At 65.6% G+C, this 57,671-nt stretch carries 43 protein-coding genes (1 of these 43 only partly in view); 19 read left to right on the top strand and 24 right to left on the bottom strand.

Annotated features, from left to right (window positions below):
* Positions 1-924: 924 nt before the first annotated feature.
* The 4 genes from QX126_RS05255 to QX126_RS05240 form a co-directional block, all read right to left on the bottom strand.
* Positions 925-1,452: an REP-associated tyrosine transposase gene (locus QX126_RS05255; RefSeq protein ID WP_409999078.1), complete on the bottom strand. Its 528-nt coding sequence runs from the start codon at positions 1,450-1,452 to the stop codon at positions 925-927.
* 119 nt (positions 1,453-1,571) lie between these two features.
* Positions 1,572-5,198 (bottom strand): error-prone DNA polymerase, encoded by a 3,627-nt coding sequence (locus tag QX126_RS05250; RefSeq protein ID WP_315779713.1) that lies wholly within the window; start codon positions 5,196-5,198, stop codon positions 1,572-1,574.
* 337 nt (positions 5,199-5,535) lie between these two features.
* Positions 5,536-7,119: a DNA polymerase Y family protein gene (locus tag QX126_RS05245; protein ID WP_315779711.1), complete on the bottom strand. Its 1,584-nt coding sequence runs from the start codon at positions 7,117-7,119 to the stop codon at positions 5,536-5,538.
* Positions 7,019-7,807 carry a DNA repair protein gene (locus QX126_RS05240; protein WP_315779709.1) on the bottom strand — a complete coding sequence of 263 codons (789 nt, stop codon included), beginning with the start codon at positions 7,805-7,807 and terminating at the stop codon, positions 7,019-7,021. Before QX126_RS05240 ends, QX126_RS05245 begins: the two co-directional genes overlap by 101 nt.
* A 173-nt stretch (positions 7,808-7,980) precedes the next feature.
* On the opposite strand from QX126_RS05240, the gene QX126_RS05235 reads away from it, so the two are divergent.
* Together QX126_RS05235 and QX126_RS05230 are read left to right on the top strand one after the other, a co-directional pair.
* Entirely contained in the window at positions 7,981-9,219 is a 1,239-nt protein-coding gene (locus QX126_RS05235) for a putative DNA modification/repair radical SAM protein (protein WP_315779708.1), read from the top strand.
* Positions 9,220-9,373: 154 nt separating this feature from the next.
* A complete protein-coding gene (locus tag QX126_RS05230) occupies positions 9,374-10,858 on the top strand; it encodes a UdgX family uracil-DNA binding protein (RefSeq protein WP_315779706.1) in 1,485 nt (494 codons plus the stop codon).
* A gap of 19 nt (positions 10,859-10,877) precedes the next feature.
* On the opposite strand, the gene QX126_RS05225 is transcribed toward QX126_RS05230, so the two are convergent.
* The 3 genes from QX126_RS05225 to QX126_RS05215 are packed head-to-tail and all read right to left on the bottom strand — an operon-like array spanning position 10,878 to position 14,319.
* Positions 10,878-11,618, bottom strand: coding sequence for a methyltransferase domain-containing protein (locus QX126_RS05225; protein WP_315757705.1), 741 nt, complete (start codon positions 11,616-11,618; stop codon positions 10,878-10,880).
* A 41-nt stretch (positions 11,619-11,659) separates the two neighbouring features.
* Positions 11,660-13,144 carry a coproporphyrinogen-III oxidase family protein gene (locus tag QX126_RS05220; protein WP_315779704.1) on the bottom strand — a complete coding sequence of 495 codons (1,485 nt, stop codon included), beginning with the start codon at positions 13,142-13,144 and terminating at the stop codon, positions 11,660-11,662.
* Between the two features lie 38 nt (positions 13,145-13,182).
* Positions 13,183-14,319 (bottom strand): class I SAM-dependent methyltransferase, encoded by a 1,137-nt coding sequence (locus QX126_RS05215; protein ID WP_315779703.1) that lies wholly within the window; start codon positions 14,317-14,319, stop codon positions 13,183-13,185.
* A 12-nt stretch (positions 14,320-14,331) separates the two neighbouring features.
* Between QX126_RS05215 and QX126_RS05210 the strand changes: the two genes are divergently transcribed.
* Positions 14,332-14,901, top strand: coding sequence for a hypothetical protein (locus tag QX126_RS05210; protein ID WP_315779701.1), 570 nt, complete (start codon positions 14,332-14,334; stop codon positions 14,899-14,901).
* Between the two features lie 53 nt (positions 14,902-14,954).
* Here the strand turns inward: QX126_RS05210 and QX126_RS05205 are convergent, their stop codons facing one another.
* The 3 genes from QX126_RS05205 to QX126_RS05195 all read right to left on the bottom strand — a co-directional run bounded on the left by QX126_RS05205 (position 14,955) and on the right by QX126_RS05195 (position 18,735).
* Entirely contained in the window at positions 14,955-15,776 is an 822-nt protein-coding gene (locus QX126_RS05205; RefSeq protein WP_315779699.1) for a hypothetical protein, read from the bottom strand.
* Between the two features lie 110 nt (positions 15,777-15,886).
* A complete protein-coding gene (locus QX126_RS05200) occupies positions 15,887-16,807 on the bottom strand; it encodes a DUF692 family multinuclear iron-containing protein (protein WP_315779697.1) in 921 nt (306 codons plus the stop codon).
* Positions 16,808-17,565: 758 nt separating this feature from the next.
* Positions 17,566-18,735 carry a M20 aminoacylase family protein gene (locus QX126_RS05195; protein WP_315757710.1) on the bottom strand — a complete coding sequence of 390 codons (1,170 nt, stop codon included), beginning with the start codon at positions 18,733-18,735 and terminating at the stop codon, positions 17,566-17,568.
* Positions 18,736-18,909: 174 nt separating this feature from the next.
* Between QX126_RS05195 and QX126_RS05190 the strand changes: the two genes are divergently transcribed.
* Positions 18,910-20,529: a GMC family oxidoreductase gene (locus QX126_RS05190; protein WP_315776493.1), complete on the top strand. Its 1,620-nt coding sequence runs from the start codon at positions 18,910-18,912 to the stop codon at positions 20,527-20,529.
* Positions 20,530-20,796: 267 nt separating this feature from the next.
* Here the strand turns inward: QX126_RS05190 and QX126_RS05185 are convergent, their stop codons facing one another.
* Positions 20,797-21,765, bottom strand: coding sequence for an acyltransferase family protein (locus QX126_RS05185; protein WP_315779695.1), 969 nt, complete (start codon positions 21,763-21,765; stop codon positions 20,797-20,799).
* Positions 21,766-22,172: 407 nt separating this feature from the next.
* Between QX126_RS05185 and QX126_RS05180 the strand changes: the two genes are divergently transcribed.
* The 4 genes from QX126_RS05180 to QX126_RS05165 all read left to right on the top strand — a co-directional run bounded on the left by QX126_RS05180 (position 22,173) and on the right by QX126_RS05165 (position 24,886).
* The gene (locus QX126_RS05180; protein ID WP_315772526.1) at positions 22,173-23,117 is read left to right on the top strand and encodes a metallophosphoesterase family protein; all 945 of its coding nucleotides are present in this window, start codon (positions 22,173-22,175) and stop codon (positions 23,115-23,117) included.
* A 14-nt stretch (positions 23,118-23,131) separates the two neighbouring features.
* Complete coding sequence (locus QX126_RS05175; RefSeq protein WP_315779693.1) at positions 23,132-23,449, top strand: cupredoxin family copper-binding protein; 318 nt, start codon at positions 23,132-23,134, stop codon at positions 23,447-23,449.
* Between the two features lie 97 nt (positions 23,450-23,546).
* Positions 23,547-24,101 (top strand): sigma-70 family RNA polymerase sigma factor, encoded by a 555-nt coding sequence (locus QX126_RS05170; protein ID WP_315737716.1) that lies wholly within the window; start codon positions 23,547-23,549, stop codon positions 24,099-24,101.
* Positions 24,098-24,886 carry an anti-sigma factor gene (locus QX126_RS05165; protein ID WP_315779692.1) on the top strand — a complete coding sequence of 263 codons (789 nt, stop codon included), beginning with the start codon at positions 24,098-24,100 and terminating at the stop codon, positions 24,884-24,886. The genes QX126_RS05170 and QX126_RS05165 overlap by 4 nt, the downstream gene beginning before the upstream one ends.
* A 110-nt stretch (positions 24,887-24,996) precedes the next feature.
* On the opposite strand, the gene hpnO is transcribed toward QX126_RS05165, so the two are convergent.
* Positions 24,997-26,388, bottom strand: a complete 1,392-nt coding sequence (gene hpnO / locus QX126_RS05160; protein WP_315737300.1) for an aminobacteriohopanetriol synthase HpnO — start codon at positions 26,386-26,388, stop codon at positions 24,997-24,999.
* A gap of 101 nt (positions 26,389-26,489) precedes the next feature.
* On the opposite strand from hpnO, the gene QX126_RS05155 reads away from it, so the two are divergent.
* Positions 26,490-27,116, top strand: coding sequence for a DUF2147 domain-containing protein (locus QX126_RS05155; RefSeq protein ID WP_409997722.1), 627 nt, complete (start codon positions 26,490-26,492; stop codon positions 27,114-27,116).
* Between the two features lie 62 nt (positions 27,117-27,178).
* Here the strand turns inward: QX126_RS05155 and QX126_RS05150 are convergent, their stop codons facing one another.
* Complete coding sequence (locus QX126_RS05150) at positions 27,179-29,779, bottom strand: MMPL family transporter (RefSeq protein ID WP_315776489.1); 2,601 nt, start codon at positions 29,777-29,779, stop codon at positions 27,179-27,181.
* A gap of 488 nt (positions 29,780-30,267) precedes the next feature.
* Between QX126_RS05150 and ispH the strand changes: the two genes are divergently transcribed.
* Positions 30,268-31,194: a 4-hydroxy-3-methylbut-2-enyl diphosphate reductase gene (gene ispH / locus QX126_RS05145; RefSeq protein ID WP_315779690.1), complete on the top strand. Its 927-nt coding sequence runs from the start codon at positions 30,268-30,270 to the stop codon at positions 31,192-31,194.
* A gap of 34 nt (positions 31,195-31,228) precedes the next feature.
* Complete coding sequence (gene hpnH, locus QX126_RS05140; RefSeq protein ID WP_315714889.1) at positions 31,229-32,377, top strand: adenosyl-hopene transferase HpnH; 1,149 nt, start codon at positions 31,229-31,231, stop codon at positions 32,375-32,377.
* A 108-nt stretch (positions 32,378-32,485) separates the two neighbouring features.
* On the opposite strand, the gene QX126_RS05135 is transcribed toward hpnH, so the two are convergent.
* From QX126_RS05135 to QX126_RS05115, 5 genes are all read right to left on the bottom strand, one after another.
* The gene (locus tag QX126_RS05135; protein ID WP_409998094.1) at positions 32,486-33,250 is read right to left on the bottom strand and encodes a phosphorylase; all 765 of its coding nucleotides are present in this window, start codon (positions 33,248-33,250) and stop codon (positions 32,486-32,488) included.
* 344 nt (positions 33,251-33,594) lie between these two features.
* Complete coding sequence (hpnE, locus tag QX126_RS05130) at positions 33,595-34,845, bottom strand: hydroxysqualene dehydroxylase HpnE (RefSeq protein ID WP_315779687.1); 1,251 nt, start codon at positions 34,843-34,845, stop codon at positions 33,595-33,597.
* Complete coding sequence (gene hpnD, locus QX126_RS05125) at positions 34,845-35,684, bottom strand: presqualene diphosphate synthase HpnD (RefSeq protein WP_315779685.1); 840 nt, start codon at positions 35,682-35,684, stop codon at positions 34,845-34,847. The genes hpnE and hpnD overlap by 1 nt, the downstream gene beginning before the upstream one ends.
* Positions 35,681-36,559, bottom strand: a complete 879-nt coding sequence (hpnC, locus tag QX126_RS05120; protein ID WP_315779683.1) for a squalene synthase HpnC — start codon at positions 36,557-36,559, stop codon at positions 35,681-35,683. Before hpnC ends, hpnD begins: the two co-directional genes overlap by 4 nt.
* A 223-nt stretch (positions 36,560-36,782) precedes the next feature.
* Positions 36,783-37,019 (bottom strand): hypothetical protein, encoded by a 237-nt coding sequence (locus tag QX126_RS05115; RefSeq protein WP_315714894.1) that lies wholly within the window; start codon positions 37,017-37,019, stop codon positions 36,783-36,785.
* A gap of 476 nt (positions 37,020-37,495) precedes the next feature.
* On the opposite strand from QX126_RS05115, the gene QX126_RS05110 reads away from it, so the two are divergent.
* Positions 37,496-37,990 carry a hypothetical protein gene (locus QX126_RS05110; protein WP_315737293.1) on the top strand — a complete coding sequence of 165 codons (495 nt, stop codon included), beginning with the start codon at positions 37,496-37,498 and terminating at the stop codon, positions 37,988-37,990.
* A 306-nt stretch (positions 37,991-38,296) separates the two neighbouring features.
* Here QX126_RS05110 and QX126_RS05105 read toward each other — a convergent pair whose 3' ends face one another.
* Positions 38,297-40,654, bottom strand: a complete 2,358-nt coding sequence (locus QX126_RS05105) for an efflux RND transporter permease subunit (RefSeq protein ID WP_315776486.1) — start codon at positions 40,652-40,654, stop codon at positions 38,297-38,299.
* Between the two features lie 394 nt (positions 40,655-41,048).
* Entirely contained in the window at positions 41,049-42,635 is a 1,587-nt protein-coding gene (locus QX126_RS05100) for a B12-binding domain-containing radical SAM protein (protein ID WP_315737291.1), read from the bottom strand.
* Positions 42,636-43,218: 583 nt separating this feature from the next.
* Between QX126_RS05100 and QX126_RS05095 the strand changes: the two genes are divergently transcribed.
* The 7 genes from QX126_RS05095 to QX126_RS05065 all read left to right on the top strand — a co-directional run bounded on the left by QX126_RS05095 (position 43,219) and on the right by QX126_RS05065 (position 52,004).
* Entirely contained in the window at positions 43,219-44,955 is a 1,737-nt protein-coding gene (locus tag QX126_RS05095; RefSeq protein ID WP_315779681.1) for a methyl-accepting chemotaxis protein, read from the top strand.
* Positions 44,956-45,044: 89 nt separating this feature from the next.
* On the top strand, positions 45,045-45,665 hold the full coding sequence (folE, locus tag QX126_RS05090; protein WP_315779679.1) for a GTP cyclohydrolase I FolE: 621 nt from the start codon (positions 45,045-45,047) through the stop codon (positions 45,663-45,665).
* A 204-nt stretch (positions 45,666-45,869) separates the two neighbouring features.
* Positions 45,870-46,415 carry a sigma-70 family RNA polymerase sigma factor gene (locus QX126_RS05085; RefSeq protein ID WP_315779677.1) on the top strand — a complete coding sequence of 182 codons (546 nt, stop codon included), beginning with the start codon at positions 45,870-45,872 and terminating at the stop codon, positions 46,413-46,415.
* Positions 46,412-47,062, top strand: a complete 651-nt coding sequence (locus QX126_RS05080) for a ChrR family anti-sigma-E factor (RefSeq protein ID WP_315737288.1) — start codon at positions 46,412-46,414, stop codon at positions 47,060-47,062. Before QX126_RS05085 ends, QX126_RS05080 begins: the two co-directional genes overlap by 4 nt.
* A gap of 485 nt (positions 47,063-47,547) precedes the next feature.
* Positions 47,548-48,831: a sodium:proton antiporter NhaD gene (nhaD, locus tag QX126_RS05075; protein ID WP_315779675.1), complete on the top strand. Its 1,284-nt coding sequence runs from the start codon at positions 47,548-47,550 to the stop codon at positions 48,829-48,831.
* Between the two features lie 13 nt (positions 48,832-48,844).
* Positions 48,845-50,893 (top strand): PQQ-dependent sugar dehydrogenase, encoded by a 2,049-nt coding sequence (locus tag QX126_RS05070; protein ID WP_315779673.1) that lies wholly within the window; start codon positions 48,845-48,847, stop codon positions 50,891-50,893.
* A 217-nt stretch (positions 50,894-51,110) separates the two neighbouring features.
* Positions 51,111-52,004 (top strand): SMP-30/gluconolactonase/LRE family protein, encoded by an 894-nt coding sequence (locus QX126_RS05065; protein WP_315779671.1) that lies wholly within the window; start codon positions 51,111-51,113, stop codon positions 52,002-52,004.
* 939 nt (positions 52,005-52,943) lie between these two features.
* On the opposite strand, the gene QX126_RS05060 is transcribed toward QX126_RS05065, so the two are convergent.
* The 4 genes from QX126_RS05060 to QX126_RS05045 form a co-directional block, all read right to left on the bottom strand.
* A complete protein-coding gene (locus QX126_RS05060) occupies positions 52,944-53,324 on the bottom strand; it encodes a hypothetical protein (protein ID WP_315779669.1) in 381 nt (126 codons plus the stop codon).
* A gap of 99 nt (positions 53,325-53,423) precedes the next feature.
* Positions 53,424-54,302, bottom strand: a complete 879-nt coding sequence (locus tag QX126_RS05055) for a transglutaminase family protein (protein WP_315779667.1) — start codon at positions 54,300-54,302, stop codon at positions 53,424-53,426.
* Entirely contained in the window at positions 54,299-56,833 is a 2,535-nt protein-coding gene (locus QX126_RS05050; protein ID WP_315779665.1) for a circularly permuted type 2 ATP-grasp protein, read from the bottom strand. Before QX126_RS05050 ends, QX126_RS05055 begins: the two co-directional genes overlap by 4 nt.
* 30 nt (positions 56,834-56,863) lie before the next feature.
* A protein-coding gene (locus QX126_RS05045) for a transglutaminase family protein (RefSeq protein WP_315779663.1) crosses the window boundary here: on the bottom strand, positions 56,864-57,671 show its 3' portion. The gene runs 2,507 nt beyond the window's last position; 808 of the gene's 3,315 nt are visible here — the last part of the coding sequence; its start codon lies beyond the right edge, outside the window; its stop codon occupies positions 56,864-56,866.

Raw genomic sequence — 57,671 nt, 5'->3', positions numbered from 1 at the left:
CGCATCGAGCGCGCGGCGGATCGCCGTGACGGTGTTGCCAGTCTGTAGGCCAACCTCCGCGGGTACGCACCTACTCCAGCCTGACGCCCATGCTCCGGATTTGCGTTCCAGCTCGGACGGGCTCGCAACGTTGCGCGTGTCCGCAAAAATCGGGTCATGGTTTCCATGGCCCTGCGATGGGTGATGGTCCATCGTGCGATCATCCGTTGCAGCTTCGATCCGTTGACTGTGACACGCACATGAAGACGTCGTCTCGCGGCGCGGATGCGCCCGAGTCTTGCCGATCGTTTCACCCTCTCGTGAAGAGGGCGCAGGGAAGGCCAGGCGCCGGCTGACGCCTGCGGCCCGCCTGCGAGAAAAAATGCAGGCGGCAGGTACCACAGGTGCAGCCGAGAACGCCCGGCCTTCCCTGCGCGATGGTTTTCACGTTTACTGCGTACTCTCCCCGGTGTCCGGCTTTTAGCCACCGTCGCCGGCGGGATCATCACCCGCGGACTTGGCGCCAGCATCGGGGCGCCAGGACCATACGCCTTCACGTCCGCAAGCCTGCCGTTCGTCCGCGCAAGGCCTCGCCCCACGCTGCGGCATCTCACAGCCATCGCTCCCCGCCCCGCGTGTCGTGACGATCGCGCGCAACGCCCCTTCTTCGATGGAGCGGGATGGGCGGAATAGAGCATAGTTTCTGAAAAAAAGAAAGTAGAATTTTGGGGCGCGCACGTCGAAATTTCTGGAACTCTGAATCGCGTCGCTGCGCTCCTCCCAGATGAGGTGGGTATCGTACCGCGGCCGGTGGGCACGTCGCGACGCGCGATGCGCGCCGCGTCTTTGCCTACCCTACGCACAGCGGCTCATGATGAAGCCGTAGGGTGGGCAAAGGCGCTTCGGGCGATGCGAAGCATCGCACGAGGTGCCGTGCCCACCGTCTCACTCCCCAAACGAACCAGCAATCTCCTTGACGTCTCCTCCCCAATCGGCGGCGAGCCAGCCGCGTTCGACGAAGCGATGGAAGCTGCTGTGCGGCCAGTCTGCGACCCGGGAGACATGATCATGCTTGACGGGATTGAAATGGATGTAGTCGATATGGCGCGCGAGATCGGCATCATCGCGAATGGCATGCTCCCAATAGCGGCGCTGCCAGATTCCCTTCTCGCGTTTGGCTGAGAGGCTGCGCGAATGCTTCTGAGACTTCAGACCACGAGAGAAGCCGCTCTTGATCAAAGCCCAGCGGATCGGATAATCGGCGTCGTCGTCTCGCAATGCCCAGACCACATGAAGATGATCAGGCAGCACGCAGATTGCGATCGTTTCGAAGGGGCGTCGTTCTTGGGCGACGCGATAGCAAGATCGGAAGCGATCGATCTGTTCGACGAGCAGATGACTCGTGCGATCTTCCAGGACGACCGTAAAGAAGAATAGGCCGCCTTTGATGGACGCTCTGCGATAGTTCGGCATCATCAGTTCCATCTCGCTCTGCGGCCGGTGGGCACGTCGCGACGCGCGATGCGCGCCGCGTCTTTGCCCACCCTACGAGATCACGTTTAACTGCAACGTCGCGACCTATTCGCTGACCCTCAATGAAAATCCCGCGAGCGCGGCAGGATGCGGACGTTGCGGGGGTGGCTGACGCGCTGGGAGGGAGTGTCGAGGTGATCGCGGCGGTCGTCGTTGAGCGGCTCGGCCGGCATCGGGCCGTGCGGCACGGCACCGAGACGATCGTTCGACAACAAGGCGAGATCGGCGCTGCGGTCGACCAGGCGCTCGGCGACGAGATGCACGACCTTCTCGGGGCTGCTCTGGATGCGGCCTTCGACCAGCACGAGGCGCGCGCCCATCACCTCCTTGCGGAAGGTCTCCATCACCTTCGGCCACACCACGATGTTGGCGATGCCGGTCTCGTCCTCCAGGGTCATGAACACGACGCCCTTGGCGCTGCCCGGCCGCTGCCGCACCAGCACCACGCCGGCGCAACGGACGCGACGGCGGTCGTTGGCGTGGTTGACGTCGCGGCAGGCCAGCACGCCTTCCGTCGCGAAGCGCTGGCGCAGGAACTCCATCGGGTGGCCCTTCAACGACAGGCGGATGGTCTGATAGTCCGCGACCACGTGCTCCGGCAGCGGCATCTCCGGCAGCGGCTTGGCGCCCTCGTCCGGCTGCTCGCGGGCGATCGCGGCCTCGAACAGCGGCAGCGGCACATCGTCGGGCAGCCGGCGCACGGCCCAGAGCGCGGCACGACGGTCGAGCCCGAGCGAGCGGAACGCATCGGCATCGGCCAGCAGCAGCAGCGCGCGCTTGGGCAGAGCGGTGTCGCGGGCGAAGTCTTCCAGCGAGGTGAAGGGCCCGCGGGCGCGCGCCTTGATGATGCGGTCGGCCCAGTCGTCGTCCTGGAGAAAGATGCCGGCCTGTCCCTCGCTGTCATTCCTGGGCAACGCAACAGCGTCGAGCGCTCGAAACGTATCAATGGCTTGTGAGTAAAGAACGCCTCCTTCCGCAGCGTCATTCCGGGGCGCCTGGAGGGCGAGCCCGGAATCTCGAGATTCCGGGTTCGATGCCCCGGTCAAAACAGCTTCGCTGTTTTGACTCGTCGCATCGCCCCGAAATGACGGTGGGGAGAGAGCTTGCGCATCATCCTGCAATGACCATGCGGAAGCGACTTGTGCCTCGCTCCGCATCACCTCCGACAATCGCTTGATCCGCTCCTCGTCGCGGTCGATCCAACGGAAACCGTCGATCTGGCGGAAGCCAAGGCGGACGGCGCAGTATTTGCTACCCATTTCCTCCAGGGTGTTGTCGGCGAAGCTGTGGGACACGTCGATGCTCCGGATCTCGACGCCATTCTTGCGGGCGTCGCCGACGATCTGCGCCGGCGCGTAGAAGCCCATCGGCTGCGAGTTGAGCAATGCGCAGCAGAACGCGTCGGGATGGAAGCATTTCAGCCAGGACGAGACATAGACGAGCTGGGCGAAGCTCGCGGCATGGCTTTCCGGAAAGCCGTAGGAGCCAAAACCCTTGATCTGGTCGAAGCAGCTCTTGGCGAAGGCCGGATCGTAGCCGCGCGCGATCATGTTGCCGACCATCTTCTCCTCGTAGGAGCCGATGGTGCCGACATTGCGGAACGTCGCCATCGCGCGGCGGAGGCCGTTGGCCTCCTCGGGCGAGAACTTGGCGGCCTCGATCGCGATCCGCATCGCCTGCTCCTGGAACAGCGGCACGCCCAGCGTCTTGTGCAGCACCTTGTAGAGCTCGTCTTTCGGGCCGTTCGCCGGCGCTGGATAGCTGACCTTTTCGAGACCGTTCCGGCGCCGCAGATACGGATGGACCATGTCGCCCTGGATTGGTCCGGGCCGGACGATCGCGACCTCGATGACGAGGTCGTAGAAGGTGCGCGGCTTCAGCCGCGGCAGCATGTTCATCTGCGCCCGGCTCTCGACCTGGAACACGCCGAGCGACTCGCCCCGCTGCAGCATTTGGTAGACTTCGTTGTCGTCCTCCGACCGGATATCGGAAAGCACGTATCGCTGGCCCTTGTGATCGGCGATCAGGTCGAAGCATTTGCGGATGCAGGTCAGCATGCCCAGCGCCAGCACGTCGACCTTCATCATGGACAACGCGTCGACGTCGTCCTTGTCCCATTCGATGAAGGTGCGATCGTCCATCGCGGCATTGCCGATCGGCACGTAGCTGTCGAGCCGGTCCTGGGTCAGCACGTAGCCGCCGACATGCTGTGACAGGTGCCGCGGAAAGGTGATCAGCTCCGATGCCAGCTCCACGGCGCGGCGGATCATCGGATTGGTTGGATCGAGCCCGGCCTGGCGCACCTGCATGTCGGAGAGGCCGTCGCCCCAGCTGCCCCACACGGTGTCGGCGAGCACGGCGGTAACGTCCTCGGTCAGTCCGAGCGCCTTGCCGACGTCGCGGATGGCGCTGCGCGGGCGATAATGGATGACGGTGGCGATGATCGCCGCGCGGTGCCGGCCGTAGCGGCGATAGACATATTGCATCACCTCCTCGCGTCGCGAATGCTCGAAATCGACGTCGATGTCGGGCGGCTCCAGCCGCTCCTTGGAGATGAAGCGCTCGAACAGCAGATCGATCTTGGTCGGATCGACCGAGGTGATGCCGAGCACGTAGCACACGGCCGAGTTCGCCGCTGAGCCGCGGCCCTGGCACAGGATGCCCTGGCTGCGGGCGTAGCGGACGATGTCGTGAACCGTGAGGAAATAATGCGCGTAGTTGAGCTCGGCGATCAGCGCCAGCTCCTTGTCGAGGACTGCGCGCAGGCGGTCGTCGAGATCATCACCGAAATAGGTTTTGGCGCCGGCCCAAGTCAGGTCCTGCAGATGCCCCTGCGCGGTCTTGCCCGGCGGCACCGGCTCGTCGGGGTACTGGTATTTGAGCTGGTCGAGCGAGAAGACGATGCGGTCGGTGAAGCGGATGGTCTCGGCAATCGCACCGGGATGATCGCGGAACAGCCGCGCCATCTCGTGTCCCGGCTTGAGGTGGCGCTCGGCATTGACTTGGAGCCTTCGGCCGATGGCCTCGATCGAGGCTTTCTCGCGGATGCAGGTCAGCACGTCCTGCAGCATCCGCTGCTGGGGATGATGATACAGCACGTCATTGGTGGCGATCAGCGGCACCTTGACCGATGCGGCGAGACGCGCCAGCCGCGCCAGCCGGCGGCGGTCGTCGCCACGATAGAGCAGGCTGCCGGCGAGCCACACGCCTTCGGCGCGGCTGTCCTTCAGCCGCGTCAGGACTTCGCTGATGACAGCCTCGTCGAAGCGATGCGGCGGCATCAGCACCAGGAGCTGCCCCTCGATGAAATCAAACAGATCCTCGAAGGTCAGGCGGCAGTCGCCCTTGGCGACCTTGTCGAGATCGCTGCCGCGCTTGCCGCGGGTGAGCAGCTGGCACAGCCGGCCGTAAGCGGCGCGGTCGCGCGGATAGACGAGGATATCCGGCGTGCCGCAGGTGAAGACGAGACGTGCACCGTACAGGAGCTTCGGCTTGTCCTTCAGCCGGTCATTGCCGAGCTCGCTATAGGCGCGCACGATGCCGGCCAACGTGTTGTGATCGGCGATGCCGATGGCTTCGAGGCCGTACGCGGCGGCCTGGTGCACGTAGTCCTGCGGATGCGAGCCACCCTGCAGGAAGGAGAAATTGGTGGTGATGCCGATCTCGGCATAGGGGACGGGGATCATGGCGCGACCGCGCAGGCTGTTTCCGTGACAGCGCGTTGCCCGCCTCCTGCAGGTGATTTGCCCCAACGCACCGGCTTGCACAGCTGCCCACCCTCCCCTGGAGGGGGAGGGTCGACGCGCGCAGAGCGCGCGGCGGGGTGGGGTGAGCCCAGCAATCGGTTGTCATTGCGCCAGCTCTTCTCAGCTGCCGGTAAGTTGGCCTCGAGGACAACGGGCAGCGCAAACGCGGATGGTCTGTCACCCCACCCCGGCTCGCATGCGCGCATGCGAGCCGACCCTCCCCCTCCAGGGGAGGGTGAGCAGCGAGATCGCCGCGAGAGATGTGCGATCCCCACCCTCATGCGAACAGACCGTGCATGTACCAGGCGGGCTGTACGGGCAGGCCCTGCTGCTGATCGAGCTCGCGGTCATACAACCCGTCGCGGTAGAGCCAGAAGCGCAGGCCGTGCTCGTCCTCGACGCGGAAATAGTCGCGCGTCAGCCCCTGCCCGCCCGGCCGCCACCATTCCATGGCGATGCGCTCCGGGCCTTCGGCGCGCACCACCGCATGCGCGGCACGGCGCCAGACGAAGCGCGCGGGCGGGCCGTCCGGCACCCCGGCGATCACTTGGATCGCCTCCGGCTGCGCGAACAGCCGCAACGGGCGCAGCGGCGGCTCGCCTTCGCTGCGCTCCGGCCAATCGGCCACCGTGGCGACGGCGAGATGCTGCTGCGCCCGTAACGGCAGCTCCGCCCGCTCCGGGATGTGGGTGTCGACCGGCAGATGCACGACGACGCGCTTGCCGCCGATGCGCGCGGCGATGCGGTCGATCAGCGCCGACAGCTCGTCATTGTCGTGGACATGGGCGTCGAGATCGCGCTGCTGCTGCACCACGATCTCGCTGCGGCTCGCCGACAGCCGGATCATGTCGAAGCCGAAGCCGGGATCGAGCGGATCATTCAGGGCGTCGAGCCGCTCGCGGAACAGACGGTCGATGATTGCGGCCTCGGTGACCGGCTGGCCGGTGTCGACCGCGATGACGCGCACCAGGCCGTCGGTGCGGAAGAAGCAGGCCTCGAGCTGCCGCGCGCCCTTGCCCTGCTGTGCCATCGCCGCCACCAGCATCGCGGCGAGACTGGAGAGACTGGCCGCGATCACCGTGTCGGTCGCGACCGGCTCGGCGAAGCGCTTGTCGACGATGTAGTCCGGCGGGACTTTTCGCGGGCTGATCGGCGCATCGGCCTCGCCCAGCGCCTGGGCTAGCACGCGGGTGAAGGCGACACCGAACCGCGCCGTGATCTCGTTGCGGCCGCGCGACGCGACGTCGCCGATCGTCTTCAAGCCGGCGCGGCGCAGGCCGAGCGTGATCGCTTCGCTGCCGCCAAGGGCTGCCACCGGCAGCGGCGCCACCGCGGCCGCCTCCTCGCCGTCAGGCACGATGCGGCCATGCACCTGCCGGTTCAGCGTGCGCGCACACACGGCGTTGGAGGCGATCGCTGCCGACACGGTGAGACCGTGCGCGGTCAGCGCATCGCAGAGCGACCGCATCAGTTTGGCTTCGCCGCCGAACAGATGCACGCAGCCGGTGATGTCGAGCGAAAGCCCATGCGGCGGATCCAGCGCGACCAGCGGCGTGAAGCGGTCGCACCAGTCGGCGATACCTTCGAGCATCTTGGCGTCAGCCGCGAGGTCGGCCTCGTGGACGACGAGGTCGGGACAGACCGCGCGGGCGTTCGCCAGCGGCTGGCCGAGGCTGACGCCATGGCACGCCGCCGCCTCGTCCAGCGCATGGATCAAGAGCGCATTGGCGTCCTTGATGACGACGACCTGCGGCAGGTCGTCACGCCGATCGGCGGAGCAGTTTCGCTTGATCCGATCGATGGGCAGGCGCGGCAGCCACAGGCTGAGGATCCGCCGCCGGTTCGCTGAAACGGCACGCATCGGGGCTCCACTCCATGATCCATCGTCCGGTCTGGCCGTGACGGTTGCGAATGAGCTCGGCGTCGAGACGCGGCGCGCCCCAGGCCATCCAGGGCGCCGAGGGTAGCGACGGCGCGGTGCGGACGATCCAGCGCGTCTCGGCGGTCGAAGGTTCGGGTGTGGCTGCAATGCGCAACACGAGCGCGGTCACGCCGGACTCCTGTGCCGCCAGGGTCAGCTTGCGGCTGGCGACGAGATCGAGCTTTTGCGTCTCGCCCCACACCTCCAGCATCATCCCGCCCAGCGCATCGCAGGCGAGCGCATCGGCCGCGGTGCGCAAGCCGTGATCGAGATCGGGCGCCCGCACGATCACGATGCGGCGCGGATCGAGGCCAAGCTCGGCGAGCCCGCTCATCGACAGCGCGCCCATCTCGCGCTCGGCGAAATCCTGCCGGATCCAGATCAGCGGCCGGCGCGCCGCGACGCGCGCCGCGAGCCCGCACAGGAAGCCGGTCGCGGCCGTCGCCTGACGGCCGGTCTCGGCGAACACCTCATGCAGCGCGCCAGTGGCCAGGCCGCCCTGCAGCACGGCGTCGGCCTCGTCATGGCCGAGCGCGACCCGGCGCAGGTCATGTGCGCCATCTCCCGCCTCGAGACGGGCAATGCGGCCGCGCAGACGCGCGAGCGTATCCATGCGTGCGCCGGTCATCCGTCGCCGCTCCTCTTCCATCCATCGTGCGGGCGCTGCCGTTGTTGCAGTTGAACCCACGACGGCCCTCTTTGTTCATGATATGTTCTAATATAAAGCTAACGCCTTCGAGAGAGTCAATCGGGATTGCCCCGGATGTGATTCAGCGAATGGAATCAAAGGGATTCAAAGGTATGGAGCTGCTCCGCAAGCTGGAGATCCTGGCCGATGCCGCCAAGTACGACGCCTCCTGCGCCTCCAGCGGTACCGAGATGCGGGATTCCCGCGACGGCAAGGGTCTCGGCTCGACCGCGCCGGGCATGGGCATCTGCCATTCCTATGCGCCGGACGGCCGCTGCATCTCGCTGCTCAAGGTTCTGCTGACAAACGCCTGCAACTACGACTGCCTGTATTGCGTCAACCGCGCCTCCTCCAACGTGCCGCGCGCGCGCTTCACGGTCGACGAGGTGGTGAAGCTCACCATCGATTTCTATCGCCGCAACTACATCGAGGGTCTGTTCCTGTCGTCCGGCATCATCCGCAGCCCGGACTACACCATGGAGCAGGTCGTCTCGGTCGCGCGCAAATTGCGCGAGGAGCATCGCTTCCGCGGCTACATTCATCTGAAGACGATTCCGGAGGCTGACGAGGCGCTGATCGCCGAGGCCGGCCGCTATGCCGACCGGCTCAGCATCAACATCGAGACGCCGCTGGAGGCGAGCCTCACCAGGCTGGCGCCGGAGAAGGACCAGCGCGCCATCCGCCGCACCATGGGCCGTCTCCGGCTCAAGCTCGACGAGACGGTGGAAGCCAAGAAGACGGTGCGGAAGGCGCGGCCGCCGCGCTTTGCCCCTGCAGGCCAGAGTACGCAGATGATCGTCGGCGCCGACGACGCCAATGACCGCGTCATCCTGTCGACCTCGGCCAATCTCTACGGCGCCTACAAGCTCAAGCGCGTCTATTACTCCGCCTTCAGCCCGATCCCCGATGCCAGCCGCGCGCTGCCGCTGCAGGCGCCGCCCTTGGTGCGCGAGCACCGGCTGTACCAGGCCGACTGGCTGATGCGCTTCTACGGCTTCGACGCCGATGAAATCGTCGAGGAAGGCGAAGGCATGCTGCCGCTCGACATCGACCCCAAGCTCGCCTGGGCGCTGCGCCACCGCGACCGCTTCCCGCTCGACATCAACACAGCAAGCCGCGAGGAGCTGTTGCGCGTGCCCGGCTTCGGCACCCGCACGGTGCAGCGCATCCTCGCGACCCGCCGCACCACCACGATCCGCTTTGCGGATCTCGCCCAGCTCAACGTCATCAGGAACAAGGCGCTGCCGTTCATCGTTCTCTCCGACCACCGGCCACAGCCGTCCCTGCTCGACGGCGCCAGCCTCAGAGCCCGGCTGCAGCCGAAACCGCAGCAGCTGGGATTTGGATTCTAGTTGAACGTCGTGGCGAAGAACGAAGCCAGAAAGCAGCCGTCATTCCGGGGCGATGCGAAGCATCGAACCCGGAATCTCGAGATTCCGGGTTCGCCCCTGCGAGGCGCCCCGGAATGACGGCGGCGGCTTTGCTCGCAATGACGAGAGAGGTGAAATGCACGTCGTAACCCTCGACAGCAACACCGATTTCGATGGCTGGCGCAAGGCGGCGCGGGCGCTGGCGATGAACGACGTCAAGCCGGCCGAGGTGAGCTGGCGCGTCAAGGGCGCGGCGGCCGATCTGTTCGACGATGAAGCCGAGACGACGCTGCCCGAGGTGCCGGAGGGCGCGTTCTCGGTGCCGGCGAGCTTCATGGAGCTCGCCGAGAGCGCGATCCTGCACAGTGACCCCAACCGCTTCACCCTGCTCTATCGGCTGCTGTGGCGTCTCAGGACCAACCACCACCTGATGGAGATCACGACCGATCCTGATGTCGCGCAGGCCAACGCGCTGGCGCGAGCGGTGCGCCGCGACGTCCACAAGATGCACGCCTTCGTCCGCTTCCGCGAGGTCGGCCGCGAGCGCGAGGCGCGCTACGTCGCCTGGTTCGAGCCCGAGCACCACATCGTCGCGCGCGCCGCGCCGTTCTTCGCCCGCCGCTTCGCCGACATGCCGTGGTCGATCCTGGCGCCCGAACTCTGTGCGCATTGGGACGGCAGCCGCGTCAGCTTCACGCCCGGTGCGAGCAAGGCTGACGCGCCGTCGGAGGACCGGCTCGAAGAGCTGTGGCTGCGCTATTACGCCAGCATTTTCAATCCGGCACGGCTGAAAGTGAAGGCGATGGAAAAGGAGATGCCGAGGAAATATTGGCAGAACCTGCCCGAGGCGAAGCTGATCCAGCCGCTGATCGCGGCCGCCTCCCGGCGCACCACGGAGATGATCGCCGAGCCCGGCACCTCACCGCACAAGCCGCAGAAACGCGTCGAGGAGAGCGAGATGACCCGCAAGCCAACCACACACGCGCATGCTGCTGAGACCTCACGTGATGTCGAGTCCACCGATCTCGAGACCTTGCATGAAGAAGCCGCCGGCTGCCGCGCCTGCCCGCTGTGGAAGGACGCCACGCAAACCGTGTTCGGCGAAGGCCCCGCGCATGCGCCGCTGATGCTGGTCGGCGAGCAGCCCGGCGACAAGGAGGACCTCACCGGCCATCCCTTCGTCGGTCCCGCCGGCCAGATACTCGACCGCGCGCTGGCCGAGGCCGGCATCGACCGAGCCAAGGTCTACGTCACCAATGCGGTGAAGCACTTCAAGTTCGTGCCCCGCGGCAAGATCCGGCTGCACCAGAAGCCGAACACGCCGGAGATCAAGGCCTGCCGGCAATGGTACGAGCGCGAGCTCGCCACCGTCCGCCCGGCCTTGGTGGTCGCGCTCGGTGCCACCGCGGCGCAAAGCGTGTTCGGCAGGATCACACCGGTCAACAAGAGCCGCGGCCATGTCGTCGACCTGCCCGACGGCCCCAAGGCGATGGTGACGGTTCACCCGTCCTACCTGCTGCGGCTGCCGGATGCCGACGCCAAGGCGCGGGAGTATGAGCGCTTCGTCGAAGACCTGAAGATCGCCGCCGCCGCGATCAAGCGCGCCGCGCACGCGGCATGAGGCTGACCGCAACCGGCCCTTACTTGATCGCCAGGAAGCCCTCGAAGCAGACGTGCTTGTAGATCGTCATCGTGTCCACGAACCCGGCCCGCCGCAGCATGTCGAGATTGCCCTGGGTCGAGAACGGTTCCAGCACGCCCTTGAGGCTGCTGGCCTTGCCCAGCACCTCGTCCGGCGAGTAGCCGTTGTCGAGCTTGTAGTCGATATAGACCGACGTCATGATGTCCTGGAACCGCGCGTCCGGCGCCCTGACCTTCTCGAAGAACAGGAACGCGCCTCCCCAATTGAGCGACCGATAGATCGCATCGATCAGGGTCTGGCGATAGCGCGGCGGCACGAACTGCACGGTGTAGTACGACACGATGAAGTCGCTCGCCTCGTAGCCGACCTCGCAGGCATCGGCCGCCAGGTATTCCACGTTCGCCACATCCCTGCTGTGCGCCCGCGCGTAATCGATCATGGCCCGCTCGGTATCGATGCCGATCCAGCGCGTGCCGTGCGGATGGCGCTTGGCGAGTTGCCGCAGCAGCGTCCCCGTCGACGTTCCGATTTCATAGGCGACGGAATCCCGCTTCACGAAGAAATCGCTGACCTGCTCGACCAGCTTGTGGCCGGCTTCGTAGTTCGGAACCGACCTCGCGACGTGCAGATCGAAGTGCTGAGGCGTGTCGCCGCCGAAGCTCCAGCCGGCACGCGCGGCGCGGATGCCGTCACCGGTCGCGTTGTCCCGCTCGAGGGTTGCTTGCCCGGACACAACCATGACGTTTCCTCCCTGGTCGACGACGTGTTGAAACTCCCGATCTAACCGTATTGAAGCGCGCGCTCCGTCACTTTCGGCGACAACGCGTCCTTGACGGCCGGACTGAAGAACAGCGACAGCATCTCATCCTCGAACAGCCGGCCGAGCTCCGAAAGCCGCAGCCCCGCATGGCCGTCGCCGTCGCGATACGCTTCCAGGGCGCCGACGCTGCTCAGCCTGGCAACGAGCTTGTCATAATGGGCGGACAGCTCCCGGTTGTCGGCGCGCATGGCACGGCGATCGGCATCCTCGACCCGGCCGGTCCGGAGCCCTGTGGCATAGGACGTCGCCAGCAATTCCTGCCGGTCGACGGCGCGCCCCGCCGTGATCGGACTGTTGCCAGCAAGGACGGTTTCGACATAGGCGCGCACGTCGGGAACATTGCGGAAGACGTAGCCGCTCTTCGCGGCCCCGGCACTGACATGCGAATACGCGCCCGCACCGATCCCGAGAAGATCCCGTGATGGCGAGGTCCGGATCGTCTTGAACGGGTCGGCATAGCGGCGCGCGCGCACGAAGCGGTTGCCGTCGGTCAGGTCATATCCGAGCGCCGCCATCTCCTGCCAGATCAGCATGCGTCCGAACAAGGTCGCGAACTCGCTTTCGAAGCTCGCCTGCTTCAGGTCGGATTTGAGCCAGTGTCCCTGGGGGCGATCGGCAAACCGAGCGTGATACCAGGTGAGGTGCGGGGGCCGGATCTCGGCGACCATCGCCAAATTGTTCCAGGTCTCGGACGGCGACCCCTTGTACAACCCCTGGATCAGGTCGAGATTCCAGTTCTCGAAGATGTCGGCGACGATCGAGCACGCGAGAAGTGGAACGTCCCGCTTGTAGCCGCGCGCGGCATATTTGAGCACGGTATCGTCGAACGATTGCACGCCGAAACTGAGGCGCGTGACGCCCTGCTGCTTCAGAGAGCGCAGCTTCTGCTCTCCCTCGGGCGCGGTGATCGTGAGCGGGCTGCCCTCGATGCAGATCTCGGCGCCGGGCCGCACGTCGAACGTATCGCGGATCGTCGCGATCAGATCCGTCAATGCGTCCTCATCGAGAACGAGCGGTGTGCCGCCCCCGATATAGATCGACGACACCACCGTTCCGGATCGGCGCAGCTGCGGCTCCCAGGCCGCCAGCTCGCGCTTGAGCGCATCGAGGTAGCGAACGACCTTGTCGTCGTCCGTGGCGGACTTGCTGTTCCGTCCGGCGTAGTGCTCGACCGTATAGTGACAGAACGTGCAGCGCGTCTCGCAGAACGCGATGTGCACGTAGAGGCTGATCTCGCGGCCCCAGTCGATCCCCCGCTCCAGGCAGGACGGATCGAGCGGCGTCAGCGAGTTGATCGGCGGATAGATGGCCACCGAATGCGAGCCGCCCAGGACCGTCCGGCTGATACCCACGCCGGCGGCGTGGAGCGCGGGAAGGACGAGCGGAATTCCAAGCCGATGCAACGACGCGCGGGCTCGTTCGAAGGCGGTTTCTTGCGATCGCATCTGAGCACCTCGAGCAATCAACTCAATGAAAACGAACGTCAATTTCGTTGCGCAATGATCGTCAGGTAAACGTCGGCACGCGTATCCGGATTCTCGTCCTGTCTGTACGTCACGTCGAAGGGATTGATCAGCCGCGGCATGTATTGCTTGCGCCACAGCGTGGCGTTCTCGCCCACCAGCGACGGCACGATCTGCCCCCATATGCGCTCGGTTACGATCGTCAGCTCCGGCTGCGCGAAGGCTTCGCGCATCCAGGCATAGATCCTGTCGTACTGCACCCAGGGCTGCGCCAAGGCCGACAGCTGCAGCTGGACCAGCCGATGCGTCGCCGCGATGCGGCCGCCGGGACGGACGACCCTGGCCATTTCCCTGACCATGATCGGTCCCATCCCGAGCTCCCAGATGCCGCCGGTCCACTCGTTGACGGCAGCGTCGGCGGTGGCGTCGGGCAGCGGAATGCGCTGCGCCAGGCCGGGACGAAATTGCAGATTGGTGATGTCCCGCTCGCATGCGAAGCGACGAGCCCGATCACTCAGACAGCGGAACATCTCGATGGAGATGACCAGTCCATCCCTGCCGACGGCGGGCGAAAGCCGCCTCGCAACGCGACCGAGGCCGCCGCACACGTCGACCACGATGCTGCCGGGCTGGAGCTTCAGCAGCTCCGGATGATTGGGCAACAGGTCGTCCCCGGCGCGGACCAGCTTGTCTTCGACTTCGGGCGTCTGGCTCCAGCTATTATCGTTCTCGCAAGACTTGAGCAGAGGCAGGCGCCAGCGCAGATATGACCGCCGAAAACGATCGGCGAGTTCGAGACCAGGACCGGACGGCAGACTCGTCGCCGTGTTTCCGAGCAGCACCTCATCGCTCGGCAGGTTCTCGATCAGAACATCTCCGAACTCGTTTTCGATGATGCTCAGCGCGTCGAAGACGCGGGCAAAGTCGTCGTCGCCGGCATCGCCATCCGGCCATAGCGTCCGCACGTCCAGAACGAGCCGGAGGCCGGAGATGAACCTGGATGCTGCCCAGCCGAGCATCCGGCTTCGCGCCTCCTCGTCGCAGATCGATTGATCCGGCGCCATCAGCACATGCACGGGAATGCAGGCCCGGACGATCTCGTCGAGCCCTGCGATCGGACGATCGGGGACGGGCCAGGCCACGTCCTTGACAGTCACTGACGCGTCGAGATGCAGCAGCGACTGGCGCAATTGGTGATCGGCGACCAGATCGCACGTCTGCACCACCGTCTGGTGCATCCGCAATGCACCGCCCTGCCGCAACCTTGCCAGTCGATCGAAGCATTTGCGATGGTCCGACAACCTCGAGCAACGCAGCAGAACTTCCGGGGGAAGCGGCTCGGCGCTCAGGCGCTCGGTCAGCTGCTCGATCGATTCCAGAGTATCCAGATCGACGACAATGGACCGGCGCAGCATCGGCTCTCGCATCTGCCATGCCTTGCGCCGAAGAAGCGCGAGCTGTTGCGCCGATGGCGTTTCAGCCGAGGTGACATGCATGAAGCCCTGGCCGTGCAGGGACGCCAGCATCTTGTCGATCATCCCTTGATCGTCATATTGCGCCCGCAGCGCGGCGAGCCTGATCGGCCGCGGCATCAGCGTCGTCACGAAATCGAGCAGACCATCGCCGGGCGGCACGACCATCCCCGCATCGAAATGGCCGTGGCTCAACAAATGATGGCCCGAAACTGTAGCGTCCACCACCTCGACGGCCGGATCCAGCATGACGAAGGCATCGTCTGACAGCCGGCCGGGAAGGCTGTCGGGAGCAGAACGCAAGGGCTTTTCAAGCGGTCTCATGGGACTGGCGCCCATTCGATGCGCGACTGAACTGAACGGTCGGTGCAGCCCTCCATCGTCAGGATGTTTCCCGATGCTAGCCCGTCCGCCCCGCTCGTCAGGACGCCCAATTCCATCAGCGATCCGACCACGGCCTGCACGTCGTCACGCGAGAGATCGCGCATTTCCAGAGCCAACTCGTCAACGGTCCGCGGCGTGCCGAGCAGGTCGAACGCCCGGGCCCCCCGCTCCGACAGTTCTGCATATTCATGCGCTAGCTCGGGCCCCGGGAAATACACCAGCCAATGGCGCGACGAGGCCTCGAGATCGTCGGACGGATCGAACTCGAATGGGTCCTCGATCCAGGGCGTGAGATCGCAGGATGACGAAACCACGACCGCAGCCGGATTGCGACGGACGCGAGCCGCCTCACCCTCGCTGCGCGCCGCCACGCCCGCGTGGCGGGCCGCGTCGACGGGCCACGCCGGCGGCGCCGACCGGCCGAGCCTGCGCGCCAAGGCGATCGTCGCGTCATCAATCGCCATGACGTCCTGATGGGCGCGGGACGCAAATTCCGGAAGCTTGGTCAGATAGGCGACGAAGCCGGCCGCACAGCGCCAGAAATTCGGTCCGTCGTCCGGATAGCCGGTCGATCTGACGAAATCCTCAGCCACAATGTCGACGTCGCGACCGCTCATGTTCAGAAGGCGGCGTGTCAGCGGCACCAGATCGAGCGCCCCCAACGCATTCCTGACGAGTCCGCGCCGGTACATGCCGATATTGGCGTTCGTGGCCTCCGGCGTGCCCGCGTAGTCAGTGACGATCGCTCTCTCCTCCACAGAGAGGCCATCCGGATCTGCGGTTCGGGCGTCGGATCGGGTGATCCATGTGACGAGACCATCGTCTCTCAACACGCGACGCCAAGTGCTCCATACCAGCTCGGCATTCATCACGCGGCCTCGCTGCGGGTGGTACGGCGGCTCGCCGGTCCATAGGCGCGATCCCAGGCATTCCGCGCCCGCTCCAGGTCGGAGAGGATCAAGTCAGTGGTGCGGTCCGTATCGACCCGCTCCCCCGCGCAATAGAGGGATTGCGTCTCGTATTCGAGGATGACGGCCCCGGGGCGCGCCCGCGCCAGAACGTCATCGAGAAGGTCCCACACCTTTTCGGTGACCTGCGTGTCGTGAAGATCGTGATACTGGCCACCGATCCAACGCCCGCCTGCGAGGTGGATGGAGATGATGCGCTCGGACGGGATCGTCGCCAGGAAGCGTTGAATGGAGTAGCCGCGTGAGCCGTGGTTCTGCGCATTCGCATACAGATTGTGAAGATCGAGATGCAGATAGGTCTCCGATAGTTCCAGGATTGCCGCGAGGAACTCTTCCTCGGGCATCTCGCTGCCAGGACAGGTCCGATAATAGGCTGCGTTTTCGTGCGCGAGTGGGACGCCATAGAGCGCCTGCAGCGTGCGCGCCCGCTCGGCGAGCCGCACGACCTCCGCGCGAGAAAACTGCAGCGGACTGCTCCACACATCCGCCCAGGACGCATCGCTGTAGAAGCAGTGATTGGCAACCCAGGCCACGCCGAACTTCCTGGCCAGCGGCACGTGTCGGCGCACCGCGGCTGTCGCCGTCAGATCCTCGAAGCCGAAATCTCCGCCATAGTTCGAATGTCCGAGCAGCGGAAACTTGCCTGAGACATCACGGACGAGTTCGATGGCACGGGGAGACAACACCCCCGGGCCATCGAGGGGGCTCATGATCGAGTCGAACAGGATTTCGAGCGCATCAAGCGGCTGGTCGAGGAAGGGAAACCAGCCGATCAGTTCCGGGTTGAATTGGAGTCCCACTCCAAGACGCGGAAAGCTCATAGGTCTCATCTCCGACCAGCCCGACCACGCCGGCTAAGCCAGCGCGCCGGGATTTCTTGCAGGAGATCTGCTTCAGGAGGCAGCACACTTTGCGGCTGTGGCCGCACAGCGCGCCGCAGTTGCTGCGCATCGCGCAGCGGTGGCCGCACACCGTGCCGACGCCGCCTTAGCCTGGGCATGCGCTGCCGTCGCAGCGCACTTGGCCGAGTTTGCCGCGCATTGCGCCGCAGTTGCCGCACACTTGGCCGCGGCCGCAGCCGCTTCCTTCACGGAGAGCTTCTTGACGTCCATGGGGGTTCTCCATCTGTGGAATCGAACTGGTGAACAAGGAAATTTCAGACAGGCAATGAACGCTCGATCACGAGCAGTGAGCAGAAACGCGAATGACTATAACTTACTCGCTTTCGTTGTAAATACCTTAGGTTGTGTCTTTGAAAACACTTGCCTGTTACGACAGTGACGCTGGCGGAAATTTATTTCAGCTCCGCAGACGGGCGCGCGTCGTCAGCTGCGCATCGCGTGACGCGCGCCGATACAGATCATCATTGCAGCGATGCCTGTCGTTGGGACGTGAGGAGAATTCGTAACAAACAAGCCGCACGATCGATGCAGGCGGATCGAATCAATACGCGCTGCGCCTGTCAGCGCCAGAGGCGGCAAAATAGCAAACAGGCGCCCCATCCATAAGACAGGGGCGCCGACTCCGGTCGGCGCCCCTGTCTGGCGGATCAGTTCATCTGAGATGGCTGGGCCGCGGCTCACGCCGCCAGCGTGTTCTCCACCACCTTGATGAAGAACGAGGTGCCGTAGACGATCGCCTCGTCGTTAAAGTTGTAGGCGGGATGATGCAGGCCGGCGCTGTCGCCGTTGCCGACGAAGATGAAGGCGCCGGGACGAGCTTCGAGCATATAGGCGAAGTCCTCGCCGCCCATCATCGGCGGCATCTCGTGCACGTTGGCATCGCCCGCGACCTCCTTGGCGGCGCGGATCGCGATCTCGGTCTGCTCGGCGTGATTGATCACGACGGGATAGCCGCGCGCATAGTTCAGGTCGATCTTGGCGCCGGTCATCTGGGCGACGCCGGTCACGACCTCGCGCACCCGCTTCTCCATCAGCTCGCGCACCTTCGGCGTCAGCGTCCGCACCGTGCCGCGCAGCACCGCGCTCTGCGGAATCACGTTGCGGGCATTGCCGGCGTGGAACTCGCAGATCGACAGCACCGCGGCCTCCAGCGGATCGACGCTGCGCGACACGATCTGCTGCAGCGCCGTGACGAGCTGGGCGCCGACCAGCAGCGAGTCGATGCAATTATGCGGCTTGGCGGCGTGGCCGCCATGGCCCTCGATGGTGATGTCGACCGCGTCGGTCGATGCCATCAGCGCCCCCTGGCGAATGGCGAACGCGCCGACCGGCAGGCCGGGGCCGTTGTGCATGCCGTAGACCTGATCGATCTTGAAGCGGTCGATCAGCCCGTCCTTGATCATCGCGTCCGCACCGCCACCGCCCTCCTCGGCCGGCTGGAAGATCACGGCGACCTCGCCGGCGAAATTGCGCGTCTCGGCGAGATAGCGCGCCGCGCCGAGCAGCATCGCGGTGTGGCCGTCATGGCCGCAGGCATGCATCATGCCCGGGGTCTTCGAGGCATAGGGCAGCCCGGTCGCCTCCTCGATCGGCAGCGCGTCCATGTCGGCGCGTAGTCCGAGCACCCTCACCTCGCCATGGCCGGGCTTGCGGCCCTTGATGACGCCGACCACACCGGTCTTGCCGAGGCCCGTCACGACCTCGTCACAGCCGAACTCGCGCAGCCGCTCGGCGACGAAGGCCGCCGTCCGGTGCACGTCGTAAAGCAGCTCCGGATGCGAATGGATATCCCGCCTCCAGGCCTGGATATCGGGCTGCAGATCGGCGACGCGGTTGACGATGGGCATAGGGAATCTCGTAACTCCTGTGGGACTTTGCGCCTGTTTAGCATGCAAAAGCCGCACCGCCCAAGATAAGGGCTGCGCCCGTCTCATGGCTCGGTCAACCAGCCATGAACGTGGCGCTTGTCCGGGCCCGTCCGGGCTGACTAAAAGCCTGGCAACGATGGGAAGGGAATGCCGATGCCGAGACAGCTCGAGGGGGATTTCGACTATATCGTGGTGGGCGCCGGCACTGCCGGCTGCATCCTCGCCAACCGGCTGTCGGCCGATCCGAACAGCCGCGTCCTGATTCTCGAGGCCGGCGGCAACGACAATTGGATCTGGTTCCATATTCCGGTCGGCTACCTCTTCGCGATCGGCAATCCACGCTCCGACTGGATGTTCCGCACCGAGGCCGAGCCGGGCCTGAACGGCCGCTCGCTGGCCTACCCCCGCGGCAAGGTGATCGGCGGCTGCTCGGCGATCAATGCCATGATCTCGATGCGCGGCCAGGCCGCCGACTACGACCATTGGCGCCAGCTCGGTCTCGCCGGTTGGAGCTATGCCGACGTGCTCCCGGTGTTCAAACGGCTGGAGGATCATTTTCTCGGCGAGAGCGAGCATCACGGCACAGGCGGCGGCTGGCGCATCGAGGCGCCCCGGCTGTCCTGGGCGGTGCTGGACGCGGTCGGCGACGCCGCCGAGCAGATGGGCATCCGCCGCATCCCCGACTTCAATACCGGCGACAATGAAGGCATCAGCTATTTCCACGTCAACCAGAAGCGCGGCCGGCGCTGGTCCTCCGCGCGGGGCTTCCTCAAGCCGGCGCTGAAGCGGCCTAACCTGCGGCTCGAAACCAACGTCCTCGTCGACCGCCTGATCGTCGAGAACGGCCGTGCCACAGGCGTGCGCTTCCAGCAGAATGGTGAGACCATCGAGGCCCGCACCAAGGGCGAGGTGATCCTCAGCGCCGGCTCGATCGGCTCGGTGCAGGTGCTGCAGCGCTCCGGCATCGGCCCGGCCGAGTGGCTCGGCGAGCTCGGCATCGACGTCGTCCTCGACAAGCCAGGCGTGGGGCGCAATCTGCAGGACCACCTGCAACAGCGCGCGATCTACAAGGTCACGGGCGTGAAGACGCTGAACGAGACCTATTACTCGCTGGTCCGCCGCGGCCTGATGGGGCTCGACTATGCGTTCCGGCGCCGCGGGCCGCTGACCATGGCGCCGTCGCAGCTCGGCATCTTCACGCGCTCTGACCCCAGGCGCGACCGCGCCAACATCCAGTTTCACGTGCAGCCGCTGTCGCTCGACAAGTTCGGCGATCCCCTGCATCGTTTTCCCGCGATCACCGTCAGCGCCTGCAACCTCCGCCCGACCTCGCGCGGCACCGTGCGCATTCGTTCAGCCAGGATCGATGAGGCGCCGTCGATCGCACCGAACTATCTGGCGACCGAGGACGACCGCCAGGTCGCGGCCGATGCCATCCGCGTCACGCGCCGGCTGATGAAGCAGAATGCGCTTGCGGCCTACAGGCCGCAGGAATACCTGCCCGGCCCGTCGGTCGGCGATGACGACGCCGCGCTGGCCAAGGCCGCCGGCGACATCGGCACCACGATCTTCCATCCCGTCGGCACCGCCAGGATGGGCACCGCAGACGATCCGATGGCGGTCGTCGACGAGCGGCTGCGCTTCCGCGGCATCGAACGGCTGCGCGTCGCCGATGCCTCGATCATGCCGACCATCACGTCAGGCAACACCAACACGCCGACGGCGATGATCGCGGAGAAGGCGGCGTCGATGATCTTGGAGGATGGGCGCTAGGCGCTCACGTCCGACTCCTCATTCCCGTCATTGCGAACGCAGCGAAGCAATCCAGGGTCCCGACCCCACTCTGGATTGCTTCTTCGCCTTGGGCTCCTCGCAATGATGCGGGAATCGTAGGGTGGGCAAAGCGGCGCCGAAGGCGGCGCGTGCCCACCGTCGTGCGGCAGACTCGGCGGCACGGCGGCGGGCACGGCGCCACTAATATCTCGGATGTGAGAGAGCACGGCATCGCCTTTGCCCACCTACGCATCGCCGCATGCTGACCTAGATGATCCGCGCCACCAGCTGAACCCGGCGCAACAGTGCTGCTGCGAGCCAGCTCACCGACAGCGTGCCGATCAGCACGGTCGCGAACTTCACGGCGGCCGGCCACGCCGGGTCGTAAACCAGATATTGCAGCCATAGCAGCGGCAGGAAGTGCAGGAGATAGATGCCGTAGGCCGCTGGCTGGATGCGGTCCATCAGCGCCAGCGGCGCCTTTGCCCAGCGCTGAAAGAAGGTCGGCACGGCGAACGCCATCGCGGCACAGAAGCTCGCGACCGCCATGCCATAGGCCGCGCGCCACCACAGCGGCGGTGAATCGAAATCGGCGATCCAGTTGTGATGCGCGTAGGCCAGCAACAGGATCGCGCCATAGCAGCCGTAGGAAAGACCGAACCAGATCCACCAGCGCCGGACCAGTACGCCATCGGCTGCGAACGGCCCCGCCCGCAGCCCGGCGGCACCGATCGCGATGCCGGCGACGAAGAAGGTCGGGTAGAGCAGCACCCGGCTCGCCTGCAGCGGCAGCGGAAAATGTCCGGGCATGAACCAGAATCCGTCACCGAAGCCGAGATGCGGCGGCAGATAGGCCAGGTTGGCGATGACGGCGAAGATCAGGAAGCCAGTGAGCGGATAGTGCAGCAACGTTCCGGCCCAGCGCCCGAGTGCGCCGATCGCCTGCGGTGCCAGGACGCATACGAGCGCAGCCAGTATATCAAACCCCAGCAGCACGCCGAGAAACCAGGCCGAGCCGGACGGCCACGGCCCCTCGCTGATCATCCGCCACCACACCGCGCTGAACTGATCCTCGGCCACATCGTAACGGTAGTAGGCGATCGGCATGATCACGAAGATCGAAACGATATAGGGCACGCCGAGCCGCAGCGCGCGGCGCCCGACATAGTCCGACGCTCCTCTGCCCGCCAGACTCGCCGGCACGAACAGGCCGGAGATGAAGAACATGCACGACATGAAGTAGCTTGTCGTTGAACAGCGCGACCAGATCGAAGCCGAGCCAGTGCATGCGGTCGCCGCCCTGGCCGAAATCGGTGTAGTTGATGGCAGAGTGATAGAGCACGACCGAGAGCGTGATGAAGGTCCTGGCGCGGTCGAGCGCCACGATCCGATCGCGCGACGTCTCGGTTCGTTGCAGGGTCGGGGTCACGCGTTCATGCATCGACGTCGCATCCGGTCCATCAGCCGCTCATATATTTCGCGCGGCCCTGCGCCACATCCTGCGTGAACAGGTGAGCCGTCGGCCATTGCCGGCATGATCACGAACACGTCATCGCTTTTGGATCGCGAGAAGCCGGGAATAAACCCGGGTCACCACCGCTCTTCTCACCCGCAAGCTCGATGACGGGCAACGGGAGATGACGATGAGCCTTGGTGATCATGACGAGAACGGCGTCAGCCGCCGCAAGGTGCTGGAATGCATGACATGGGCCGGCACGGGCGTGCTCTGGACCTTGTCGGGCGGCGTGCCACGTTCGCTCGGCCTGGTCGACGCGGCGCGGGCGGCCGAGCAGCCCGCCTCCGGCCTGACCTTCCTGCAGATCAGCGACAGCCATGTCGGCTTCGACAAGCCGGCCAATCCCAACGCGATCGGGACGTTGGAAGAGGCCGTGAATCGCATCAAGGCGATGCCGGTGAAGCCGGCCTTCATGATCCATACCGGCGACATCTCGCATCTGTCGAAGGCGGCCGAGTTCGACGATGCCGACCGCATCATCTCGCAATCCCGGCTCGACGTGCACTACGTGCCGGGTGAGCACGACTTCCTCGACGAGGACGTCAAGCTCTACAAGGAGCGCTACGGCAAGGGCAGCCGCGGCGCCGGTTGGTATTCGTTCGACGCCAATGGCGTGCACTTCATCGGCCTCGTCAACGTGGTCGATCTCAAGGCCGGCGGGCTCGGCAATCTCGGCGCCGAGCAGCTTGCCTGGCTGGAGCAGGATCTCAAGGGCCGCTCCAGATCCACGCCGATCGTGGTGTTCGCGCACATCCCGCTGTGGACGGTGTATCCGCAATGGGGCTGGGGCACCGAGGATGGCGGCCGCGCGCTCGACACCCTGAAGGGGTTCGGCTCGGTGACGGTGCTGAACGGCCATATCCACCAGGTGATGCAGAAGGTCGAAGGCAACGTCACCTTCCACACCGCGCGCTCGACCGCGTTCCCGCAACCGGCGCCGGGCACGGCGCCCTCGCCCGGCCCGATGAAGGTCGAGGACGCAAGGCTGCGCAGCCTGCTCGGCATCGCCAGCATCGATTTCAAGGTCGGTGACGAGCGCCTCGCCATCATCGATACGCCGCTTGCGGGCTGAGGGACGAAAACGCGATGATCCAGCCTGTTCTTCGCGGTGTCGGCTTGGCCGCCGTACTGCTTGTTTGCGCCACGCCGGCGCGCGCCGAGACCATCAAGGTCACGATCGACAATTTCACCTTCACCCCGGCTGCGCTGACGGTGAAGGTCGGCGACACGGTGACCTGGACCAACCATGACGACATCCCGCACACGGTGGTGTCGGCCGGGAAATACAGGTCGAAGACGCTCGATACCGACGACAGCTTCTCCTTCACCTTCGCAGCCGCCGGCGACTACAAATATTTCTGCTCGCTGCATCCGCACATGACGGGACTGGTCAAGGTTGAGTAGCATCGCGAACCAGGGCATGAACATCGTCACATGGACCGGTCGGCGGCGCAGCGCCGGCCGCGCCGTGCGACCGCGAACCGAGCCGGAGATCACGCCGGTGACAACAGCCAATGACGATCCCGAGAGGGCGCGACGCTTCCGCGAGGCGGCGCTGCCCTATCTCGACGACGTCTACACCCTGGCGCGCTATCTCCTGCGCAACCCTGCCGATGCCGAGGATGCCGTGCAGGAATGCTACCTGCGTGCGCTGAAGCATTTCGACACCTACCGTGGCCCGGCGATGAAGCCGTGGCTCTTCGCGATCCTGCGCAACGTCTGCCACGCCGAATTCGCGCGCCGCGCCGGCGCGCCGGCCAAGGCGCTCGACGACGCGCCGGAAGCGGCCGAGCAGCCGCCGCTGTGGCAGGAGAGCGCCGAGACGCCGGAAGGCGCCGTATTGCGGGAACGTGATGCCTCGGCGATCCGCCGGCTGATCGACACGCTGGCCGAGCCGTTTCGCGAGACCTTCGTCATGCGCGAGGTCAACGATCTGTCCTATCGCGAGATCGCGGCGGCGGCCGGCGTGCCGGTCGGCACCGTGATGTCGCGCCTCGCCCGCGCCCGCGCGATGCTGCGCGCCGCCTGGCTCGCGCGGGAGGAGCCACAACGATGACTTGCGATGAAGCCGAGATCCTGATCCACGCGCTGGCCGATGGCGAGCTCGACGCCGGCCACGCGCGCGAGGTCGAAGCCCATGTTGCGAGCTGCCCTCGCTGCGCCGCGGAGCTTGCTGCAATCCGGCAGATGAAGCAGATGCTCGCCGGCACCGACCTCAGCTACAAGGCGTCCCCTGCCTTGCGCCAGCGGATCGAAGCCACCCTGCCGCCGGCCGATGCGGCCTCCATCACCCCGCTCGCTGCAGTGCCGAGCCGACGTACGCTGCTGCGAGGCTTCGCCCTGGGCTCGGCGGTGTCGGCGCTGGCGGCCACCGGCCTCGTCGCCATCGTGCTGCGCAATGACGACCAGCAGCGGATCGAGGCCGAGATCGTCTCGGCGCATCTGCGCTCGCTGCAGGCCGGGCACCTCACCGACGTGATCTCGACCGATCAGCACACCGTCAAGCCCTGGTTCAACGGCAAGCTCGACGTCGCGCCACCGGTGATCGACCTCACCGCACAAGGCTTCACGTTGATCGGCGGGCGGCTCGACTACGTCGACGCACGCGCGATCGGCGCCGTGGTCTATCGCCGCCGCCAGCACGTCATCAACCTGTTCGTGGCGCAGACCGCGTCTACCGAGCGCCGCGCCGCACGGATGGACACCGTCCAGGGCTTCAACATTCGCTCTTGGCACGACCGCGGCCTGAGCTATTGGGCGGTCAGCGATATCGGCGCCGACGAACTCAACGAGTTCGGCGAGCGGTTCGAGCGCGCGATGGGTGCGAACAAGGAGGGATGACGCGCTCTCGCGCTTCAGTCATTGCGAGCGAAGCGTGCCCACGGTCTGTCCGGAGACGAACTGAAACGGTGGGCACGGCGCTACGCGCCTTTGCCCACCCGACGCGAACATCACGCCGATTTGCGGATCGCGTTGTCGACCAGGGTCTTGCCGAGCGACCAGATCGCGCCGGGGACCTTGTGGCTCTGCGCGATGACGTCGTCGAAGGCGCGCTCGATCCAGGCGCAGTCCTCTTCGGTGATGGTCAGCGGCGGCAGCAGCTTGATCGTGTGCAGGCCATGGCCGGCGACCTGGGTCAGGATCTTGTGATCCTTGAACAGCGGCACCGTGATGAGCTGGCAGAACAGGCCCTTGTTGGCGCTCTCCAGCATGGTCCAGGAGGCCTTGAGGCGCAGCGATTTCGGCGGACCGAACTCGACGCCGATCATCAGTCCCTTGCCGCGCACTTCCTTGAGCAGCTCGTAGCCCGGCACCATCCGCGTCAGCGCCAGCCGCAGCTCGGCGCCGCGCTTGGCGGCGGCCTCCACCAGCTTCTCGGCCTTCATCACCTCGAGCGTGGCAATGCCGGCGGCCATCGCGAGGTCGTTCTTGGCGAAGGTCGAGCCGTGCACCACGGCGCGGTCCATGCGGTTGAAGATCTTGTCGAAGATCTGCTTGCGCGTCAGCAGCGCGCCGACCGGGACATGGCCGCCGGACAGCGCCTTCGACAGCAGCACCATGTCGGGCTCGACATTCCAATGTTCCACCGCCAGGAACCGGCCGGTGCGTCCCATGCCGGTCTGGATCTCGTCGGCGATGAAGATGGTGCCATATTTCTTGCAGAGCGCGGCGGCCCCGGGCAGGAACTCGTCAGAGGGCATGTTGACGCCCTTGCCCTGGATCGGCTCGACGATGAAGGCTGCGATCTCGCGCGACGACAGCGCCTGCTCGAGCGCGGCAAGATCGTTGAAGGGGATGGCCGTGCAGCCCGGCAGCAGCGGCTCGAAGCCGTTGCGGAAGTTCGAATCATCGGTCAGCGATAGCGCGCCGTAGGTGAGGCCGTGATAGGAGTGCCCGCAATAGACGATACCAGGCCGGCCGGTCGCGCCACGCGCGAATTTGATCGCGGCTTCCACGGTCTCGGCGCCGGAATTGGCAAAGAACACCTTGTCCAGATACGGGACATATTCCAGCAGCCGCTCGGCAAGAACACCCGCCAGGGTCGAGACGTCGAGCTGAACGAGATTCGGCAGATCGCTGTCGAGGACGCTTTTCAGCGCGGCGCGCAGCGTCGGATGATTGCGGCCGATTGCAAAGACGCCAAAACCGCTGAGCAGGTCAAGATAACGGGCCCCATCACGATCGTAGAGATATTGCCCTTGTCCCTTCTGGAACCCAACATCATATCCAATCGTCTTGAGAACGCGGACAAGCTGCTCGTTCAGATGCCGAGAATGCATCGTGCTGCGCTGCGCTTGGCGCTCCACAAACATCTCGGAAACGTCTAGATTGGGTTTTAGCATCGGCTACATACTTCGGTTGATGGACGTGACGTCAACTGAAAACGCGCAATGCGGCGTTTTGCCCTCATTCGCACCATCAAAGCAAGCACGGGTTTCTGCCAATGTTGCATCGCCTTAGATATCTCATGTCGACGACACTAGCATACTCCGCAGTCGTGTTCGCAGCAGGAATTTCTTCCGCGCTCGCGGCCGACCCCACCGGCGACTGGCGGGTCGCCGACGGCGTCGCGAACATCCGAGTCGCACAATGCAATGGCAGCATGTGGGGCGTCGTGGCCTGGGAGAAGACCCCGGGCGGACGCGACAGCAACAACCCCGATCCGGCCCGCCAGAGCCGTCCGACGCTCGGCATGCCGATCCTGATCGACATGAAGAAGAAGCCCGGCGCAGACGCGTGGGAAGGCCAAGTCTACAACGCCAAGGATGGGCAGCTCTACAGCTCGACCATCACGCCGATCGATCCCGATCACCTGGAGATCAAGGGCTGCGTGCTCGGCTTCCTGTGCGGCGGCGAGACCTGGACGCGGGTCGCTCCGCCGATCCCGTCGAGCCCCGTGAACAGCATGGCTAAAGGTACACAGAAACCAATCGCGCCAGCCCCTGCCCCGGCGGCCAAAACGACGACCGGCGTCGGCAGTGGCGCAACCGCATTGGCCAAGCCGGGACAAAAGCCCGCGGACCAGGTCGGCGATATCTGCCTGCTGCCCGATATCGCGCGCGCCCGTTAATTGGCGTCCGTCACCCGAACAAAAAAGCGGCCGAGAGATCGGCCGCTTTTTCTATTCCGGGATCACGAGCCCTCTTGCTCCTTGATCTCGCGAGGCTTGCCCATCAGCGCCGGCTGGAACAGCAGCACGGCGGCGAGCGTGGTGACCAGCGACAGCGCCAGCAGCTTGCCCATGCTGGACGTTCCGGGATGGCTCGACAGCCACAGGCTGCCGAACGCGGTCGCCGTCGTCAGCGCGCTGAAGAAGATCGCCCGGGTCAGGCTGGTCTGCAGCAGGTTGGTGCGGCCGCCGCGCCACGCCACCACGTAGTAGATCTTGAACGCGACGCCAATGCCAAGCAGGAGCGGCAGGGCGACGATGTTGGCGAAGTTCAGCGGCAGCTTGATCAGCACGCAGATCTCCAACGTCACGGCGCCTGCGACCAGCAGCGGCACGATCGTCATCAGCACGTCGGTGAAGCGCTTCAAGGTCACCCACAACAGGAGGCTGATCACGACCAGCGAGTAGATGCCGGCGTGGATGAATGCCTTCACGATCGTGTCACCTGACTTCAGGATCGACACCGGCCCGCCGATCGCATTGGGCTCGGCCGCCAGCACCGCGTTGGCAAATCGCCTGAGATTGTCGTTGTCATTCGGATCCCCCTTCGGCTGCGCCTCGACCCGAATCAATCCGTCCTTGCTCTTCCACTGCGACACCAGCTCCGGTGGCAGGTTCGCGAGGCTGACGGGCTGCGCCTGCAACGTGGCGCCAAGCTGCGCCAGCGTGATCTTCCACGGCTCGACGAACACCGCCTGCGCCTTGTTGCGCACCGCTTCGCTGGCGCCCGCGAGCCTGGCAAGCGCGTCGGCGAGCCGCCGCGACGCGACCGCGCCCGGCCCACTGCTCTCGCCCGCGGTGCGCCGGAGATTGTCGACGGTCGAGTTCAGGGCGTCCACATTCTCCTTGTCGCTTGGCGCCGCATCGATCTGGTCCGGATTGAGCGCAGGCCCCAGCACCTTCGCGCCCTGCGCGATCAGCTTCAGCTTGGCCGGCTGGTCCTCGGGGACGAAGCTGTCGAGCGACATCACGCGCGCCACTTCGGGGAGCTTCCCGAGCTTGGCCTCGATCGCCTTGGCCTCGGTCTCGGAGCGCGTCAGCACGTCGATCGCGTTGGCGCCCGTGTTCGGATCCTTTCGCAGGTCGAGATAGGTCGCGATCGACTCGGCGCGCGGATTGCGCAGGTTCATCGGGTTGAAGTCGAACTTCATGTAGTAGAGCAGCGGCAGGCCGGCGACGACCAGGCCGAGCGTGCCGACGATGATCGGCACCCGGTGCTTCTCCAGGAAATGATCGACAGGCGCCAGGAAGGCGTAGCCGACCGGCTCCTTCTCGCCGGGCGGATTGAGAATCCTCAGCAGGGCCGGCAGCACCGTGATCGACGACAGGAACGCGATGATCATGCCGGCGCCGGCGATGGCACCGAGCTCGGAGATGCCCTTGTAGTCGGTCGGCAGGAAGCACAGGAAGCCGGCAGCCGTCGCCATCGCCGCAAGCGACAGCGGCACGGCGGAGCGGCGCGCTGCTTCCGCCAGCGCCTCAGGCAGATTGTCGTTCTTGAAGCGCTCGGAACGGTAGCGGACGCTGAACTGGATGCCGAAATCGACGCCCAGGCCGATGAACAGCACGGCGAACGCGACCGACAACAGATTCAGGGAGCCGACCATCATCAGGCCAACGGCCGTGGTGAGGGCGAGGCCGATGAACAGGTTGATGAACACGGCCGAGATGATCTTGGCCGAATGCAGCGCCAGCCACAGGATGATCAGCACGACGATCACGGTGCCGATGCCGTTGACGACGGCGCCCTCCTGCACGGTGGCGTATTCCTCGTTGGCGATCGGCACCGGCCCGGTCAGCCGCACGCGCGCATGAAAACGGTTCGGGAAATCGAGCTCGACCGCGGCCTGCCGGATCGCATCGGTGGCGGCCTTGCCCGGCTCGAGCGCCTGGTAGTCGAGGATCGGCTTGAATTGGATGAAGGCGCGCTTGTCACTGTCTTCGAGCGGCTTGTCGGAGATCAACTGGCGCCAGGAGAAGGTCGCATCGCCCTTGTCGAGCACGGTCTCGACGGTCTGGGAGATGTAGTCGAACGGCCGCGCGACGTTGTCGAGCTTGACTTGCCCGCGCTTGACGCCGGCAAGGCCGGTCTCCAGCGCACCGGTCAGGCCGCGGATCGAGGGGTCCCCGGCCATGATCTCGACCAGCGGTGCCGCCGCGGCGAACTGGTCCGTGAGCTGCTTGACCTCCTCGGTCGGCAGGAACAGCAGGCCGTTCCTGGCGAAGAACTCGCCGCCGCCGAGCAGCTCGACCGATGAGAAGTTCGCGGTGTCGCCCTTGAGCTTCTTGGCGAGCGCATCGGCCGCCACACCTGTCATCTCGGGCGTCGCCGCTTCGACCACCGCCAGGATCATCCGATCGCGATCGAAGGCCTGCTCGTACTGCTGGTCGCGCTTGCGCCAGTCGAGCTCGGGCGAAATGAGCTTGTTGATGTCGGTATTGATGGAGAAATGACGCGCCGTATAGAAGCCCGCGCCTACGGAGAGCAGCAGGGCCGCAATCAATGTCGGCCAGGCAAACCGGGTGCAGGCCTTGACGATCGAGACGACAAACGTGGTCAGCACTTCGTGACTTTCTAATGTTTAGAGAGCTGGGCGGAAACGTCCGCTTCATGGCGGAGTTCCCCGATCAGGGCGAGCCCCGGACGCACACATCCTGAGCGGCGCCCCGACCCGGCCTGGCCCAACCTTTGAAGACGAGGATGGTCCCTCGACGGCGGATCAGGTCGAACGATGCACGGAACCGTCGGGGCGGCTGATATAGCGGCTGTTCTCGGCGGTAAAGTGACGAACGAGTGAGAGCATAACCAACTCAATTAATTGATCTAACTTATAATTACTAAATTACCTGCGGCCTGTCGCGGGCTGTGTGCGACGGGTCACATGCGAGCGACTTGCAGACTGGCTTTCCTCTTCGCTCGATTTTTGACACAAAGCCCTGCGCTTCCATCGGTGTGGCGGGCAATTGGGGCATTCGCTGGTGCGAATATTGCAGCCCCGTCGCACGCACGGAGGTGCCGGGTCGAAAGTGAGGCAACGTGGCTGGACGTCCCATGCAGGTGTATCTCGCGCAGCCGCGCGGTTTTTGTGCTGGAGTCGTGCGTGCGATCGAGATCGTCGAGCGCGCGCTGGAGAAGTATGGCCCGCCGGTCTATGTGCGTCATGAGATCGTCCACAACAAGCACGTGGTGGAGAGCCTGAAGGCCAAGGGCGCCATCTTCGTCGAGGACCTCTCCGAGGTGCCGCCGCGCGCCGTCACCGTGTTCAGCGCCCACGGCGTTGCCCGGACGGTCGAGCAGGAAGCGGCCGCCCGCGGGCTGCCGGTGCTCAATGCCACCTGCCCGCTGGTGACCAAGGTCCACAACCAGGGCAAGCGCTACATGTCCAAGGGCCGTACCCTGGTACTGATCGGCCATGCCGGTCATCCGGAGGTCGAGGGAACCATGGGTCAGGTTCCCGGCCCGGTCCACCTCGTGCAGAACGTGGCCGATGTGGCCACCCTGCCCCTGCCGGTCGATACCCCGCTGGCTTATATTACCCAGACCACGCTCAGCGTGGACGACACCAGGGACATCATTTTAGCCCTTCAAGCCCGCTTTACAGACCTTCAAGGTCCCGATATCCGGGATATCTGCTATGCGACACAGAACCGGCAATCTGCGGTAAGGGACTTAAGCAAGCTGGTGGACGTCATCCTGGTGGTGGGCGCCGCCAACAGCTCCAACTCGAACAGACTGCGCGAGATCGGCACCGAGGCCGGGGTCGCAAGCTATCTGATCGCTGATGGCAGCGAGCTCGATCCGGTTTGGCTGAAGGACGCCAAGGCCGTCGGCATCACCGCCGGCGCCTCGGCCCCCGAAGTCCTCGTCGACGACGTCATCGAAGCCCTACGGCGCATCGGACCAGTCGAGGTCGCGGTGGTCCCGGGGCGGGAAGAAAACATCGAATTCCGCCTGCCGGCCGAGCTGGTCGCGGGCTGATCGGTCCTCGTTTGGTCCAGAAAGAAGAGACGTAATGGCAATCCCCTTCCATAAGGAACTGCGTATCGGGGCCTATCTGATGAAGCAGAAGCTTCTCGGCCGGAAACGCTATCCGCTCGTGCTGATGCTGGAGCCGCTGTTTCGCTGCAACCTGGCGTGTGCCGGCTGTGGCAAGATCGACTATCCCGATGCGATCCTCAACCGCCGCATGAGCGCGCAGGAGTGCTGGGACGCGGCCGACGAATGCGGTGCGCCGATGGTCGCGATCCCCGGCGGCGAGCCGCTGATCCACAAGGAGATCGGCGAGATCGTGCGCGGCCTCGTCGCCCGCAAGAAGTTCGTCTCGCTCTGCACCAACGCGCTGCTGCTGGAGAAGAAGCTCGACCTGTTCGAGCCGTCGCCGTATTTGTTCTTCTCGGTGCATCTCGACGGCCTGCGCGAGCATCACGATAAGGCGGTCTCGCAGAAGGGCGTGTTCGACCGCGCCGTCTCCGCGATCAAGGCCGCCAAGGCGCGCGGCTTCACCGTCAACGTCAACGCCACGGTGTTCGACGGCCATCCCGCCGAGGAGATCGCGAAGTTCCTGGACTTCACGACCGAGCTCGGCGTCGGCGTGACCATGTCGCCCGGCTATGCCTATGAGCGCGCGCCGGACCAGGAGCACTTCCTCAACCGCACCAAGACCAAGCAGCTGTTCCGCGACGTCTTCAAGCTCGGCAAGGGCAAGAAGTGGAATTTCATGCATTCCGGTCTGTTCCTCGACTTCCTGGCCGGCAACCAGGAGTTCGAGTGCACCCCCTGGGGCATGCCTGCGCGCAACATCTTCGGCTGGCAGAAGCCCTGCTATCTGCTCGGCGAAGGCTACACCAAGACCTTCAAGGAGCTGATGGAGACCACCGACTGGGACTCCTACGGCACCGGCAAGTACGAGAAGTGCGCCGACTGCATGGCGCATTGCGGCTACGAGGCGACCGCCGCCAATGCGGCGCTGACCAACCCGATCAAGGCGATGTTCGTGTCGCTGCGCGGCATCAAGACCGAGGGTCCGATGGCGCCGGAGATCGATCTCTCCAAGCAGCGCCCGGCGCAGTACGTGTTCTCGTCGGAGGTGCAAAAGCGCCTCTCCGAGATCCGTCACGACGAGGCGATCGAGGCGCAGCAGAAGGCCTCGACCGCCGCCTGATCTTCACGGCTCTGATCAATCAAAAGGCCGCCGAGTGATCGGCGGCCTTTTTCATTGAACTGATCTCTGGATCGGGATGGACGCTACGCTCCGTGATGAGCAAACGGCTCACGCCTCGGCAGCGGCCAGCGTTTCGGTCTCGAGGAAGTGCTCGGCGGCGAGCATGCCGCTCAGCAGCAGGTCGCGGGCGCCGCGCAGCGAGCGCAGGGCGCGATTGAACTCGATGCCCGTCGACACCAGGCCGCGCAGCACGGCCGGATTGCGGGCGACGCCGCGCAGGATCATCGGCAGGTCGATGTCGCCGTTCGGCTTGATGGCGTCCTTGGCGAGCGACGGGAGGGTGCGATGGGCGGGATCGGAGATCACCCGCAGCGCCGCGAACGGCAGCCCATACTCGGCGGCATAGGCGGCGGCGATGTGGCTCTCCATGTCGACCGCGGCCGCCCCGGTCTTCATGCGCAGCGCCGCCTTGCGGGCCTGGGCCACGACCACCTCTTCGGCCCCGGCCAGCACGCCGCGCACGACGCGGCGCTTCTTCAGGGCGGCGCGAGCGATGTGCTCCTCACGCAGGGAGAGCCCAGACAGCCAACGGGCATCGCCCGCGGTCACCTCGGTGGCGACGACGATGTCGCCGGCCTTGAGGCTGGGATCGAGGCCACCGGCCACGCCAAAGCTGACGACGCCGCGGATCGAGGTCGGATCGAACACGGTGAGCAGCGAGCGCAACTGCCTGGGGTCGCTCGAGCTGCAGATCACCATCATGCCGGGCCCGGCAGCAATCCGGGCCTCCTGCACCAAGCCCGTCACGACCAAGACCGGCCGCGGATCAATCGGGCGATCCGCGGACGTATCGTCCCCCATCCCCAACTTCACAATCCGACCCCTGACACCTTCTCGGACGTCGCGTGATCCGACGTCTCCGTCTCTTGTTCCAAAGCCTCAGCCACGGCGGCGCCAGAGCGGAAAGGCCTTAACAAACCGAGGATTACGCAGAAAAAATCCGCGAGGAAACCCCGTTTGCGCCGCACTGCACCCGTACCCGATGCGTTTTTTGCCTGGTGTTGCCATTTGGCCCCGCCGATCCCTGTTCCGCCCTGGAACAAATTGCGCCGTCGCCACCAGGCGTGGAACTTTAAGCAAGAACTACGCCACGAAAATGTGAGACTCGCGGCGCCGGCGGCATGACGGCGCGGCCAGATTCGGCTGCCCTGCGCCGGTCAGCCGTGCCCGAGCAGGAGATTCGCAGCGCGGTCGCCGGAGCGCACCGAGCCTTCGATGGTTGCCGGCAGGCCGGTATCGGTCCAGTCCCCCGCCAGAGCGAGATTGCCGAACGCCGTCTTCGCTCCCGGTCGGAGCGCGTTCTGCTCGGGCGTCGCCTCGAAGGTGGCGCGACGCTCGCGCACGATCTGCCACGGCGGCAGCTCCGCCTTGATCCCGGCGGCCTTGCAGACGTCGGCCCAGATCGCGGCGGCGAGCTCCTCGCGCGGCATGTCGACCAGCCGATCGCCATTGCTGATGGTGACCGAGAGCCGCTGCGGGAAGGCGAACAGCCATTCGACCAGGCCGCCGACCACCCCGAGCAGAGCTGGTGCATCGCGCGGCGGCGTGATGCGGAAATGGGCATTGACGATGGCGCGATATTTCGTCGGCCCCGTGAGCCCCGGCAGCAGGGCCATCGCCGGCCGCGGCGGCACGGCGAGCACGACGAGGTCGGACGGGCCGAGCGCGACGGTTTCATCGCCGCCGAACCTGAGCCCGGTGACACGACCACCCGCATCGTCGAGGCCGCGCAGCTCGCGGCCGATCCGCACGCTGCCGCCCTTGCCTTCCAGGAATTTCACGGCCGGATCGATCAGCACGCCCGACAGGCCATCGCGCGCGATCAGCGGCCGGCAGGCCTGGCCGCCGGCGAGCAAGGTCTCGCGGACGATGGCGCCGGCAAGCCCCGCCGAGCCTTCCGGCGGATCGCAGTTCAGTGCCGCGAGCAGCAGCGGCTGCACCAGGCGGTCGTACAGCGTGCCCTTGCAGGGAATCGTGCTGCCGATCGTCTTGGACGTACCGGCCCAGATCAGCGGCGACAGCGCGAGGTAGTCGCCGAGCTTGGTATCCGGCACGCGGCGGCCCTCGTCGAACACCCACAGCGGCAGGCGGCCGTTGCCGAGATCGAGCAGCCAGCGCTGGCCGCTCCGGATGTCGACGAAGGCGAACTGCGCCTTCTCCGGCCCGACCAGCCCCGCTTCCGAGCCGATCGCGCGGGCGTAGGACAGCACGTGATGATTGGCCGACAGCAGCAAATGGTTGCCGTTGTCGATCACCAGGTCGGTCGCGGCGTCGTAATAGGACCGGCAGCGGCCGCCGAGCTGCTGCGTGGCCTCGTGGACGTGCACGATGTAGCCCGCATTGGCGAGCCGCACGCCGGCGGAAAGGCCGGACACGCCGGCGCCGATGATGTGAGCGGTCTTTTGCATCAGATGATTGCGTAACGGAGGATGATGCCGATCTTCGTGAGCTTGCTCACGCGGACGGGCTCGCGCGGCAGCGCGAAGCCACGTTCGAGCAGGAGGTCGAACACGGCGCGGTAGTATTTCGACATGATGCGCGGCGCACGCACCGCGCGGCGGCGATTGCGCCGCATGATCTCGTCGGCCTTCTCGAAATGCGTCTTCGCCCTGACGGCAACCGAGTTGCAGACCTTGGGCAGCGCCCGCTCCTGCGTCACCTTGGCCGGATCATCGCCGGTGATTCCGGCGAACAGCAGCGCCTCGCGCGGCAGATAGAGCCGGCCGATGGCCGCGTCCTCGTCGATGTCGCGCAGGATGTTGGTGAGCTGCAGCGCGCGGCCGAGATGGTGGGCCAGCAGGATGCCGTCCTCCTCAGGCATGCCGAAGATGCGCACCGAGAGGCGGCCGACCGCGCTCGCGACCCGGTCGCAATAAAGGTCCAGCGTGGCGAGATCTGGCGCGCGGACATCCTGCGGCACGTCCATCTCCATGCCGTCGATGATGGCGAGGAAATCCTCCCGCTTCAGGCCGAACGTCTTCACCGCGGCGACGTAGTCGCGCAGCCGCGGCGGCGGGTTGCCCTGGTAGAGCGAGTCGATGTCGTCGCGCCATTTCTGCAGCGCCGCCAGTCGCTCGGGCCGCGGCCCGTCGGAATCGGCGATATCGTCGACCTCGCGACAGAAGCTGTAGACCTGGAACATCGCGTCGCGCTGGGCGCGCGGCAGGATGCGCATGGCGGCATAGAACGAGCTGCCGGAGGCCGCCGTGCCGTGATCGATATTGTCTGCGGTCGCCTCGAGGGTCATGCGCCGGCTGCCGATTTGGTGACGGGATGGCGCCCGGCCACGCGGCGGCCGATCTCGCCCATCACCGACGTGAAGGTGAGGCCGAGCATGCCGATGGGCGACAGGTGCACGCGCTCACTCAGCGGATCGCGCACCTTCAGCAGCGCCACGATACGGTCGGCGAAAGCCTGGATCACGGCGATCTCCAGTCCGAAACGAAAATCCTTGACGCCGCTGTTGAGGTCCCTGCCCTCATCGAGCAGCGCCGCGTTACGCACCGCGAGCTTCTGCAGGCAGGCCAGCAGTTGCGGCGGCGATCTGGACTCGCCGAGCATCTCGACGGTGGCGCCGGCTTCCGCCAGCGCATCGCGCGGCAGGTACACGCGATTGAGCGCCTTGTAGTCCTTGCCGCAGTCCTGCAGGTGGTTGTTGATCTGCAGCCCGGCGCAGATCGCATCCGAGGCCGGCCAGGTCGCGGTGGACTCGCCGTGCACATCGAGCATGAAGCGGCCGACCGGCATCGCCGAGTAGCGGCAGTAGTGGATGACCTCGTCCCAGTTCTCGTAGCGCAGCTTGGTCACATCCATCCGGAAGGCAACCAGCAGATCGAGCGCATGCCGGGGCGGCATGCCGCGCTCGGCGAGCGCCCGGCGCAGGCTGACGGCGACATCCTGGGTCTCGCCGGTCCCGGTCAGCTCGGCTTCGAGCAGATCGAGCAGCCGCAGCTTCTCCTCACCCGGCAGGCTCGGATGATCGGCGATGTCGTCGGCGGTTCGCACGAAATTGTAGAAGGCAAGGATCAGCGCCCGGTGCTCTGGACGGATGATCCAGGAGGCCACCGGAAAGTTCTCGTCCCGGTGTGTCTTGCCGGATCGCAAATCGCTCGCGGTGGTCATGGACGAAACAGCTATCAGGTTGAAAGGGCGCTACCGAAAACAATGCCCGCCGCTTCGCTCATGCGAACGGATTGCTCGCCCCCATATAGGCGAAGATCCAGCCAAAACCAATGCAATCGATGTCGGGCAGCCCATAGGATCGAACCGCCGCCCTGCCCTGAGGGGCGGGCCGGCGGTCGTTAACCAAGAGAGTTCGGAAACAACCGTTCCGAACGGCAACCGCTTACTGGTTGTGGGTCTTCAGCACCTGATCGCAGGCCGGGCTGATCTTGGGGCGGTTCTCCTTCAGGCACGCAAGGATGGTGAAGTCACCCTGATCGATGACGGCACGACAGAACTTCTGAACGTCACGCGTGCAGGCCGCCTGCTCTTCGGGCGTGCCGCCGCGGCCTTGCGCGAACGCGCCGGTGGAAACGGACACCGACGACAGCAGGGAAAGTGCCAGGAAAATCTTACGCATCGTGTTCCTTCATTTTGACAGCAGAGGAGACCTCCCGGATCGCCGATGCTGCCCGGGAAACACCTGTTTGGTTTGGCAAGGACCGCAAGCCCCCCAGCGCCGGAGGTACGCTGCCAAATGCGGCCAAATTTGCGCCCTATGATCCCGAGCGGATCAAGCTCGGACATCACAGCTTTGGCACAAACAAGGCGTTGATACTAGGGCGTTATTCTCGGAACACGTTTTTCGCATTTGGCTGTTGCAAGCATGCCGCGCGGACCGTTAGATGCAGCGCCGTCGAGGCGGCTTGCGTGCAGCCGTCTTGCGAGGACGACCATTCGGCGCCGACCCGTCGCACGGTGTCGGCGGGCATCATGGCATCCGGTCGCAGCGCCCGACCGGCCGTCATTTGAACCTAACCTTCGGCGAGAACACCAAGTGTTCGAAGCGGCGGCGTACGCCGACACAGCGGTGTCATTTTGGATGGGAAACTCGATATGAAACTGTTCGGCTCACCTTTCTCTGGGCGCGTCGTCAAGGCCGCCGGTCTCGGAGCGGCATTGTTCGTGGCGGCGACCGCGGTTCAGGCTCAGTCGGGCCCGTTCGCCGGCTTCGACGGGTCGTGGTCGGGCAACGGTACGGTCGCGCTGTCCGACGGCACCACCGAGCGCATCCGCTGCAAGGCCAGCTACAAGGTGGCCGGCGCCAATCTGAAGCAGAGTCTGCAATGCGCCAGCGACAGCTACAAGTTCCTCCTGACCAGTGACGTCACCAGCCAGGGCGATCGCATCTCCGGCAACTGGAGCGAATCCAGCCGCAACGTGAACGGCGAGCTGCAGGGCACCGCCGGCAACGGCCAGATCGACGTGTTCGTGCAGGCCGCCGGCTTCGCCGCCAGCATCACCCTGAGGACCAGCGGCAACAAGCAGGTCGTGCAGATCTCCTCCAAGGGCGAGATCCGCGGCGTCAACATCACGATGTCGAAGACCTGAACGGTCGCGACATCGTCAGCAACGGAATGCGCGAACGGCCCTGACGACGTCAGGGCCGTTTTGTTTTTTGAGACATCAGAGACCATGAGCATTCGGCCCCCCGCTGTCGTCGCCCGGCTCGCCGCCTTCGCTAAAGCTCCGGCGCGCCCTTGAACTCATGGCCGCGTCGAAGCCGAAGGCGCAGACGGGACCGGGCGACCCAGCATCCAGAGGCAGTCGTGACTAAGTCGATAAGCCGCGGCGTACTGGATCGCCCGCGTCGTACGCGGGCGATGACAGTGTTGGATTGGGCTTAGATCACGCCCCTCACACCGGCTTGCGCTTCAGCTTCTGCGACAGGTTGATCAGGAACATCGCGGTCGGGCGGAGGATGAAGAGGTCGGCGAACAGCGCCGCCACCATCGAGAACGCGCTGAGCCAGCCGAACAGCCGCAGCGACGGCAGATCCGAGAATACGGTGACGACGAGGCCGCAGGCCAGCACCACCGTGGTGAGGATCAGCGCCGGTCCGACCAGCACGGTGGCACGCTCCACCGCGACCGCGGCGCTGACGCCGGGCGCACTCTCCATCCGCAGCCGGTTCAGGAAGTGGATGGTGGCCGACAGACCGAGGCCGAAGGAGACCGTGAGCGCCACCACGCTGGCAAATTGCAGCCCCTCCCCCATCGCCCACAACAACGTCCCGGACATCACCACCGGGAAGATGCCGGGCAGGATGCAGGCGAGCATCACCACCCAGGAGCGGAAGGCGAGCCCGATGAACATCGCCACCAGCGCGAACTCGATGGTGAGCCCGTGATTGAGCTTCTGGATCATGCTGGCGGAGTTGCGCGCGGCGATGGCGGCAAGGCCGGTGACCGCGATCTCAAAGCCGGGGTGCTTCTTCCTGACCGTGTCGAGCTCATGATCAAGCTTGTCGACCACCGGCAGCAGCTGGCTGGAATCCAGATCGGGAACGCGGCCGGCGACCACCACCGCATCCTGCTCCTTGTCGATGAAGCGGCGCACCAGATGCTCGGGGATCAGATTGACGTATTCCTGCAGCGTCGCCGTATCGGACGAGCCGGCCTTCTCGGCCAGCCAGCGCCTGAGCGTCTCGACCGACCAGACGTTGCCGACACCGGCAGTCTTCTCGACCGTGGCGTGGACGTCGGCGATGGTCTGCAACGTCTCCGGCGCATAGAGCGAGGCGCCCTTGGGAAACTGGATCAGCACATTGACCGGATTGGCGCCGGTGAGCTTGGCATCGAGCCGGTTGCTCGCCGCCACTGCCTGGCGCTTGTCCGGCACCTGGTCGGCGAGCCGGTAGCGCGGCTCCAGGCTCGCATAGACCACCGCGAGCGAGCCGACGAACACCACCGCGATCAGGCTGAACAGGCCGGGACGACCGACCATGCGCACCGCGATCCAGTAGCAGAAATTGCGCAGCGCCTGCACGCCGGCATCGGCCCCCTGGAATTTGACCGCGAACGTCTTCTCGTTGCGCACCAGCAGCACGCCGAACACCGGCACCAGCGACAGCACCGCGACCAGCGCGATGATGGTGGCGGCAAGCCCCGCCTCGCCGAACTTGCGGATCAGGTCGCTGTCGGAGAACTGCAGGGCGATGAAGGAAATGCCGGCGGTGGCGTGGGTCAGCACACAGGCGGGGCCGACGACCAGCACGGCGTTCTTGAACGCCGTCACCTTGTCCTGCCCTGCGATCAGGCGGTCGCGGGCGGCGAAGGTGAGCTGCATCGAATCGGAGAAGCTGATGACCATGATGAGCGGCGTCATCACGTTCAGGAACATGTTGAGATTGAAATTGGCCCAGCCGAGCGCGCCGAGCGCGAGCATGATCGCGATCAGCGGCGGAAACGCCGCCGCGATCATGAAGGAGACCTTGCGGAAGAAGATGATGGCGATGATGCAGCCGGCGAGAATGCCGAGAATGTTGTAGGTCAGCCCGTCACGTTCCACCGCGTTGCGGATCTCGAGCTGCATGACCGGCACGCCGGAAAGCTGGACATTCAGGCCGGTGTCGGCGAGGTTCTCCGCCATCAGCTTCCGGATGTCGCCCACCACCTTCCCGAGATCGTTCGAGGCCACCACCTTGGGCTCGAGCGACAGCACGATCAGGGCGAGCGTGCCGTCCTCCGACAACAGCTTGCCGCGGATGATCTCGTTGGACTTCACCGTTTCGATGAACTTGTCGTAGGCCTCGCCCTCCGGCAGATCCGACGGAAACAGCGCTGCCGGCAGCTTGCCGGGCGCCGGCGCCTGACGGGCCGAGAACAGCGACACCAGGCCACGGGTGCCCTCGACCAGTTGCAGGTCGGTCACGAAGTCACGCAGCTTCTCGAGGTTCTGGCGGGCCAGCAAGGTCTTGCCCTCGACCACGACGAGGACGTCGAATTCCTCGGCCGGGAACTTCTTCGTCACCTCCTCGTACTGGTGGAATTCCTTGCTGTCGGAGCGAAACAGCTGGCTGAGCGAATCGTCGATCTGGATCCGCTTGATGCCGAACACCGCCGCCACGATCAGGACGAGCAGGACGACGCAGGAGAAGATCGGCGCCTTGACCGCGAGGAGGCCGAGCCGCTCGATGCCGAAAGCGATGCTGTCGGCCGGCCGGTGCTCGACCTTCTCGACATGGACTTCGTTGTCGTGCCTGACTTCCAGCATGCGGTGTCCAGTGGTTGGGGGCGGCCTAATTCGGAAGGCCTGAGCGCATAGGGCAGAAATAAGGCCGCTCAGCGAAGCAGAGATGACCGCATTGTGGCCCGCAGCCGAAGCTAATCCTTGAAAACATGTGACAATTCGTCGAGGCCGGGTCTAGCAGGGTTCACTCCCCGGCCGCAACCATGCCCGGCCACACAAGACGGCGAGCCGGCATGGCTTCCGATCACGCCACGATTCTGCCGTGCTTGAAAAGAGCGTGGACGGCCCGGACGGGCGCTGGGCTCAAAAACCTGAACGACTCAAGGACCGGTATCCGACCGAGCCGTCCCTTGCCCGGGGCAGGCCGCGGACCGGTGCCGGCGAGCGCCACTCGCCGCCCCTGCCCCAGAGAGGACCATCACCCTGCGGGAAGGGCGGCCTCGCGCAGCCGGATCGAGTAGTTCGACGCGTTCTGATTCCCGCGCGAGGCGGCGCGCGCAAACATAATGAGGTGATGCGCGATCAGCGCCACGGCGATGAAATTCTCGATCTCGCCTCGCTTCAGCTGGCTCCAGGCAAAGCGCCAGAACGGCCGCTTGTAGTCGCCGAGCACGCCCACCTTCCAGAAGATCTTGCCCATCATGACCAGGCCGCGCCTGATGTTCGGCCAGCTCTTCATCTCGTCGCTGACCGGCACCTTGATGCGGTTGGCGTAGGTGGTGTCGCATTGGTGCTTGTAGCGTGCGAGCAGCCGCTCCGGCTCATAGGCCACCTCCATGCAGCGCCGCCACGCCGTGACCACCTCGTCATAGGGCATCAGGAATTTCACGTTGGAGTCGCGGCCGTCATCGTGGACCAGCCTGCCCTCGCGCTCGAGGCGATCCCACAGCGGCGTCTTCGGCAGCGCCTGCAGCAGATTGATCGTGAGCAGCGGGATCCGGCTCTCCGCGACGAACTGCAGCAGCGCGTCCGCGGTCTGCGGCGTATCGGTGTCCAGCCCCATGATGATACCGGAGACGACCTCCATGCCATAGCCGTTGATGGTCCTGATCCCCTCCAGGATCGGCACCATCATGTTGTGGTCCTTGTGCATCGCCGTCAGCGCATCCGGGTCGGGCGTCTCGATGCCGCAGAAGATCGTGATGAAATAGGCCTCACGCATCTTCTCCAGGATCTCGGGCCGCTTGGCGATGTTGAGCGTGGCCTCGCAGGCGAGCCGCATCACATAGCCGGTGCGCTTCTGCCATTCGATCAGATGCGGCAGCAGGTCCATCGCCGCCTTGCGGTTGCCGATGAAATTGTCGTCGACGAAATAGACCGAGCCGGTGACGCCGCATTCCCTGAGCTTGTCGAGCTCGGCGATGATCTGCTGCGGCGACTTGATGCGCGGGTTGCGTCCATAGAGGCCGGGGATGTCGCAGAACTCGCACTGATAGGGGCAGCCGCTGGAATACTGGATACTGCCGAGAAAGTACTTCTTCACCTCGGCGAGCTCATAGGCCGGCACCGGGAAATCGGTCATCGCCACCCGCTCGTCGGTCCGCAGCACGACCTGCTGCGCAGGCCGCGACGGATCCCGCGCCAGCCGCGCGATCAGCTCGTCGGTGGCATCGCCGAGCTCGCCGACATGCAGATAGTCGAAGCTCGGATAGTAGTCCGGACAGGCGCTGACGGAGGGGCCGCCCAGCGCGACCGGCAGGTCGAACGCATGCGCCCTCTGGCAGATGTCGTTCATCTGCTGACGCTGGATGTGCATTCCGCTGACGAACACCGCTTCGGCCCAGGAGAAATCCTCGTCCTGCGCCGGGCGGATGTTCTCATCGATGAAGCGCACCTGCCAGGAACTCGGAAGATAGGCCGCGATCAGCAGCAGCCCCTGCGGCGGCATGAAGGCCTGGACGCCGTCGGTGAGCGGATAGGCATGCTCGAAGGTTCCGAACGACGAGGTGTAGCGCGGAAACACACAGAGAATGCGACGTACCGTTTCGATGCCCTCGAATCTCATCGACTGCCCCTCGCGACAACCCGCTAACTGGTTACCTTACGGCCGAAGATAAGGCTTCGCCACCCCTTCCGGAAAAGTTGAGTGCGATCGAGCCTCCCGCTCCCGTCGCAGGGCGCAACGTCCCCTCCGCATGCCGGATGCTCGCGCCGTCTGGCCTGATCAGACGCGCCCCGACGAGGCGACCTGATCCGATGCATCGCAATGCGGATGGCGGAATGCGAAGGGCGATCTAAAGTTCCAATGAGATGGATCATTGATCGATCGAGCGCAACGACCGTTCCCGGCCGGTCTCCGATCGGCGAACCAATGGGGGAGCGCGTGCGCGGCCGGCCACCGGTTGCAATGCATTTGCAGGGGAACGAGGGGCCTCGAAATGGCGCATGCCCTCCGTAGTCGACCGGATGCCCCGGCGCCCGCCCCTGCTGCGGAGCACCAACTAATCGATTGAAACGCCAAGCGAAGTACGCGGGGGTTGCATAATACTGACGGTGTCAACTTAACGCTTTCTCCATGAAGGTTTTGCATAACTATTAACAATCAAGCGCCTCCTGCGTCGTAGCAAAAACTCGCGGTATCTCACCTCATGACCTCACGCCCGACGTCAACGAATACGGCCACGCGCCAATCCATCGCAGTCAAGCTCTATGCAATCTTCGCGTTGTTTGCGCTATTGACCGCCGCAATCACCTGGCTGTCCGACTACAACTCGCGGCGGGCCACGGAGCTCATCAAGGCCATCGAGACGGCCAATCTCGCCGCTCACAACGTTCAGCTGGTCAACGGCCTCGTCTATGCCGTCGTCATGGAGTCCCGCGGCGTCTATATGTCGACCGACCCCGCCGTCGTAAAACAATACGGCAACGGCTTGCTCAAGTTCAATGCCGACATCCTGAAGGTCGTCGACAAGTGGCAGGCGATCGTACAGGCCGACGACGCCCAGCAATTCGCAACATTCAAGAAGCGGATCGACCAATTCGTCGAATTCCGCGCCGAACTGGTCCGCCGCGCCAATGAAATCAGCCCGGCCGCGGGACGCGAGTGGGGCGACAACGACGCCAATCGCTCCGTGCGCAAGGCGCTCAACCAGGATCTCGAGGCGCTGTCCAAAGTCTATGTCGAGCGCGCAGGAAAGATCGCCGAGGAAACGGCGCTGAACAACAAGCTCTCGCTCGTGCTGACCGGCCTTGGCGGCTTGATGTTGGTTCTGGTCGCAGCCGGCGTGGTGATCATCGCTCGCTCGATCGCTCGGCCGCTGTCTCAGATCACCGATACGATCCGCCGGGTCGCCACCGGCGCCGAGAACGTCGAAGTGCCGTATGCCGGGCGCGCCGACGAGGTCGGCGAGCTCGCTCGCGCCATCGGCGTGTTCCAGCAGGCGATGGCCCATAACCGCGACCTCAATGTCCAGGTCTCGCAGGACTCGGAAATCCGCGAAGCCCGCGCCCGCCACATCGAGACCGCGGTCGAGCAATTCCGCACCGCGATCGGCAGCGTGATGCGGACCGTCACCGAGAACGCCGCCGCGATGCGCCAAACCGCCGAGATGATCACGCGGCTGACGGCCGATGCCAACGAGCGCGCGGTCACCGCCGCCGGCGCGACGTCGCAGGCGTCGACCAACGTCTCCGCCGTCGCGAGCGCCGCCGAGGAATTGTCGACGTCCGTCGAGGAGATCGGCCGGCAGATCCGGCAGTCGGCCGGCGCCGTCGAGCAGACCGGCCAACGCACCGAGAAGTCGGTCACGGAGATCGAGGGCCTTGCCGCCGCCACCCAGCGCATCGACGGCGTGCTGACCCTGATCCAGACCATCGCCGAGCAAACCAATCTCCTCGCTCTGAATGCGACCATCGAGGCCGCCCGCGCCGGCGAGGCCGGCCGTGGTTTTGCCGTGGTCGCTCACGAGGTCAAGGCGCTGGCCGGGCAGACGGCCAAGGCGACCGAGGAGATCAGCCAGAACGTCGGCCTGATCCAGGCCTCGACCAAGACCGCGGTCGACGCGGTCCGCGAGATCGGCCAGGCGGTCCGCGGCATCAACGAGATCACCTCGAACATCTCCAATGCGATCCAGCAGCAGGACCAGGCGACGCGGGAGATCTCGGCCAACGCGCAGTCGACCGCCCAGGGCAACCAGACGCTGGTCATGAACATCGGCTCGCTCCGCGACGCCATCAGTGAGACCTCGACGGCCGCCGCCTCCGTCCTGTCGGCGTCCGGCGACCTCAACGCGACCGCGCAGACGCTCGCCAACGAGGTCGAGAAGTTCTTCCAGAACCTGCGCTCGGGTCCCTCCGCGGAGATGCGGCTGCGCAAGGCGAGCTGACGGCGGCGAGCCATCGGTCGCGGAAATCGCCCCGCAAGACGTGATCCGTTCCGATATCGGAACCGTTTCTTGGTTTTTGGAGAGCCCTCGTGCGCCAGACAGCCAAGAAACTTCCGTTCGCCTGCGACCCGGTTGCGGTCACCCAGGATGACGTCGAGGACGCCATCCGCACCATCCTGACCTGGATCGGCGAGGACCCGTCACGCGAGGGTCTCTCCGAGACCCCGGCCCGCGTCGCGCGGGCCTACAAGAGCTATTTTTCCGGCTATGAGCAGAACCCCGAGGAGTATCTGCGCAAGACGTTCGAGGAGACCGCCGGCTACGACGAGATGGTGCTGTTGCGGAACATCCCGTTCCAGAGCCATTGCGAGCACCACATGGCGCCCATCATCGGCCGCGCCTGGGTCGGCTACGTGCCGCGCAACCGCGTCGTCGGGATTTCCAAGCTCGCCCGGGTCGTCGAGGCCTATGCCAGCCGGCTGCAGATCCAGGAGCGCATGACCGCCGAGATCGCCAACATCATCGACGAGGTGCTACAGCCGCAGGGCGTGGCGGTTGTGATCAAGGCAGCCCATCACTGCATCAGCTCGCGCGGCGTCAAGAAGCACGGTGTCGATCTCACCACCAGCCGCATGCTCGGCTGCTTCCGCACCGAGCCGATGAGCCGCCAGGAGTTCCTGGCGATGGTCAATTCCGACCTGAAGGATTGAGGGTCCGGAAAATCCTCGGCCCGCTGTGATCCAGCCGTCCATGGTCCACGTTATCCAGGATTAAGCAGCGTGCCGGGGACCATGACCACGCGACTGAGAGCGACTGGATTAGCGCAATGGAACGTGGCATCGTCCCGGCATCGATTTGCACGGGCGTTCGGTGCCCGTACCAGGGTGAATGTGAGCAGAGGGCCGAAGGCGACTGTGGACTGGGCTGAATTGATCGGACGCGTCGCCGCGCGCGGCGACCGCGAGGCGTTCAAGACCCTGTTCGCGCATTTTGCGCCCCGCATCAAAGGCTTCCTCATCAAGACCGGCTGCAACGCCGACGACGCTGAGGAAATCGCCCAATCCACCATGGTGGCGGTGTGGACGAAGGCGGGGCAATTCGATCCATCGACGGCCGGCGCGGCCGCCTGGATCTTCACGATCGCGCGAAACCAGCGGATCGACGCCGCGCGCAAGGCCGCCCGCGACAGCCGGCTGAGCAAGGAGGTCGTGCGCGACGAGGAGGCCGATCCGACGCTCGCAGCCGATCAGATCGTCTCGCGTGTCGAAGATGCCACACGGGTGGCGGCCGCGATCGAAAGATTATCGGTGGAGCAATCCACCGTGATCCGCCTGTCGTTCGTTGAAGAACGACCGCATTCGGAAATCGCGGCGGTGCTCGGCCTGCCGCTGGGTACGGTAAAGTCACGAATCAGACTGGCGATGAATCGCCTGAGAGACCTGTTGGACGACGCGACATGACGATCAGCCACCACCCGCCGGAAGACCTGCTGGCCGACTTCGCCACTGGTGCGCTCGACGAGGCCGAGCGGCTGGTCGTCGGTGTCCATGTCGCCGATTGCGGCCGATGCCAGCGCTTCGTACGCGCCATCGAGCAGCTCGCCGGCGCCTCGCTGGACGCGGCCGAGCCGGTCGCGACGGGCGCGGATGCTTTCGATGCCGTGATGGCACGCATCGATCGACGCCCGCAGGCGGCGCCGCAGGTGAGCGAGGTCGCCGAGCACGATCCCGAGCTCGCGGACCTGCCCGAGATGGTCAAGCGCTGCAAGATCGGCAAGCGCCGGCGCGTAGCGCCGGGCATCAGCATGCGCCCGATCCTGCTGCCGGGCACCGGCAAATCGCGCGCCTTTCTGCTGCGCTCGGAGCCCGGGGCGCGGATGCTGGAGCATACGCATTCCGGCAACGAGCTGACCTGCGTGCTGAAGGGCAGCTTCAGCCATCTCGGCGGCTATTACGGACCAGGCGACTTCGACTATGGCGACGACGAGGTCGACCATCGTCCGGTGGTCGGTGACGAGGGCCCCTGCCTCTGCCTCGTCGCGATGACCGGCGACCTGCGCATGCACGGCCTGCTCGGCCGCCTCATCAGCCCGTTCGTCCGGCTCTGAATTCCTCCGCCGTCCTTGTGAGCGCAGCGAAGCAATCCAGGGCGACGCGAAGGGCCTGGATTGCTTCGTCGCTTCGCTCCTCGCAATGACGACCGCAAGCATTCGGGTGATCCGCATCTGACTCTGACCCGTTTCCGCTCAGAGAGAGCGCATGGAGGAGAAGGATGCGATCAGCAAGCGCGGATCAGCGGATCAGAAGGGTTACGTCGCGCATCTCTGCAGCCAGCGGCCCGTGCCGGACGCAACGATGAGCAAGCCTTTGCCGAGCTCCATGCTGCAACGATCTTGAAGATGCGGAAGACCGTGCGCGCCGCAGCGCGGCCGAGATCCGCGCCATCCGCAGCCACGCCGACGCGATCGCGTCGGCCGTGGTGTAGGACCCGACGCGGTTTCGGTCCCCTGCTTGCTGGCGGACCGCCGATCGGTCATATCTGGGGCGGTTCCACGCTGCCCATGCCGAGATTCATGACCGGAAATCCCCCGCGATGACCGCTGCCATCGTCGCCGTCTTCACGCTCGCCTATGCCGTGGTGGCGCTGGAGCACCCGTTCCGGATCAACAAGGCGGCCACCGCCCTGGTCGGCGCCGGCCTGATGTGGACCGTCTACGCCGTCATGGGCGGGACGGCGCCGGCGGTCGCGGCCGAGCTCAACGAGTCCGTGGCCTCGACCGCGCAGATCATCTTCTTCCTGATCGGCGCGATGACCATCGTCGAGGTCATCGACGCCCATAACGGCTTCGAGGTCGTGACCTCGCTGATCGGCACCCGCAACCAGGTCACCCTGGTCTGGCTGGTCGGCTTCGTCACCTTCTTTCTCAGCGCCATGCTCGACAACCTCACCACCGCGATCGTGATGGTGTCGCTGATGAAGAAGCTGTCCGGCCGCGACGAGGACCGCCTGGTCTTCGCATCGATCATCGTCATCGCCGCCAATGCCGGCGGCGCCTGGTCGGCGATCGGCGACGTCACCACCACCATGCTGTGGATCGGCGGCCAGATCACGCCGCTCGCGATCATGAAGTCGGTTTTCATCCCCTCGCTCCTGAACCTGCTGGTCCCGCTCGCCGTCGTCAGCGTCACCCTGCGCGGCAAGCAGCTGGTGCCGCCGGCGAGCGCCGGCCTCGCCTCGATCAGCCCGATCCTGCCGTTCGAGCGCAATTTGATGTTCTTCATGGGCCTTGGCATCCTGGTCGCCGTGCCGGTGTTCAAGGCGGTGACCCACCTGCCGCCGTTCATGGGCATCCTGTTCGGCCTTGGCCTCTTGTGGATGGTCGGCGAGATCGTCCATCGCGAGAAGGCCTCCGAGCAGAAGCAGCGCCTGACCCTGGTGCATGCGCTGACCCGGATCGACATGCCCTCGATCGTGTTCTTCATCGGCATCCTGCTGGCAGTCGCCGCGCTCGAGCACACCCACATCCTCGAGGCGCTGGCGCAATGGCTCGACCGTACCGTCGGCCGGCTCGATCTGATCGTGATCGTGCTCGGGCTCGCCAGCGCCGTGATCGACAACGTGCCGCTGGTCGCGGCGTCGATGGGCATGTACAGCCTGAGCCAGTTTCCGCCCGACAGTTTTCTGTGGGAGTTCGTCGCCTATTGCGCCGGCACCGGCGGCTCGATCCTGATCATCGGCTCGGCGGCCGGCGTCGCCGCGATGGGGCTCGAGAACATCCACTTCTTCTGGTACGTGCGCCGCATCAGCGGCATCGCCTTGCTTGGCTATTTTGCCGGCGCCGCCGCCTACGTCATCCAATACAATCTGCTTCATTGATCGGGACCAACGCATGAGATGGTCGTGGCACAGTCTTGCAGCCGTCGCGACTGCCATGCTCATCGGCATCGGAGCTGGCCGCGCCGACGACGCGACGATCCGCAGCGGCTACGCGCTCGGCCCGGCCAGTTGCGGCGACGGCGCCCTCGCCTTTCCGCGCCTCCAGATCGACATGAAGCCGGGCTTCTGCGCCGGCCTCGTCGCCAGCCGCGACGACGGCCTGAGATTTCCGCGCGGCATCGTGCAGATCCCCGGCCATCGGCTGTTCGTGATCGCGGACATGGGCGGCTGGGGCCATGACGACGGCCGGCTGCTGATCCTCGATCCCGCGGCGCCGGCCGGCCAGCGCCTCCGCGAGGCGATCACGCGGCTGTCCTATCCGTTCGGGCTTGCGGCCGGTCCCGACGGCAAGATCTACGCCGCCACCGATACGTCGATCTTCCGCTTCGATCCGCTCGCGAGCAATCCGAAAGCAACGATCGAGACCATCATCCGCGACCTGCCGGGACGCCGCCTCACGCTGCCCGACGGCACGCGCCTATCGGAAAGTGCGCATCCGCTGAAGGCATTCGCCTTCGACCGCACCGGACGGCTGTTCGTCAACATCGGCTCGCCTAGCGACAACTGCCTGTCGCAGGCGCCGATCACGCAGCCCTGCGCCGCCGGTGAAGGCACCTCGGCGCTCGCCGCGATCTGGCTGTTCACGCCACCGACCGGCAGCGTCTTTGCGGCGCTGAAATCCGGCGATCCGTCGCCGCCGCACGAGGTCTACGCGCGCGGCCTGCGCAACTCAATGGCGTTGGCCCTGCATCCGCGCTTTCCCGATCCCGGCACCGCCTTGCTGCAGGGCGAGAACGCGCGCGATCTGCAGGACGTGTTCGCACCCAACGAGGAGATCAACGCCATCGAGCAAGGCCGCCACTATGGCTGGCCCTATTGCTACGACCTGACGACGCCGAGCCCGGAATTCAAGCGCGTGCTGCAATCCGGCGCGCTCAAGAACCTCTGCAACACCACCACGCTCTACAAGCAGCCCTGGTCGCTGCTGCCACCGCATGGCGCGCCGCTCGGCATGCTCTACTACACGGGCGATCGCTTCGGCGAGCTGAAAGGCAGGCTGCTGGTCGGCCTGCATGGCTACCGGCCGACCGGCAGCCGGCTGCTCGCCTATGAGGTCGACGAGCGTGGCTTCCCGAAAGTGAGCCCGGCGCCGGTGCGCTATCATGTGAGCTGCGCCGCCGAGCCGACCCGCGCTTTCCAGACCGCAGCCGGTCCCGCGCCGGCTGCGGCGTTCGACGAGATCATCACCGGCTGGCATCGCGTCAACGGCATCCGGCCGCAAGGCGCGCCGGTCGGCATGACCGTGGCCGACGACGGCGCGATCTGGCTGGTGGAGGACAAGAACCAGACCGTGATCCGGATCGACCACACGGACGAGGCTGCACCCGAGCCGTTGCCTTGCGACACGAGAAGCGATCAACTGATCGACCGGCTGGCCGCCTTGGTGCTGGACGATGCTGCCGGGCGCGCGCGGTTGGCGATGGTGCGCAAGAACCTCATCGAGAAACACTGTCGCGGTTGCCATTCGGATTTCGGCCTCGAGGCCGGACAATCCGATCGAGACAATGACCTCGCGGTGCTGCGCTTCATGCTGGCCCAGGACGGCTGGATCTATCCCGGCGATCCCGAAGCCGGCCGGCTGCGTCAGCGATTGCGCGGGTTGGGTGCCGAGCGGCAGATGCCGCCCGGGGCTGACCTGATCAAGACGGAACCAGGCTATGCGAAACTGCTTGATGTTGCCGACGACCTCGTCGCACGCCTGGTTCCAGGCACGCGGATGCGGGTCAAAGCGGGCGGCCCGCCGCACCGCAAGTTCTTCGCCGCGGACGGCCGCGAATGCGGCGACATTCCGTTCGGCAAGATCGTCGTGGTGACCGAGAGGTCTGCCGTCAATAAGCCCGGCTTCAGCCGTCTCTTCCGGCCAGCCGACACCTATCTCAACGGCACCTGCACGGACGACGATGGCTATTATATCCAACAGCAGTTTCTGGTGCCGCTCTGACGGACGCGACGAGATCATCCCTGGGATGAGCAAAGCGACTGCCACAGGCGTAGTGTGCTCCCCTCCCCCTTGCGGGGAGGGGTCGGGGGTGGGGGTAGTCGCGAGCACCGCTGCCCGCGATGGTGGGCACGGCGCGCCGCACACGGTGTTGGCTCGGAAGCAGCGTCGCATCGCGCCCTTGCCCACCCTACGCATCCCGCGTTTGGCGGAACTCGCAATGCTCGTCCTTGCGACCGTCCCTGCTCTGGCCGCCCCAAAACTGTTCGAGAGCACGCAGCTCACACCATCAGGCGAATACACCTTCGGCATCGAAGGCCCCGCCGTCGACCGCGACGGCAATCTGTTCGTGGTCAATATCAGCAAACCCGGCGCGATCGGCAGGCTGGCGCCGGAAGCGACGGCCTCGGAGAAATTCACCGAGCTGCCCGACGGCAGCATCGGCAATGCGATCCGCATCGACGCTGCCGGCGTCATATTCGTCGCCGACTACAAGAAGCACAACATCTTCGCCATCGCCCCCGGCACGACCGAGCCCCGCCTCGTCTTCCATGCCGATGACATGAGCCAGCCCAACGACATCACGCTGTCACGCGACGGCACCATCTATGCGAGCGATCCCAACTGGAAGGCGCGCAGCGGCCGCGTCTGGCGCATTGCGAAGGGCGCTGATGGCGTGATGCAGGGCGCGGCGATGATCGCGCCACGCGCCATGGGCACCGCCAACGGCATCGATCTCAGCCCCGACGGCCGCACGCTCTATGTCGGCGAATCCAACAGCGGCGAGATCTGGTCCTATGCGATCGACGGCGACGCGCTGACACGGCCGAAGCTGATCAAGACCTTCGAGCCGAACACGATCGACGGACTGCGCACCGACGCCAGCGGCCGGCTGCTGGTCGCGCGCATCCTCAAGGGCAGCATCGCCATGCTGGCGCCGGATGGGCGCATGATCAGGGAGATCGCGCTGAAAGCCAAGGAGCCGACCAACCTCGCCTTCGGCGGCACCGACGGCAAGACCGTGTATGTGACCCAGCGCCAGGGCGGCTTCATCGAGTCGTTTCGGACTGATGTCGAGGGGCGAGAGCATTGCTTGCAGATGCGGAAGTGCTGAGCTTCTCTGCTGGTGCCGGATTGAGCATGCCGCTCGCTGTCTGAACGACAACTAATAGATCGCGCATATCCGCCATGCCCGAATTGCCCGTCGTGCCAGTTTGTCGCACGCTTGCCCACTTGCATCGTCGGGCAAATCAGACCGATGTTTCCGGCCATCCCGGGCTCGTGAGAGGGGCGGATCGCGATCGTCACGAACGTGGAGCCTGGGGAGCGGTGGGCGTGTGGTGCTGCAGCGTGATCAGTCGCGCGGACGAACGGCATGATGCGCACGGTGAAGTCGTGATGTCCCGACACCCCGATGCTGGTGTCAACCTGGCGCAATGCGATCGCGCTGGGGATGGTGGCCAGAAAGCTCGGCGCACCAGGGAGACCACGTATAAGCCGTAAAGCCATCGCGCAGGGAATGCCGGGTTGACCCGGCTGCACCTGTGGTACCTGCCGCCTGCATTCTTTTCGCAGGCGGGCCATGGGTGAGGCCATCACCCGGCATTCCCTGCGCCCTCTTGTTCTCGGAGGGTTCGAGCTATCCTTCATGACTCGGACAGATCATGTCGCGAGAACGCTGCCTCGTACTCCGTGTTATGCCCGCGCAGGCGGGCATCCAGCACGCCGCGGCGTCTCGATTCATCACCCCTCCCGGCGAGTACTGGATCGTCCGCTTTCGCGGACGATGACAGCAGAAAGTATCCCGCCGCAGCGCGAATTGTGGAGAGACCGTGCAACAAACTCGCCGTTGTCCCAGGCAAGCCCGGAACTCATACTCCGCAGCAGGAGTGAGGTGCGAGATGCTGCTAACAGTGTGCCGCCCAACACTCAGCTGGGGTTATGGGTCCCGACGTTCGCCGGGACGACAGTGATTGTGAGGCCGGCACCTTTCATCTCACCCGCAAATCAAGGCCCCCGCGTGCGCGAGGGCCTTAGTAGCAATGGCGATCGCTTATCGCCCGTACACGACCGGCGCGCGGCGCACGATCAGCGGCGGCGGCAGGTCGCGCTCCCAGACGCGGCCGTCGTCGAACTGAATGCGCATGCCGTCGGGCGAATACACCGCGCTTTCGTCGCGCGCATCGATCCACAGCCGGCTATTGGGAGCATTCCAGTCCGGCCAAGCCTGGAGGGACTCGCCGGTCTCGGTGGTCAGGTTCACGGAATCGCCGTTCTGCGTCACGAAGGCCGGCGCGCCGATCATGCCGTCGCGGCACATCTGGATGCAGCGGTAGGTGCCGGTGAGGTTCGCACTTGGCTGGGCCGAGGCGCCGCCGGCCACACAGGCGCCGACAAGGCCAATGATGATTGCTACACGCGTCATGTCGATCACTCCATCGCTCGAAAGGGTCAGCCAGCCCCCATTCGGGCCCCTCGGGCGGATCAAGTGCGATGCGGGAAAAATGTTCCGGCCGTTCCCGGTCAGGGAACCCTACTCGACCATCACGACATCGACGGCGACGCCGAGTTTCTGCTTGCGCGAACCGACGATGATGCCATCGACCGGCGAGACGTCCGAGAAGTCGCGGCCCATGCCGAGGATGATGTGATCATTGCCGACCAGGAGATCATTGGTCGGATCGAAACCGATCCAGCCCAGCTCCTCGCCGCACCACAGCGACACCCAGGCATGGGTGGCGTCGGCGCCCTGCAGCTGCGGCTGGCCCTCGGGCGGGATGGTGCGCAGGTAGCCGCTGACATAGGCCGCGGGCAGACCGAGACCGCGCAGGCCGGCGATCATGACGTGAGCAAAATCCTGGCAAACACCATGGCGATTGTCGAACACCTCGCGCAACGGGGTCGAGATCACGGTCGCCTTCGGATCGTATCTGAACTCCTTGCGGATGCGCCGCATGAGGTCGGCCGCGCCGGCAACGATGCCGGTGCCGGCGCGAAAGCTTGCCGCGGCATAGTCCGTCACCGGCTCCAGCACCGGCACCAGCGCGCTGGCGAAGACGTAGCCGATCGGCGACGACGGGCCGAGGCTCGTCGCCTCGAAGGCGGCATCGCGCACGTCCTCCCAGGCCGCGCTCGGCGCATCGCGCTCCGGCGGTGTGCGCGACAGCCTCACCCGCGAGCGCGAGTCGATGCGCAGGTGGCGGTGCTGAGTGTCGATCACGATGCTCTCGGTCAGCGTGCCGAAGAAATCGCGCCGCGCCGTCCGCTCCGAGGGACGCGGGCGGATGTCGATGCTATGCGAGATCAGCTCCTGGCCGTCGCCGCTGAGCGGCTCCAGGCGCAACGAGCAGCGGGCAAAGCTGACGGCGCTCTCATACTCATAGGTCGTGACATGCCGGATGTCGTAGATCACGCGAGGCCCGTCAGCTTTTCCGGCCGCGTCGCGTTCGGACCATGCGGGAAATAGTGCTGGCCAATCGCCTCCGCCAGATTGAGCAGGTCCTGCTCCAGTGCAAACAGCGTGCGGCCGTCGAGATGGGCCGCCTCCGCTGCGGTCAGCCGCGCGCCCAGCGAGATCGCGAGGCGTTGCGGCCGCTCGATCAGCCCGTTCTCCTTCAGGACCGGCAGGCTCGCAATGTGCTCGTTCAGCAGCTCGACCTGGAACGCGACCGAGCGCGGGTTATAGAGGTCGAGCACGACGAGATCGCGGATCGGCGCCAGCGCCGGGCCGATCAGATAGCGCGAGCGATAGGTGATCTGACAATCGACCAGGGTGAGCAGGACGTCGAGATCCTCGGGCGTCGCCTCGTCATAGCCGAACTGCCGCGCGAACCGCGCGGTGTTGATGGCGCGCTCGGCGCGGCGACCCATGTCGAGGAAGCGCCAGCCGGCGGCGCGATTCATGTTCTCCTGGGCGAGGCCGGCGAAGCTCGCGAGCCTGTCGAGCGTGAGCTCGGCCATGCTGACGACGGCGTCCTCATCCTCGGCCTCCTGCGCCAGCCGATTCGGCATCTCGGTGATGACCTGCCAGGCGTCGGGCGAGAGGCGCTCGCGCAGCGAGGTCGCGGTGCGCTGCGCCGATCTGAGCAGCGACAGCGCCGAGCCGAACTGCGCCTCGGCCTGCAGGGCTTCGGCAGCCACCTGGAATCCCTTGCTGCGCGAGGTCTGCTCAACAGCACCCCACGCCAGCAACAGCCGCTGGATGCGCTCGGAGGTGTTGAGCTGCGCCGGCGACCCCTTGCCGGGATCGCGATGCTGGGCTGCGAGCGCCCGGATCAGCCGCACGGTGGCCTCGGCGCGCTCCAGATAGCGTCCGAGCCAGAACAGATTGTCGGCGGCGCGGCTCGGCAGCACGCCGGCGATGCGGCGTATCCGCACGTTGTCGGAGCCCGGCAGCAAGGTGTGCGCCGCCACCGCCTTGTCGGCGACCACCCAGACATCGGCGGCGCGCGCGCCGTCGCCCATCGACACCGCGCGCGCATCGAGCTTGTCGGCGATGCGGCAGAAGCCGCCGGGCATCACGGTCCAGCCGTCGGGCGTGGCCGCCGCGAACACCCGCAGCACGAACGGCCGCGGCGCGATCCGGCCGTCCTGCCACACCGGCGTGGTCGACAGCCGCACTACCTCCTGGCCGACATAATCGATGCCGCGCTGGCTGATGGCAGCGCGCAGCCGCTCGCGCTCGGCGGCCGAGAGCTCGCCGGCCAGCACCGGACCGCTGCTTGCGAAGCCCGGCACGGCGCGGCCATAGGCGCCTTCGATCGAGAACTCCTCGAGCCGCGACAGCACCTCGTCGCGCGCAGACTTCTGGCCGCACCACCACGTCGCGATGTGCGGGATCTTGAGATCCTCACCGAGCACGCGCCGGGCAAGGCTCGGCAGGAAGCCGAGCAGCGCGCGCGCCTCGAGCACGCCGGAGCCCGGCATGTTGGCGACCACGACGCCGCCCTTGCGCACGACGTCCATGAGTCCGGCAACGCCGAGCCGCGATGCCGCGTCGAGCTCGAGCGGATCGAGCGAGTTGGAATCGAGCCGCCGCAGCAGCACGTCGACGCGCTTGAGGCCGGCGACGGTGCGGATATGCACGCGGTCACCGCTGACGGCGAGATCGTCGCCCTCGACCAGCAGGAAGCCGAGATAGCGCGCCAGCGTCGCGTGCTCGAAATAGGTCTCGCTGAACATGCCCGGCGTGAGCACGCCGATCCGCGGCTCGTCACGATCGGCGCTGGCGCGCAGCGCATCGCGGAACGCTTCGAAGAACGGCGCGAGACGCTCGACGTTCATGGACTTGTAGATCGAGGAGAAGGCGCGCGACAGCACCAGCCGATTTTCCAGCGCATAGCCCATGCCGGACGGCGCCTGGGTGCGGTCGTTGAGCACCCACCAGCCGCCGTCGGGCCCACGGCCGATATCGGCGGCGTAGATGCTGAGGAAGCGGCCGCCGGGCGGTTTGACGCCGCAGACCGGGCGCAGATATTCGCTGGACCCGGCGACGGCGGCTGCCGGCAGCGCGCCGCTCGCCACCAGCCGTCCCTCGCCATAGATGTCCTGCAGCACCCGCTCGAACAGCTCGGCGCGCTGGACGATGCCCTGGGACAATTGCGCCCATTCGGACTCGTCGATCAGCAGCGGCAGATGGCTCAGCGGCCACAACCGCTCGGCGTTATCGCCCGGCGAGCGATAGGTGACGCCGGCTTCGCGCAGATGGCGATCGGCGGAGGCGAAGCGGCGCTCGATGTCGCTCGGCGCGAGTGCGGCGAAGGTCTCGGCAAAGCGGGTCCAGACCGGCCGCGGACGGCCGTCGGCCCCGATGAACTCATCGGGGATGCCGGGGAGCCGGGCATAGTCGCGCGCCCAATGCTCGGCGCGGCGCAGCGGAGAACGTGCCGCCGGCCGACCGGCGGCGGGGCTCGCTCCCTGGTCCTGGCCGCTCGAGCCGTCCATACCCTGGTCCTCCGCGCAAACTCCGTTTCATCAATGCAGGAGCGGCCTGCGCAAGTCGAGGGTCATCGGGAATTCATTTGTGCGTTCTTCCGGCGGCAGCGGGATTCGTCCGGGAGTGTGGCCGTGATCCTGGAAGCGGGCGAGCCGCCGCGCCTCCGCCTCGTAGGAGTTGATCGGCTTGGTGTCGTAGTTGCGGCCGCCGGGATGGGCGACGTGATAGACGCAGCCGCCGAGCGAACGGCCATTCCAGGTGTCGATCAGGTCGAAGGTCAGCGGCGCATGCACCGGAATCGTCGGGTGCAGACCGGAGGCCGGCTGCCACGCCTTGAAACGAACCGCCGCCACCGCCTCCGCCGAACGCCCCGTCAAGGTCATCGGCATTCTCCTACCATTGCAGGTCACGAGGTGGCGGCCTTCGATGAAGCCTTCGGCTTTCACTTGAAGTCGTTCGACCGAGGAATCGACATAGCGCACCGTGCCACCGGCCGCGCCTTCCTCGCCCAGCACATGCCAGGGCTCCAGCGCCTGCCGCAGCTCCAAGGTCACGCCGCCATGCTGCACGCGGCCGAAGGTCGGAAAACGGAACTCGAGCTGCGCCTGGTACCATTCCGGCGAGAAATCGTAGCCGGACGACCTCAGCTCATCCAGGACATCAAGAAAGTCGTCCCAGATGAAGTGAGGCAGCATGAAGCGGTCGTGCAGCGCCGTGCCCCAGCGCACGAACTTGCCTTCCTGCGGCTCGCGCCACAATTTGGCGATCAGCGCACGGATGAGAAGCTGCTGCGCCAGCGACATGCGCGGATCGGGCGGCATTTCCAGCGCGCGGAACTCGACGAGG

Origin of the sequence: Bradyrhizobium sp. SZCCHNPS1003, from assembly GCF_032381555.1 — a bacterium.
Lineage (GTDB): Bacteria > Pseudomonadota > Alphaproteobacteria > Rhizobiales > Xanthobacteraceae > Bradyrhizobium.
The sequence above is the reverse complement of the archived record's forward strand: the minus strand, read 5'-3'. Positions and strand labels throughout refer to the sequence as shown.

Bases quoted from the DNA above. Each gene is read 5' to 3' on its own strand.
- hpnC (WP_315779683.1), bottom strand. From the start codon at position 36,559: ATGACCACCGCGAGCGATTTGCGATCCGGCAAGACACACCGGGACGAG.
- QX126_RS05250 (WP_315779713.1), bottom strand. From the start codon at position 5,198: ATGATCCCCGTCCCCTATGCCGAGATCGGCATCACCACCAATTTCTCC.
- QX126_RS05110 (WP_315737293.1), top strand. From the start codon at position 37,496: ATGAAACTGTTCGGCTCACCTTTCTCTGGGCGCGTCGTCAAGGCCGCC.
- QX126_RS05175 (WP_315779693.1), top strand. From the start codon at position 23,132: ATGATCCAGCCTGTTCTTCGCGGTGTCGGCTTGGCCGCCGTACTGCTT.
- QX126_RS05240 (WP_315779709.1), bottom strand. From the start codon at position 7,807: ATGACCGGCGCACGCATGGATACGCTCGCGCGTCTGCGCGGCCGCATT.
- hpnO (WP_315737300.1), bottom strand. From the start codon at position 26,388: ATGCTAAAACCCAATCTAGACGTTTCCGAGATGTTTGTGGAGCGCCAA.
- QX126_RS05070 (WP_315779673.1), top strand. From the start codon at position 48,845: ATGAGATGGTCGTGGCACAGTCTTGCAGCCGTCGCGACTGCCATGCTC.
- hpnD (WP_315779685.1), bottom strand. From the start codon at position 35,684: ATGACCCTCGAGGCGACCGCAGACAATATCGATCACGGCACGGCGGCC.
- QX126_RS05190 (WP_315776493.1), top strand. From the start codon at position 18,910: ATGCCGAGACAGCTCGAGGGGGATTTCGACTATATCGTGGTGGGCGCC.
- QX126_RS05245 (WP_315779711.1), bottom strand. From the start codon at position 7,119: ATGCGTGCCGTTTCAGCGAACCGGCGGCGGATCCTCAGCCTGTGGCTG.
- QX126_RS05155 (WP_409997722.1), top strand. From the start codon at position 26,490: ATGTTGCATCGCCTTAGATATCTCATGTCGACGACACTAGCATACTCC.
- ispH (WP_315779690.1), top strand. From the start codon at position 30,268: ATGCAGGTGTATCTCGCGCAGCCGCGCGGTTTTTGTGCTGGAGTCGTG.
- QX126_RS05200 (WP_315779697.1), bottom strand. From the start codon at position 16,807: ATGAGCTTTCCGCGTCTTGGAGTGGGACTCCAATTCAACCCGGAACTG.
- QX126_RS05065 (WP_315779671.1), top strand. From the start codon at position 51,111: ATGCTCGTCCTTGCGACCGTCCCTGCTCTGGCCGCCCCAAAACTGTTC.
- QX126_RS05185 (WP_315779695.1), bottom strand. From the start codon at position 21,765: ATGTCGTGCATGTTCTTCATCTCCGGCCTGTTCGTGCCGGCGAGTCTG.
- QX126_RS05165 (WP_315779692.1), top strand. From the start codon at position 24,098: ATGACTTGCGATGAAGCCGAGATCCTGATCCACGCGCTGGCCGATGGC.
- QX126_RS05115 (WP_315714894.1), bottom strand. From the start codon at position 37,019: ATGCGTAAGATTTTCCTGGCACTTTCCCTGCTGTCGTCGGTGTCCGTT.
- QX126_RS05180 (WP_315772526.1), top strand. From the start codon at position 22,173: ATGAGCCTTGGTGATCATGACGAGAACGGCGTCAGCCGCCGCAAGGTG.
- QX126_RS05220 (WP_315779704.1), bottom strand. From the start codon at position 13,144: ATGCGATCGCAAGAAACCGCCTTCGAACGAGCCCGCGCGTCGTTGCAT.
- hpnH (WP_315714889.1), top strand. From the start codon at position 31,229: ATGGCAATCCCCTTCCATAAGGAACTGCGTATCGGGGCCTATCTGATG.
- QX126_RS05255 (WP_409999078.1), bottom strand. From the start codon at position 1,452: ATGCCGAACTATCGCAGAGCGTCCATCAAAGGCGGCCTATTCTTCTTT.
- QX126_RS05230 (WP_315779706.1), top strand. From the start codon at position 9,374: ATGCACGTCGTAACCCTCGACAGCAACACCGATTTCGATGGCTGGCGC.
- nhaD (WP_315779675.1), top strand. From the start codon at position 47,548: ATGACCGCTGCCATCGTCGCCGTCTTCACGCTCGCCTATGCCGTGGTG.
- QX126_RS05080 (WP_315737288.1), top strand. From the start codon at position 46,412: ATGACGATCAGCCACCACCCGCCGGAAGACCTGCTGGCCGACTTCGCC.
- QX126_RS05100 (WP_315737291.1), bottom strand. From the start codon at position 42,635: ATGAGATTCGAGGGCATCGAAACGGTACGTCGCATTCTCTGTGTGTTT.
- QX126_RS05095 (WP_315779681.1), top strand. From the start codon at position 43,219: ATGACCTCACGCCCGACGTCAACGAATACGGCCACGCGCCAATCCATC.
- QX126_RS05050 (WP_315779665.1), bottom strand. From the start codon at position 56,833: ATGGACGGCTCGAGCGGCCAGGACCAGGGAGCGAGCCCCGCCGCCGGT.
- QX126_RS05235 (WP_315779708.1), top strand. From the start codon at position 7,981: ATGGAGCTGCTCCGCAAGCTGGAGATCCTGGCCGATGCCGCCAAGTAC.
- hpnE (WP_315779687.1), bottom strand. From the start codon at position 34,845: ATGCAAAAGACCGCTCACATCATCGGCGCCGGCGTGTCCGGCCTTTCC.
- QX126_RS05195 (WP_315757710.1), bottom strand. From the start codon at position 18,735: ATGCCCATCGTCAACCGCGTCGCCGATCTGCAGCCCGATATCCAGGCC.
- QX126_RS05210 (WP_315779701.1), top strand. From the start codon at position 14,332: ATGCAGCAGCGACTGGCGCAATTGGTGATCGGCGACCAGATCGCACGT.
- QX126_RS05105 (WP_315776486.1), bottom strand. From the start codon at position 40,654: ATGCTGGAAGTCAGGCACGACAACGAAGTCCATGTCGAGAAGGTCGAG.
- QX126_RS05225 (WP_315757705.1), bottom strand. From the start codon at position 11,618: ATGGTTGTGTCCGGGCAAGCAACCCTCGAGCGGGACAACGCGACCGGT.